We start from the raw sequence: 57515 nt of genomic DNA on the forward strand, positions 1-57515 counted from the left end.
ACCCACGGCCTCGCGGTCGGCGGCGACTACCGCGCCGACCAGGCCTCGCCGCGGGCGGCCGCGGTCACCCCGGACGGCGGCCGCAGCTGGCGGCCCGCCGCCGCCCCGCCGCCCGCCTACCGCTCGGGCGTCGCCTGGCTCCCGCACAGCCGCACCACGGCCCTCGCCGTCGGCCCCACCGGCACCGACCTGACCACCGACGGCGGCCGCACCTGGCGCACCGTCGACACCGGTTCGTACGACACCGTGGCGTGCACGCCGGACCTGAGCTGCTGGGCGGCCGGCGAACAGGGGCGGGCGGCACGGCTGGAGAACTAGCCGGACCGTCACGACCCGTCGGCGCACGCGCGCGTGGCGGGCCGTACGCTCGTGCCCACCATGACGACGACCGTAGGCGTACCCGCGGGCTGGCCCGCGACCGAGGAAGCGGCCCTGGCCGTGCAGGACGAGCTGCGGGGGCGGGTGGTCCTCGACGAGCCGGGCCCGGCGCCCGGCACCGGGCACGTCACCGGCGTCGACGTGGCCTACGACGACGAGCGCGACCTGGTGGCCGCCGCGGCCGTCGTCCTGGACGCGGCGACCCTGGAGGTCGTCGCCGAGGCCACCGCCGTCGGCCGGGTCTCCTTCCCGTACGTGCCGGGACTGCTCGCCTTCCGCGAGATCCCGACCGTGCGGGCCGCCCTCGACGCCCTGCCCTGCCCGCCGGGCCTGGTCGTCTGCGACGGCTACGGCCTCGCCCATCCGCGCCGCTTCGGCCTCGCCAGCCACCTGGGCGTCCTCACCGGCCTGCCCACCATCGGCGTCGCCAAGAACCCGTTCACCTTCGCCTACGACGACCCCGACGCCCCGCGCGGCAGCCACGCCCCGCTCCTCGCCGGCGCCGAGGAGGTCGGCCGCGCCCTGCGCACCCGGGACGGCGTGAAACCGGTGTTCGTCTCCGTCGGCCACCGGGTGGGCCTCGGCAACGCCTGCGCCCACACGCTCGCGCTCACCCCGGAGTACCGCCTGCCCGAGACCACCCGCCGCGCGGACGCGCTGTGCCGCAGTGCGCTGCGTGAAGCCCAGGCCTGAGTAGCGATTCTGAGTACGAGTACGGATGCTGTCGTTACAGTCCGGCGGCAGGCTTTCCGCATGACCGCACACCGCACCCTCGAGTCCGTTGCCGCCTCCGCCCAGCCCGTCGAGCGCACGGTGACGGCCGCGCTGGTCCTCGCCGTGGTGGTGGGGTTCGGGTGGATGGCCGGGATGCTCTACACCGTGATCCAGTGGCAGTCCTAGGCGTTCAGCGGGTCGCCGCCACCCGGAAGCCGATCCCGGCCGCGCGCAGCCGCTCGGTCAGCGCGTCGCCCATCGCCTGCGCGGTGGTGACCTGGCCGGCCGTCGGCGGCAGGTCGTCGAAGGCCAGCGACAGGGCGGCCTCCGCGAACATCTTCGCGGTCTCGCCGTAGCCGGGATCCCCGCCCGAGACCTCGGTGAAGACCCGTCGTCCGCCGCCCTCGCCGACGAACCTGACCGTGAACCAGCTGCGGGCCCGCTTCTCGGCGTCCGGCCCCTCCCCGGGCCTGAGCCGGTCCGACAGCCAGCGCCGGGCCGGCGGCAGCTGGGCGGCCGCGGTGACCGCGCCGACGGCCGCGATCCCGCCGAGCGCCATCGGCAGGTGCCTGACGGCCGCGTAGTGCCGGTAGCGGAAGTCGGGGCCGTAGCGGTCCAGGGCCCGCGCCGAACGGCGCACGATCTGGGCGTCTATGGTCGGCAGCGGCAGCGCCCAGGCGCCGACCTCGGACGCGAAGCGCGGGACGCCCGTCGGCGCGCTCGCCCGGCGGCCCAGCAGCCGGGGCTCGTGCCGGGCGCGGTCCCGTGCCGCGGCGAGCATCTGCCGGGGACGCGCGAACTGGTCCAGCGCGGAGGCGAAGGTGCCGCCGGAGAAGGTCGCGTCGGCGGTCACGAACCCGTCCACGGTCAGCGGCACCCCCTCCGGCAGCTGCCGGACCGTGAAGTAGGCACCCAGGTCGTGCGGGACCGAGTCGAAACCGCACGCGTGCACCAGGCGGGCGCCCGTCTCACGCGCGCGTGCGTCGTGCCGGACGTACGTCAGGTCCACGAACTCCGGCTCGCCGCACAGGTCCAGGTAGTCGGCGCCGGTGTCCGCGCAGGCCGCGACCAGGTCCTCGCCGTAGCGGCCGTAGGGGCCGACCGTCGTGGCCACCACGCGCGCGTGCTCGGCGAGGGCGCGGACCGTGGCGGGCTCCGCGACGTCCGCGCGCAGCACCCCGACCGCCGCGCCGCCCGGCAGCCGCTCGCGCAGCGCCTCCAGCCGGCCCTCGTCCCGGGCCGCGAGGGCCCAGCGCAGGCCTTCCGGCGCGTGCGCGGCGAGGTACTCGGCGGTGAGCTCGCCGACGAAGCCGGTGGCTCCGAAGAGCACGAGGTCGTAGGGACGGTCCGTCGTCTTCAGCCTGCTCATGACACCTCTCGGTCGTGCAACCCGTGCCGTTGTCGGTGGCTGAGGCTAGCGTGAGGAGTGCGGACGCACCCCCACCGGGTATCTTGACTAAGCGCTTGCTCGTCCACTCTTGTGCCCAGTGGAACGTGTTCTTAGCATCGTCGGTGTTACATCAGTTGTGTCACATGACTGGGGGCGGCATGACCACGGCAGGGACGCCAGGACACGGCCCGCTCTCCGGCGTGCGCGTGGTCGAGCTGGCCGGTATCGGCCCCGGCCCGTTCGCCGCGATGCTCCTCGCCGACCTGGGCGCCGACGTGGTCCGCGTCGACCGGCCCGGCGGCCCCGGGCTCGCCATCGACCCGGCGTACGACGTCACCAACCGCAACAAGCGCTCGGTGCTCGTCGACCTCAAGTCCCCGGACGGTCCCGCCCGCGTCCTCGACCTGGCCGCGCGCGCCGACATCCTGATCGAGGGCTACCGCCCCGGCGTCGCCGAGCGGCTCGGCGTCGGCCCCGAGGACTGCCACGCCCGCAACCCGCGCCTGGTCTACGGCCGGATGACCGGCTGGGGCCAGCAGGGGCCCCTCGCGCACCGCGCGGGCCACGACATCGCCTACATCGCCCTCACCGGCACCCTCGGCATGATCGGCCGCCCCGACGAGCCCCCGGCCGTCCCCGCCAACCTGCTCGGCGACTACGCCGGCGGTTCCCTGTACCTGGTCGTCGGCGTCCTGGCCGCGCTGCACCACGCGCACGCGACCGGCACCGGCCAGGTCGTGGACGCCGCCATCGTGGACGGCACCGCGCACCTCTCCGCGATGATCCACGGCATGGTGGCCGCGGGCGGCTGGCAGGACCGGCGCGGGGCCAACCTGCTGGACGGCGGCTGCCCGTACTACGGCACCTACGAGACCGCCGACGGCGGCCACATGGCGGTCGGCGCCCTGGAGCCCCAGTTCTACGCCGAGTTCCTGCAGCTGCTCGGCGGCCTGGACGACCTGGCCGACGCCCGCAAGGACTGGACCCGCTGGGGCGAGCTGCGCGAGCGCGTCGCCGCCCGCTTCAAGGCCCGTACCCGGGACGAGTGGACGGCGGTCTTCGAGGGCTCCGACGCCTGCGTGGCCCCCGTCCTCTCCCTCCGCGAGGCCCCGCACCACCCCCACCTCGCCGCCCGCGGCACGTTCACCGACCACGGCGGCATCACCCAGCCGGCCCCCGCCCCGCGCTTCTCCGCGACCCCCACGGCCGTGCGCACCGCCCCCGCCCGCCCGGGCGCGGCCACCGCCGAGGTGGCTCGCGACTGGGACGTACCGGCACTCCTCGACGACCACGACGACTTCGACGACCACGCCGACCACGACGCCGACCGACACCACGACAAGGACGCCACCTGATGGAGCTCTCGACCTTCCTCGACTACGCGGGCGACCCGCGTGCCGCCGCGGACCAGGCGGCCGCGCTGGAGTCGGCGGGCCTCGACGCGGTCTGGGTCGCGGAGGCCTACGGCTTCGACTCGCCCACGCTCATGGGCTACCTGGCCGCCCGCACCGAACGGATGAAGATCGGCTCCGCGATCCTCAACGTCTACTCCCGCACCCCCGCCCTCATCGCGCAGACGGCCGCCGGCCTCGACGCGGTCTCCGGCGGCCGCGCGATCATCGGGCTCGGCGCCTCCGGCCCGCAGGTCGTCGAGGGCTGGCACGGGAAGGCGTACGACAAGCCGCTCGGCCGCACCCGCGAGACGATCGAGCTGACCCGGCGGATCCTGCGCCGCGAGGTCATCGACCACCACGGCATCACCGACATGCCCCGCCCCGGCGGCCTCGGCAAGCCCCTGAAGATCCTCACCAAGCCGGTCCGCCCCGACGTCCCGCTCTACGTGGCCTCGCTGGGCCCCGCCAACGTCCGGATGACCGCCGAGATCGCCGACGGCTGGCTGCCCACCCTGTTCATCCCCGAGAAGGCCCACCAGGTCTGGGGCACGCCCCTGGCGGAGGGCGCCGCCCGCCGGGACCCGGCCCTCGGCGAGCTGAAGATCGTCGCCGGCGGCCTGCTCGCCATCGGCGAGGACGCGGCCGCCGTACGCGACCTGGCCCGCCCCCGGATCGCCCTCTACGTCGGCGGTATGGGCGCCCCCGGCAAGAACTTCTACAACGACCTCGCCGTCGCGTACGGCTACGAGAAGGAGGCCCGGCTCATCCAGGAGCTGTACCTCGCCGGCCGCAAGAAGGAGGCCGAGGCGGCCGTGCCGGACGAGTTCTGCGAACTCATATCCCTGTGCGGCCCGGAGGGGTACGTCCGGGACCGCATCGCCGCCTTCCGCGAGGCGGGCGTGACCATGCTGGAGATCGCCCCCGTCGGCCCGGACCCGGCCCGCCTGGTCGAGACGGTCAAGAACTGGCTCTGACCCGCCCCCTCCTGAAAACTCTCGTTTCGTGAAAAACCCTCGTTGAAAGGCTTGTCAGTGAGCACCGAAGCGTACGTGTACGACGCGATCCGCACCCCGCGCGGCCGCGGCAAGGCGAACGGCGCCCTGCACGGCACGAAGCCCATCGACCTGGTCGTCGGACTCATCCACGAGATCCGCGACCGCTTCCCGGACCTCGACCCGGCCGCCATCGACGACGTCGTGCTCGGTGTCGTCGGCCCGGTCGGCGACCAGGGCTCCGACATCGCGCGGATCGCCGCGATCGCCGCCGGACTGCCGGACACGGTCGCCGGCGTGCAGGAGAACCGCTTCTGTGCGTCCGGCCTGGAAGCCGTCAACATGGCCGCCGCCAAGGTCCGTTCGGGCTTCGAGGACCTCGTCCTCGCGGGCGGCGTCGAGTCGATGTCGCGAGTGCCGATGGCCTCGGACGGCGGCGCCTGGTTCAACGACCCGATGACCAACCTGGCCGTCAACTTCGTGCCGCAGGGCATCGGCGCCGACCTGATCGCCACCATCGAGGGCTTCTCCCGGCGGGACGTCGATGAGTACGCGGCGCTCTCCCAGGAGCGCGCGGCGACGGCCGTGAAGGAGGGCCGCTTCGAGCGTTCCGTGGTCCCCGTGAAGGACCGCGCGGGCCTGGTCGTCCTCGACCACGACGAGCACCTGCGCCCCGGCACCACCGCCGACTCCCTCGCCAGGCTCAAGCCCTCCTTCGCCGACATCGGCGAACTGGGCGGCTTCGACGCGGTCGCCCTGCAGAAGTACCACTGGGTCGAGAAGATCGACCACGTCCACCACGCGGGCAACTCCTCCGGCATCGTCGACGGCGCCTCCCTGGTGGCCATCGGCACCAGGGAGATCGGCGAGCGCTACGGCCTCACCCCGCGCGCGCGGATCGTCTCGGCCGCCGTCTCCGGCTCCGAGCCGACCATCATGCTCACCGGCCCCGCCCCCGCCACCCGCAAGGCGCTCGCCAAGGCCGGTCTCACCATCGACGACATCGACCTGGTCGAGATCAACGAGGCGTTCGCGGCGGTCGTGCTGCGCTTCGTGAAGGACATGGGCCTGTCCCTGGACAAGGTCAACGTCAACGGCGGCGCCATCGCGCTCGGCCACCCGCTCGGCGCCACCGGCGCGATGATCCTCGGCTCGCTCGTCGACGAACTGGAGCGCCAGGACAAGCGCTACGGCCTCGCCACCCTCTGCGTCGGCGGCGGCATGGGCATCGCCACCATCGTCGAGCGCGTCTGACATCCCCGCGGAACCAAGAGACCTCACGGAGACACGACCCATGACCGAGAGCACCACCATCCGCTGGGAACAGGACGACACCGGCGTCGTCACCCTCGTCCTGGACGACCCCAACCAGTCCGCGAACACCATGAACGCGGCCTTCGCCGAGTCCCTCGCCGCGGTCACCGACCGCCTGGAGGCCGAGCAGGACTCGATCCGGGGCGTCGTCTTCACCTCCGCCAAGAAGACCTTCTTCGCCGGCGGCGACCTGCGCGACCTCATCCGGGTCACCCCCGAGACCGCCCAGGACCTCTTCGACGGCGGCCTCGGCGTCAAGCGCAACCTGCGCCGCATCGAGACCCTCGGCAAGCCGGTCGTCGCCGCGATCAACGGCGCGGCCCTGGGCGGCGGCTTCGAACTCGCCCTCGCCTGCCACCACCGCGTCGCCCTCGACACCCCCGGCACCAAGATCGGCTGCCCCGAGGTCACCCTCGGCCTCCTCCCGGGCGGCGGCGGAGTCGTCCGCACGGTCCGCCTCCTCGGCATCGCCGACGCCCTGCTGAAGGTCCTCCTCCAGGGCACCCAGTACAACGCCACGCGCGCGTTGCAGAACGGCCTCATCCACGAGGTGGCCCAGTCGCCGGAGGACCTGCTGGCCAAGGCCCGCGCCTTCATCGACGCCAACCCCGAGTCGCAGCAGCCCTGGGACAAGCCGGGCTACCGGATCCCCGGCGGCACGCCCGCCAACCCCAAGTTCGCCGCCAACCTGCCCGCCTTCCCGGCCAGCCTGCGCAAGCAGACCAACAACGCCCCCTACCCGGCGCCGCGCCGCATCCTCGCCGCCGCCGTCGAGGGCAGCCAGGTCGACTTCGAGACCGCCCAGGTCATCGAGGCCCGCTACTTCGTGGAGCTGGCCGCCGGGCAGACGTCGAAGAACATGATCCAGGCGTTCTTCTTCGACCTCCAGGCCGTCAACTCCGGCGCCAACCGCCCCAAGGGCGTCGAGCCCCGCAAGGTCACCAAGGTCGCCGTCCTCGGCGCCGGCATGATGGGCGCAGGCATCGCCTACTCGTGCGCCCGCGCGGGCATCGACGTCGTCCTCAAGGACGTCTCCGCCGAGGCCGCCCAGAAGGGCAAGGGCTACTCCGAGAAGCTGTGCGCCAAGGCCGTCGCCAAGGGCCGCACCAGCCAGGAGAAGGCGGACGCCCTGCTCGCGCGCATCACGCCCACCGGAGACCCGCAGGACCTGGCCGGCTGCGACGCGGTCATCGAGGCCGTCTTCGAGGACACCGCCCTCAAGCACAAGGTCTTCCAGGAGATCGAGTCCGTCGTCGCCCCCGACGCCCTGCTCTGCTCCAACACCTCCACGCTGCCCATCACCGCCCTCGCCGAGGGCGTCGAGCGCCAGACCGACTTCATCGGCCTGCACTTCTTCTCGCCCGTCGACAAGATGCCGCTCGTCGAGATCATCAAGGGCGAGCGCACCGGCGACGAGGCCCTGGCCCGCGCCTTCGACCTGGTCCGGCAGATCAACAAGACGCCGATCGTCGTCAACGACTCGCGCGGCTTCTTCACCTCCCGGGTGATCGGCCACTTCATCAACGAGGGCGTCGCCATGGTCGGCGAGGGCATCGAGCCCGCCTCCGTGGAGCAGGCGGCGGCCCAGGCCGGCTACCCGGCCAAGGTGCTCTCCCTGATGGACGAGCTGACCCTGACCCTGCCGCAGAAGATCCGCCGCGAGTCCCGGCTGGCCGTCGAGGAGGCCGGCGGCACCTGGACCGCGCACCCCGCCGAGGCGGTCATCGACCGCATGGTCGACGAGTTCGGCCGCCCCGGCCGCAGCGGGGGAGCGGGCTTCTACGACTACGCCGAGGACGGCAGCCGCGCCGCCCTGTGGCCCGGCCTGCGCGAGCACTTCACCAGGCCCGGCCACGAGATCCCGTTCCGGGACATGCAGGAGCGGATGCTCTTCTCCGAGGCCCTGGACACCGTGCGCCTCGTGGAGGAGGGCGTCCTCACCTCGGTCGCCGACGCCAACATCGGCTCGCTGTTCGGCATCGGCTTCCCCGGCTGGACCGGCGGCGTCCTGCAGTACGTCAACGGCTACGAAGGGGGCCTGCCCGGCTTCGTGGCACGCGCGCGTGAACTCGCCGAGACCTACGGCGAGCGGTTCACCCCGCCCGCGCTGCTGGTCGAGAAGGCGGAGAAGGGGGAGACCTTCACGGACGGCCGCTGAGCCGACGCCGAGCCGGGTGCGCGGAGCGGATCCTCCCCAGGAACCTTCTCAGGAACCTTCGCAGGATCCGTCTCCGGAGCCGTCGAGCCACTGGTGCACCTCCGCGCTGAGCGACCGCTGGAACGCGGTCAGCAGCGCCTGGACCACCAGCGGCTGCATGTGCGCGGACAGGGACTTCACGTCCGCCTCGGTCCGCTCCGCCACCTCGGCCCGGAACAGCTGCGACAGCTCGTGCGCGGCCGCCCGCGCGTGTTCGGTCAGGACCGTGCGCGCGGCCAGGATCGCCTTCTCGGACAGCGGCACGTCGAGGAGCTGGACGGCGAGCCGGAGCAGGCCGGGGTCGATGCGGTAGCCGTCCCCGTCGGGCCGTACGACGTCCATGGCGACGAGCCGTTCGACGTCCTCCCCGTCCAGCGGGCGCCCGGCCCGCCGCCGCAGCTCCGCGGCGGTCACGGTCTCCTCGGTGTCCGGGGCCCAGGAGGCCACCACGGCCCGGTGGATGGCCAGGTCGTGATGGCTCAGGCCGGGCGGCAGCTGCCGCACGTAGCGCTCGATCGCCGCCAGCGTCATGCCCTGGTACTGCAACTCCTCGATCAGCGCCAGCCGGGCCAGGTGCTCGCGCCCGTAGTGACCCACCCGGCGCGGCCCGATCACCGGCGGCGGCAGCAGCCCCTTGGTGCCGTAGAAGCGGACCGTGCGGACCGTGGTGCCGGCCCGCGCGGCCAGTTCGTCGATCGTGAGCGCCGGGTCGCCGGAGCCGCCGTCGGTGTCGGTCGTCATGTGCAGCAGTATCGCTGTCACACCGGCACTGTGACACCAGGTCCCGCATGCGACGTGTTCGGCTGATGTTCACCTTCCCGACAAGATCGTGATCTTGTGAGAAGTCCCGCTCTGTGATCTATGCCATCGCATACGCCCTGGTGCGCGGGGGAAGGTGGCCCCTCGGTCTGTGCCCACAACGAGCGCGCCGGCCGAGTACGTCCGGACACCCGAGCGCGATCCGCTCGGGCGCACCAGAGAGTGGAACCACCTTTGAGCAAGGACTCCGTGGACACGGCGCAGGCCGCCGCCACCCGGACCGACGCGGCCCAGGCGCCCGCGGACGCGGGCGACGCCGGCTACAGCAAGGACCTCAAGGCCCGCCACGTCAACATGATCGCCATCGGCGGCGCGATCGGCACCGGCCTCTTCCTCGGCGCCGGCGGCCGCCTCCACAACGCCGGCCCGGCCCTCGCCCTCGCCTACCTGGTCTGCGGAGTCTTCGCCTTCTTCGTGGTCCGCGCCCTCGGCGAGCTGGTCCTCTACCGCCCCTCCTCCGGCTCCTTCGTGTCGTACGCGCGCGAGTTCCTCGGCGAGAAGGGCGCGTACGTCGCCGGCTGGATGTACTTCCTCAACTGGTCGACCACCGGCATCGCGGACATCACCGCGATCGCGCTCTACACCCACTACTGGTCGATGTTCACGAGCATCCCGCAGTGGACCCTCGCGCTGATCGCCCTCGCCGTCGTCCTGGCGGTCAACCTGATCTCCGTGAAGATCTTCGGCGAGATGGAGTTCTGGTTCGCGATCATCAAGGTCGCGACCCTCGTCGGCTTCATGCTGATCGGCATCTTCCTGCTGGCCACCCAGCACAAGGTCGACGGGCGGACCCCGGGCCTGAGCGTCGTCTCCGACCACGGCGGTGTCCTCCCGCACGGCCTGATGCCGGTCGTCCTGGTCATGCAGGGCGTGATCTTCGCCTACGCGGCCCTGGAACTGGTCGGCGTCGCGGCCGGCGAGACCGCCGAACCGGAGAAGGTCGTCCCGCGCGCGGTGAACTCGATCATGTGGCGCGTCGGCCTCTTCTACGTCGGCTCGGTCGTCCTGCTCGCCCTGCTGCTCCCCGGCTCGGTGTACTCGGCCGACGAGAGCCCCTTCGTCACCGTCCTCTCCAAGATCGGCGTCTCGGGCGCCGGTGACGTGATGAACCTGGTGGTCCTCACCGCGGCGATGTCCTCGCTCAACTCCGGCCTCTACTCCACCGGCCGCATCCTGCGCTCCATGGCCGTGGCCGGCTCGGCCCCGAAGTTCACCGCCCGCATGAACCGCAGCCAGGTCCCCTACGGCGGCATCCTGCTGACCTGCGCGGTCTGCGTGCTCGGCGTCGGCCTCAACTACCTCATGCCCAGCCAGGCCTTCGAGATCGTGCTGAACGTCGCCTCCCTCGGCATCATCAGCACCTGGGTGATCATCATGCTCTGCCACCTGATCTTCGTCCGCCGCGCGAAGGCCGGCCTGGTCGAGCGCCCCGCGTTCCGCCTCCGCTTCAGCCCGGTCACCGAGATCGCCACGATCGCCTTCCTGCTGGTCTGCCTCGGCATGATGGGCAACGACCCCGAGGTCGGCCGCAAGACCCTCCTGCTCATCCCGGTGATCGCCGCCCTGCTGGTGGCCGGCTGGTTCGGCGTCCGCCGCCGGGTCTCCCGAGCGGCCGACGAGGAGCTGACCCGGCTCACGAAGTAGCAGGTCAGGTCCACTGTCAGTGGCATCGCCTACGGTGGCGTCATGTCGGAGATCACATACATCCGGGGTGACGCCACCACGCCGTCGGGCAAGGGCGTCAAGGTGATCGCCCACGTCTGCAACGACCTGGGGGGCTGGGGAAAGGGCTTCGTGCTGGCCCTCTCCCGCCGCTGGCCGGAGCCCGAGAAGGCCTACCGCGCCTGGCACCGGGACCGCGCGAACAACGACTTCGGCCTGGGCGCGGTCCAGCTGGTCCGCGTCGAGCGCTACATCTGGGTGGCCAACATGATCGGCCAACGGGGGACCAGAACCGGCAGCAAGGGCGTACCGGTCCGCTACGAGGCGATCGACACGGCCCTGGGCAAGCTCGCCGAGGAGGCGACCGAACGCGGCGCGTCCGTGCACATGCCCCGCATCGGATGCGGCCTGGCGGGCGGCAAGTGGTCCCGCGTCGAGCCGTTGATAAAGGAGCGGCTGGTGGCCCGACAAATCCCGGTCACCGTGTACGACTACGGCGACGAAGCGCCCCTTTAGCTGTCTGGAGACGCCCCGCTCAGGCGCCCCTTCAGGGGCGCGGGGAACTGCGCGCCCAGCCACCCACGGCCCGCAGCCCCCCCCACCCACCGAACCCGGCACCCCCTCAGTGCACGTCGTTCGTAGCCTCGATCCGCTTCCAAGACTTCGGCTGGACCGGAGCCACCGCCGCCTTGAAAGCTGGAGCCGCCGGCCTCGTCGGCTGGAACAGCCACGCATCGAACAACCCCGACAACGACTTCCCCGACACCTTCTCCGCGTACTCCTCGAAGTCGGCCACCGAAGCGTTCCCGTACGCGTGCTCCTGCGGCCACCCCTTCAGGATCGCGAAGAACGCGTCGTCACCGACCGCGTTCCGCAGCGCCTGCACGGCCAGCGCCCCCCGGTCGTAGACAGCGATGTCGAACTGGTCGTCGGGGCCGGGATCCCCCGGCTTCACCGTCCAGAACGCGTCGTCGGCCGGATGCGACGCGTACACGTAGTCGGCGAGTTCCTGCGTCGTGCCCTCGCCCTCGTGCTCCGACCACAGCCACTGCGCATACCGCGCGAACCCCTCGTTGAGCCAGATGTCCTTCCAGCCCTTGAGGGAGACGTCGTCGCCGTACCACTGGTGGGCCAGCTCATGGACGACCACCGACGTGTTGGCGCCGTTCGCGAACTGCTTCGGGCTGTAGTAGACGCGGGTCTGCGTCTCCAGCGCGTACCCGGTGGTGGTGTTCGGCACGTACCCGCCGGCCGAGCTGAAGGGATACGGCCCGAAGTAGCCGGAGAGCCAGTCGACGAGTTCCCCGGTGCGCTCCACGCTCGCGCGGGCCGCCCCGTCGTTGTCGCCGAGGTCCTTGCTGTAGGCGTTGACGACCGGCACTCCACCCTCGGAGGTGCCCGTCGTGATGTCGAACCTCCCGACGGCCAGGGTGGTCAGGTAGGTCGCCTGCGGCTTGTTCTGCCGCCAGTTGTACCGGGTCCAGCCGAGCTTCGAACTCGTCGACTGGAGCAGGCCGTTGGAGATGACCTGGGTGCCGTCGGGGACGGCCACCGACACGTCGTAGGTCGCCTTGTCCAGCGGGTGGTCGTTGCTCGGGTACCACCACCAGGCGGCCTCGGGCTCGTCCGCCGCGACCGCCCCGTCCGGGGTGCGGTGCCAGGTGCTGAAGCCGTACGCGCTCTTGGTCGACGGCACTCCGCTGTAGCGGACGAGGACGGTGACCTGCGTGCCCTTCGCCAGCGGCGACCTGGGGGTGACGACCAGTTCGTGCTGACCGGACGTGGCGAAGTCCGCCTTCACCCCGTTGACCCGTACCTCGCTGACGTCCAGCAGGAAGTCCAGGTCGAAGCTGGACAGGTCCTGCGTGGTGCGCGCCAGGATCGTCGCCGTACCGGCCAGCTCGTCGGTGGCCGGCTGGTACTGCAGGCGGAGGTCGTAGTGGGAGACGTCGTAACCGCCGTTGCCGTAGTACGGGTAGTAGGGGTCGCCGATGCCCGGCGCGCCGGGGCTGTAGCTCGCGGCCGATGCCGGGATCGCCAGCAGCAGGGAGGCCGCCGCGAGGGCGCCCGGCGCGAGGATTCTGCGGTGCAAGAGAACTCCAGGTCGGTAGGGGGCCGAGGCGCAGCCGCCACACCGCGGCGGCAGCGCCAAGTCGATGGAGCACGAAACTGTTCGGAGCCTATTCAGTCCCTGTGGCCCCTGGCCTGTCCACGGCACCTGCTGTCACACGATCGCCATTCGGCCGCAATCCGTCTGACGGTCCCCCAGATGCCCCCTTCTGCACGGGAGTTGACCCGGGTAGCGTCCGCCCCATGCCGAAACGCACGCGCTTCACGATCTGGAGACCGCTCGCCGTCGCGGCCGTCGCAGCCCTGATCGCCGCCTTCCTCACCCCGGCCGCGGCCCAGGCTTCCGGCGCCCCTCGCGAGAGCCGGCCCGTCTACTCGTACGCGAACGCCATCCGCGAGGCCGTCTGGGTGGACACCGGCCTCGACTCCGACGGCGACGGGAGGACCGACCGGGTCGCCGCCGACATCGTCCGGCCCTCCGAACCCGCCGCACAGGGCCGCAAGGTGCCGGTCATCATGGACGCCAGCCCCTACTACTCCTGCTGCGGCCGCGGCAACGAGAGCCAGCTGAAGACGTACGACGCGGGCGGGAACGTCGTCCAGATGCCGCTCTTCTACGACAACTACTTCGTGCCGCGCGGCTACGCCTTCGTCGGCGTCGACCTGGCCGGCACCAACCGCTCCGACGGCTGCATCGACATCGGCGGCCGCTCCGACATCCAGTCCGCGAAGGCCGTCATCGACTGGCTCAACGGCCGCGCCAAGGCCTACAGCAGCCGCACCGGCACCACCACCGTCAAGGCGAGCTGGACCAACGGGAAGACCGGCATGATCGGCAAGAGCTGGGACGGCACCATCGCCAACGGCGTGGCCGCCACCGGCGTCAAGGGACTCAGGACGATCGTCCCGATCAGCGCGATCTCCTCCTGGTACGACTACTACTTCGCCCAGGGCGCCCCGCTCTACGACTCCGGCCCCGACTGGCTGGCCGGCGCGGTGGAGAGCGACGACGCCTACGCCAAGTGCGGTGCCGTCCAGCAGAAGCTGATCGACGGCGCCCCGCGCAGCGGCGACTGGACCGACCTGTGGACCGAGCGCGACTACGTCAAGGACGCCGCCAAGGTGACGGCCAGCGTCTTCCTCGTGCACGGCATGCAGGACCTCAACGTCCGCACCAAGCACTTCGGCCAGTGGTGGGACGCTCTCGCCAAGAACGGCGTCGAGCGCAAGATCTGGCTCTCCCAGACCGGGCACGTCGACCCCTTCGACTACCGGCGCGGTGCCTGGGTCGACACCCTGCACCGCTGGTTCGACCACGAACTCCTCGGCTACGACAACGGCATCGACCGGCAGCCGATGGCCGACATCGAGCGCCATCCCGACCAGTGGGTGACCTCGTCCGTCTGGCCGCCGCGCGGCACCCGGGCCACCACCCTGCGCCCCGCCGCCGGCACCCAGGCGGGCGTCGGCACCCTCGGCCTGCACAAGGGATCCGGCACCGAGACGTTCACGGACGACCCGCAGCAGAGCGAGACCGACTGGGCCGCCCAGCTCGCCACCCCCACCTCCGACAAGGCCGGCTTCCTCACCGCGCCGCTCACCCGGGACCTGCGGCTGTCCGGCTCGTCCAAGGTGACCGTCACCGCCACGCCGACCACCTCGACGGCCCACCTGACCGCCGTCCTGGTCGACCTCGGCCCGGACACCATCCGCGACTACGCCGACGGCGCCGAGGGCATCACCACCCTCACCGACCGCACCTGCTGGGGCGAGAGCACGGCCGGTGACAGCGCCTGCTTCCTGAGGACCGCGGCAAAGACCAAGGCCGTCGACTACACCGTCTTCAGCCGCGGCTGGGCCGACCTCGGCACCTACGCCGACCCCGGCAAGGGCGTCCCGCTCACCCCGGGCAAGGCCTACACGATCACGCTCGACCTGGCGGCCACCGACCACGTCGTACCCAAGGGCCACCGGCTGGCGCTGATCGTCGCGGGCACGGACAAGGACCTCATCGACCCGCCGTCCACCACCCCGACGCTCACCGTGGACCTGTCCCGGACGACGGCCAGGGTCCCGCTGGTCGGCGGCGCGGACGCGTTCACCCGCGCCACCTCCGCCCGGTGGACCGCGCCCGGGAAGACCGCCCTGCACGGCGTGCGCGCCCCGCGCACCGTCCAGCGCGTCCCCGCGAGCTGACCGGTCAGGCGGCCGGGCCGGTGTCCACCAGCCCGGCCGCCTCCCGCGCACATCCCCAGGCGACCGTGATCCCGGCCCCGCCGTGCCCGTAGTTGTGGACCACCACCCGGCCGCCCGGCCGTAGCTCGTGCTCCAGCCGGACCGCCGACCGGTACGGCCGCAGCCCCACCCGGTGCGCCAGCACCCGCGCCCCGGCGATCTCCGGCCGGACCGCCGCACAGCGCGCCACGATCCCGGCCGCCACCTCCGGATCCGGCTCCAGCGACCAGGCGTCCTCCTCCGCCGTACCCCCGAGCAGCAGCCCGCCGGGCTGCGGGAAGAAGTACGCGGAGGCGCCCCCTTCCCCCTCGTCGGACGTGTACCAGGTGCTGATCCCGGGGTTCTCCACCACGACCAGCTGCCCGCGCACCGGACGCACCGCCGGATCCGGGACGAGCGAACGGGCCCCGAGCCCGGTGCAGTTGACCACCACCGCCGCGGGCACCTCGTCCAGCGACTCCACCACCCGCTCCTCGACGGTCCCGCCCGCCCGCTCCAACCGCTCGCGCAGCCACCCCAGATGGACCGGCATGTCGATCAACGGCAGCCGGGCCGTCAGACCTTCGGCGGTCTCCGCCAGCCCCGGCACCTCCGCCGCCCACGCCCCCAGCCCGTCCAGCCGCAGGCCGTCGTGTACGCCCTCGACCAGGCGTACGCCCGTCTCCTCCGGCCGCGCCGCCAGCGCCTCGTACACGACAAGGGAGGCGAGCGCCCATTCCCCGACCAGTGCCTCCGGCTCGATGCGGTACGGCCACCACAGCGCGCCGGCGACGGCCGAGGTCGTACGCCCGCCGGTCTCCCGGGCCCACACCCGCACCCGGCGTCCGCCCTCGGCCAGCACCACCGCCGTGGTCAGTCCGACGACCCCGCCGCCGACCACGATCACTTCGTCACTCAGCTCAGACCGCACACCGTGACGTTAGCGGAATATGTCATGCCGCGCTCAGATCGTCCCGCTCTGGGGATACTCACAGCATGTCTGCCGCATACGCGACCTTCGGCCTGGCCCCGGCGATGCGCGCCGGCGGTGTCCTCGCCGACGGCGGCTACCAGCTCCACCGGGACTTCGTGGACTTCGTCGTCGACGGTCACCCGCTGCTGTTCCAGCTCTCCGACCTGGACGCCGTCTCCCCGCTCGCCTCCGACGTGCCGCCCGCGATCTTCACCGCCCAGGTCCGCAGCCTCTTACTGGAGTCCGAGGCCCCGCTGCCCGACGGCCGGTACGTCGTCTACGGCTGTCCCGAGTGCGAGGACCTGGCCTGCGGCGCGGTCACCGCGGTCATCGAGCACGACGGCGACGACTACATCTGGCGGGACTTCGCCTGGCAGACCTCCGAACACGCCGACCTGGAGCTCAACGGCTACCACGGCATCGGCCCGTTCCGCTTCCACGGCCCCGAGTACCGCGAGGCCCTCGGCGCCCTCCTCGAAGACTCCGGCCCGCCGCCCGGCCGCCGGGTGCTGCTGATCGGCGCCCGCGTCGCCCTCCTCGCCAAGCTGGCCGCCGCCCTGCGCGCCATCGGCATCGCAGCCGACATCACCCGCGACGCCGACGGCGTCCCCGCCGAGGAACTCCGCGGCTACGCGGCCGTCGCCTTCGGCCCCGCGGTCGCCGAGGCCGAGCGGACCGCCGTACGCCAGGCGTTCGAGCGGGCGGGCGTGACGGTGGCCTACATCGACGGACTCGCCCCGATCGTCCCGCTCCTCGTCGCCCAGATCGAACACGCCCTCGACCGCAGCCCGCTCCCGCAGCGCCGGCTGGCCCGGCTGGTCGCCGCCGACGGCACCGCCGGCATCGAGGTCACCTCGCCCTGCCGGGTGCGGCTCACGTCGTACCGCCTCGACCGCCTCTCCCGCCCCCGCACCCACGAACTCTTCGACGGAGTCCTGGAACCCGGCCGCCACCGCATCCCCCTGGACGGCAGGGCGGCCAGGGGCGGCTCCTTCGTCGTGGCCCGCACCGCCGGGAGCGTGCTGGTGGCGGCGCCCGAGCGCTGACCGGGGGAGAACAGGGCCGGGTCCGGGTCGCCCGGCAGATTAGGATCGGCGTTCTGATGACTGCCACCCTCGTCGCCAAGAACCTCGCCGCCGGGCACGGCGACCGCTCGCTCTTCTCCGGGCTCGACCTCGTCGTCGCGCCCGGTGACGTGATCGGTCTCGTCGGTGCCAACGGCGCGGGCAAGTCCACCCTGCTCCGGCTGCTCGCCGGGCTCACCGCCCCCGAACAGGGCGAACTGCGGCTCTCCCCGCCGACCGCGACCGTCGGCCACCTGCCCCAGGAGCCGGAGCGGCGGCCGGGCGAGACCGTGCGCGGCTTCCTCGCCCGGCGCACCGGGGTCGCCGAGGCCCAGCGCGTGATGGACGAGGCGACCCAGGCCCTGGTCGACGGGGCACCGGGCGCCGACGACGCCTACGCCGTGAGCCTGGAACGCTGGCTCGACCTCGGCGGCGCCGACCTGGAGGAGCGGGCCGAGGAGGTCGCCGACACCCTCGGCCTGGCCGTCGACCTCGACCAGCCGATGACCTCCCTCTCCGGCGGCCAGGCCGCCCGCGCGGGCCTCGCCTCCCTCCTCCTCTCCCGCTACGACGTCTTCCTCCTCGACGAGCCCACCAACGACCTCGACCTGGACGGCCTGGAACGCCTCGAACGCTTCGTGACCGGCCTGCGCGCCGGCACGGTCGTGGTCAGCCACGACCGCGAGTTCCTCACCCGCACCGTCACCAAGGTCCTCGAACTCGACCTGGCCCAGAACCAGATCAACCTCTACGGCGGCGGCTACGACGCCTACCTGGAGGAACGCGACGTGGCCCGCCGGCACGCCCGTGAGGACTACGACGAGTACGCCGACAAGAAGGCCGCCCTCCAGGACCGCGCCCAGATGCAGCGCGGCTGGATGGACAAGGGCGTCAAGAACGCCCGGCGCAAGGCGTCCAACGACAACGACAAGATCGGCCGCAAGTTCCGCAGCGAGGCCAGCGAGAAGCAGGCCGCCAAGGCCCGCCAGACCCAGCGCATGATCGAACGCCTGGAGGTCGTCGAGGAGCCCCGCAAGGAGTGGGAACTGCGCATGGAGATCGCGGCGGCCCCGCGCTCCGGCGCCGTCGTCGCCACCCTGCGGGACGCGGAGGTACGGCGCGGCGACTTCACCTTCGGACCGGTGTCCCTCCAGATCGACTGGGCGGACCGGGTCGCGGTGACCGGCGCGAACGGCGCGGGCAAGTCGACGCTGCTCGCCGTGCTGCTGGGCCGGGTGGAGCCGGCCGCCGGGCACGCGGCCCTCGGCCCGGGCGTGCTGGTCGGCGAGGTCGACCAGGCGCGCAAGATCTTCCACGGCACCGAGTCCCTGCTGGACGCCTTCTGCGCGGCCGTACCCGACACCGAACCCGTCGAAGTCCGCACCCTCCTCGCCAAGTTCGGCCTCAAGCAGGACCACGTACTGCGATCGGCGGCCACGCTCTCCCCGGGCGAACGCACCCGCGCCGCCCTGGCCCTGCTCCAGGGCCGCGGCGTCAACCTCCTCGTCCTGGACGAGCCGACGAACCACCTCGACCTCCCGGCGATCGAGCAGCTGGAATCGGCCCTGGACGCCTACGAGGGCACCCTCCTCCTGGTCACCCACGACCGCCGCATGCTGGACGCGGTCCGCGTCACCCGCCGCCTGGAGGTAGCCGCGGGCAAGGTGACCGAACGCTAGAACTCCCCAGCTGCAGGCGCCCCTTCAGGGGCGCGGGGAACTGCGCGACCAGCTCCCACACACCCGCAGCCGCCGCACGACCTTTCGCGGCACCCCCGATGGCGCCATCGGCCCCCGTACGCTGCGATCATCGTCGGACACCTGGCAGGAGAATGGCCATGAGCACATCGCCGAAGCGACCGGCCCTACGGATCGTCAACGAACAGGACGTCCTCGCGCAGCTGCGCGGCACCCAGGACCGCATCGCGGACGCGATCACCGCATTCGCCGGAACCATGATGTTCGTGTACCTGCACGCCCTGTGGTTCACGGTCTGGATCGTGTTCAACGAGGGCGTGTTCGGCGAAGGCGCGATCTGGGACCCGTTCCCCTTCGGACTGCTCACCATGATCGTCAGCCTGGAGGCGATCTTCCTGTCCACCTTCGTGATGGTGAGCCAGAACCGGCAGGCCGCCCGCGAGAACGTCCGCGCCGACCTCGACTTCGAGACCAACGTGCGCTCGGAGGTGTGGTCCATCCACATGGGCCGGGCCCTCGGCGTCGACCCCGTGGAGGTCGAGAAGCGCGTCCAGGAACTGCTCGCGGAGAACCGCGCCCGGATGAACGGCACCATCCCGCAGCCTCCCAAGGGGACATGATCCGTCGGCCGACCGCGTCCGCCTACAGTCATTCGACGGAGGCGCGGGACACCGGCCGCGTGGAACCATGGGCCGACGTCCGGGCGAGCCGGACCTGTGCCCGAAGGAGCGCGCGCATGGGCCGTCCTCGCATCCCCGCCGGGAGCAGGACATGACCGACCGGCACGGCATGCTGCTCTCCGCCGACCTCGTGGGCGGCGCCGGAGCAGGCGGGGCGGCGCCCACCGTCGACGCCCCGCCGCCCCGGGACGTGCGGCGCGCGGCCGACCTGCTGCGGCTGCTGGTCTCCCTGGCCGCCCTCGTGCTGACCGTGCTGGTGGCGGTCGCCACCCGGGACTTCGCCCGCCGGGCGCAGCAGGGCCTGCTCACCGCGGCCACCGCGCTGCCGCCCGCCCTGCGCGACGTACTCCTCGGCACGGTGCAGGCGGTCGCCATGCTCGCACCGCTGGCCGCCCTGGTCGTCCTCGTCGTACGGCGCCGGTTCGACGCGGTGTCGAGGGTGCTGCCCGCGGCGGCCCTGGGCGCGGCCGTCGGCTGGGCGCTCACCCGGCTCGCGCTGGCCGAGAGCAGGCCCGAACTGTGGCCGCAGGTGCTCGTCGGCCGTGGCGGCCTGGTGCACGCGGGCTGGCCGTCGGCGGTGTACCTGGCGGCCTGCGCGTCCGCGGTCGTCGCCGCGGGCCCCTGGCTGGCCCGGCCGTGGCGGCGGGTGCTGTGGGCCCTGACCGCCGGCTGCGCCACGCTCGGCGCGCTGGCCGCCTCGCTCGTCCCGCTGGACGCGTTCGGCGCCCTCGTCGTCGGCGGCGCCGCGGGATCGGCCGTCCTCCTCATGGCCGGCGGCCCGCCCGACCGCCCGCCGGCCCAGGCCGTCGCCGACGCCCTCGTCGCCTGCGGGATCCCCCTCGCCACCCTCCGCGAACTGCCGGCGGACCGTCAGCTTCCCGGCGAGGGCCTCCTCTACGACGCGGAGACCGCCGAGGGCGCCCAGCTGACGGTGCGCGCCCTCGCCGCCGAGGACCGGGGCCGCGACCTGTTCCACCGGCTCGCCCGGCGCCTCCTGCTGCGCCACCCGGCCGACCCGGGCGAGCAGACCCCGCTCGGTGCCGCCGAACACGAACTGCTCATGCTGGTCTTCGCCGCCCGCACCGGCGCCCGGGTCGCCGACCCCGTCATCGCCTACCCGGTGACCGGCGGCGGCGCGGTCCTGGTGACGGTCGGGCACGGCGCCCGCCCGCTCTCCGCGCTCCCCGACACGGAGCTGACCGACACCCTGCTCGGCGCGGCCTGGGCGACCGTGGCCCACATCCACGAACACCGCCTCGCCCACCGGGCGTTGCGCCCCGAGCACATCCTCGTCGGGGCGGACGGCAGCCCCCGGCTCACCGCGTTCGCGCGGGCGCAGCTCAACGCCCCGCCCGAGACGCTCGGCAGCGACCTCGCCGAACTGCTCGCCACCACCGCGGTACGCGTCGGACCGGCCCGCGCCACCGCCTGCGCGCTGGCCGGTCTCGGCCCCGAGCGGCTCGCGACCGCCCTGCCCTACCTGCAACCGCTCGCCCTGCTCGGCCCCGCCCGGCGCGAGGTGGCCCGCTACGACCAGGCCCGCGCCCGGGAGGCCACGGCGGGCACCCGACGCCGCACGCTACGCCCGGGCGGCCGCCCGAACCTCATGCACGACCTGGCCGCGGAGGTGCGCCGCGCCTGTGACGCGCCGGCCGCCAAGTCCGCCCCGCTCGCCCGGTTCACCTGGAAGAGCGTCCTGGGCCTGGCCGGCGCCTTCCTGGTGCTCCACCTGGTGCTGCCGCAGCTCGCCAACGCCCCGGCCGCACTCCGTGCGCTGCGCGACGCGAACTGGTGGTGGCTGCTCGCGGTCGTCCCCGTCACCTTCCTCTCGCAGGGCTTCTCGACCTGCCTGCAACTGGGCACCATCCCGGGGCGCCTGCCCTTCCGGGCCACCTACCAGGTGCAGTTCGCCAGCTCCTTCCTGAACCGGATCACCCCGGGCAACGTCGGCGGCATGGCGCTCAACCTGCGCTATCTGCAGAAGACAGGGATCGAGACAGGTGCCGCGACGGCCTCCGTCGGACTGCAGAGCCTGGCCGGCGCGGTCTCCAACGTGGTGGTCGCCACCGTCTTCTTCACCGCGGCCGGACAGCACCACGGTGGCGTGCACCTGGACCTGCCCGTCGGCAAGTACACCCTGCCCGCGATCGTCCTCGTGCTGGCCGCCGGAGGGCTGCTCGGCCTGACCCCGCCCGGCCGGCGCCTCCTGCGCGAGAAGGTGTGGCCGTTCCTGCGCGCTGCGGGGACGACACTCACCGGGATCGCCGCCGACCCCGCCAAACTGGCCCTCGGGGTCGTCGGCATGCTGGGGCTGCCCCTCGTCCAGATCGTCGGGCTCGCCCTCAGCCTCCACGCGCTCGGCGGCGACCTCCCCTTCGTCCAGCTCGGCGCCGCCTACATGGCCGCCCGCCTGCTCGCCAACGCGGCCCCGGTCCCCGGCGGACTCGGCGCGCTCGAAGCGGGCCTCATCGCGGGCCTGACCGCCCTCGGCGTACCGGCGGGCCCGGCCACCTCGGCGGTCCTGGTCTACCGGCTGCTCACGTTCTGGCTGAACGTGCCGCTGGGCGCGGCCGCGCTCGGTTTCGTACAGCGGCGCGGATACGTCTGACGGGCAAGGTCCGGCGCCGGGCTGCGGATCGGGTCAGACAGCGGGGCCAAAAGCGGTGACGTCGAGCTTTTCGTCGCAGGGGGAGAGGTTCGGACCGGGCACCAGGGTCAGCGGCCGGGAGCCGCCGGGCAGGCGGATGTCCACGCCGTAGGGGGCGCCCACCCCCGGGCACGAGTCGTCCGAGTGCAGCACGAACGAGGTGGTGTGACCCGGGGCGAGCAGGACGGCGGGCGGGGCAGCTGCTCCGGACCGGCTGACCTTGAACGGGCGGATACCGGAGGTGCTCACCGGCCCGCTCTCGCAGCCCGGGGGGTCGGCCGTCGTGCAGGCGTGGAGGGAGCCGTCACCGAAGAAGGTGAGACCGGGCCAGCCGCTCAGCCGGCACGTCGAGCCCGAGCGATTGCGCAACACGATCTCCGCGGCGAACCCCGGGAGCCCGCCACCCACCTGCGGACTGGTACGCCCCTCGGCGGCCGCGACGTCCCCAGTCGTGCAGGTGGGGGCAGCGGGTGCCGTGGTGCTGCGGGACCGGGTCTCCGAGGGAGCCGCTGTCCGGCCGGCAGCCGGAGCCTCGGCCGCTTCGGTGGCCTTGGCGGGGTGCCGGACCGGAGAGGCCGGCGTCGTGGCCGCGTCAGGTCGCGCTGACGTCTCGTGACCGGTCTGCGTATCGGGAACGGAATAGTGAACTCCCGAATCACAGGCCACGGTTGCCACCATCAGCAGGCCTGCCACCAGAACCCGTCTTCCACCCCGTGCGCGCATGACGTGCACGCTATGCACGATCATGGGGCGCGCACAGATACGACGCCGAGTTGACATGCCCCTTTCGTCTCACGTTCACCGGTCACCCCGCCCGGCCTCCGCAGCCGCCCGCTCCACCCGGTCCCGGTGCTCGGCCCGGGCCGCCGCGTCGCCGGGCGCGGTGTTGGCGCCGTCCGCCCGCTGCCCCGCCGCCCCGTCGACGAGCTCACGCACGATGTCGGCGTGACCGGCGTGCCGCTGGCTCTCGGCGACCATGTGCGTGAGGACGCGGTGAAGGGTGATCTCCCTCGGCGGGTCGACGGGCAGCCGCCCGACCGCGTCGAGGGGCAGGGCGGCGATCGTCTCGTCCGAGTGGGTCCAGATCCGCCGGTACCCGCCGACCAACGCTTCACGCGTCTCGTCGGCCCGCGCCCACAGATCTCCGTCGGGTTCCGTGTCCCCGGTGAACCACAATCGCGGTGCCCCCTCGAAGGGCCGCCCGAAGGTCGCCCCGAAGTACCAGGCCTCGGCACCGGCGAGATGCTTGACCAGCCCCAGCAGGTTCGTGCCCGTGGGCGTCAGCGGCCGCCGAATGTCGTACTCGGACAGCCCCTCCAGCTTCCACAGCAGGACGTCACGGGCGTCCTGGAGGTACGTCCGAAGATCGGCCTTGAAGTCTGGTCCCGTCATGGGACCAGTCTCCGGACCGACAGATCCTCGTCCACCGAATATGGCGCACCGGAGGCGGAACGCGCCCCTTCAGGGTCGCGGGGAACTGCACGACCAGCCACGACGGACCCGCAGCTCCCCACGCCCCCCGAGAGACACCCTCAGCGCTTCCCGTCCTTCCCGCCCAGCAGCCCGGCCCGGCGCAGAGCGTCGGCCATCGCGCTGTTCGCCGGTGCCGGCGCGGCCGCCTGCCGGCCGCCGCCCCCCTGCCGCTGCTGCTGTTGCCGCTGCTGCGGCGGACGCCCGCCGCCCCGCTGCTGCTGTTGCTGGCGGCGCTCACCGCCGGAGGCCGGCGCCGCCTCGTCGTCCAGCCGCAGCGTCAGCGAGATCCGCTTGCGCGGGATGTCCACGTCGAGGACCTTCACCTTGACGATGTCACCCGGCTTCACCACGTCCCGCGGGTCCTTGACGAAGGTCTTGGACAGCGCGGAGACATGCGCCAGACCGTCCTGGTGGACACCGACGTCGATGAACGCGCCGAACGCCGCCACGTTCGTCACCACGCCCTCCAGGACCATCCCGGAGGACAGGTCGGAGATCTTCTCGACGCCCTCCTTGAAGGTGGCCGTCTTGAAGGCCGGACGCGGGTCGCGCCCCGGCTTCTCCAGCTCCTTGAGGATGTCGGTCACGGTCGGCAGACCGAACGTCTCGTCCACGAAGTCCGTCGGCCGCAGCGAGCGCAGCGCACCCGTGTTGCCGATGAGCGAGGCCACCTCCTGGCCGGACGTCTTCACCATCCGCCGTACGACGGGGTACGCCTCGGGGTGGACGCTCGACGCGTCCAGCGGGTCGTCGCCGCCGCGGATGCGCAGGAAGCCCGCGCACTGCTCGTACGCCTTCGGGCCGAGCCGGGCCACGTTCTTCAGCTGGCCGCGGGAGGTGAACGGGCCGTTGGCGTCGCGGTGGGCGACGATGTTCTCGGCGAGCCCGGAGGTGATGCCCGAGACGCGGGCCAGCAGCGGGGCCGACGCCGTGTTGACGTCCACGCCCACGCCGTTCACGCAGTCCTCGACCACCGCGTCCAGCGAACGCGACAGCTTCACCTCGGACAGGTCGTGCTGGTACTGGCCGACACCGATCGACTTGGGGTCGATCTTCACCAGCTCGGCCAGGGGGTCCTGGAGCCGGCGGGCGATGGACACGGCGCCGCGCAGCGACACGTCCATGTCGGGCAGTTCCTGGGAGGCGAAGGCGGAGGCCGAGTACACGGACGCGCCGGCCTCGGAGACCATCACCTTGGTGAGCTTCAGCTCCGGGTGCTTCGTGATGAGCTCACCGGCGAGCTTGTCGGTCTCGCGGGACGCCGTGCCGTTGCCGATCGCGACCAGGTCGACCGTGTGCTCCTTGGCCAGCCGGGCCAGCTTGGCGATCGCCTCGTCCCACTTGTTGGCCGGGACGTGCGGGTAGATGACGTCGGTGGCGACCACCTTGCCGGTGGCGTCCACGACGGCGACCTTCACGCCGGTCCGGAAACCGGGGTCCAGGCCCAGCGTCGCGCGGGTGCCGGCCGGGGCGGCGAGCAGCAGGTCGCGCAGGTTCGCCGCGAAGACGTCGACCGCCTCGTCCTCGGCGGCCGTGCGCAGCCGCAGCCGCAGGTCGATCCCGAGATGGACGAGGAGGCGGGTGCGCCAGGCCCAGCGGACCGTGTCCGACAGCCACTTGTCGGCCGGCCTGCCGCGGTCGGCGATCCCGAACCGGTGGGCGACGATGCCCTCGAACGAGGACGGGCCCTCGGTCGGCTCCTCCGGCTCCAGGACGAGGTCGAGGACCTCCTCCTTCTCGCCGCGCAGCATCGCCAGGATGCGGTGCGAGGGCAGCGCGGTGAACGGCTCCGCGAAGTCGAAGTAGTCGGCGAACTTCGCGCCCGCCTCCTCCTTGCCGTCCCGCACCTTGGCGGCGAGCCGGCCGCGCACCCACATGCGCTCGCGCAGCTCACCGATCAGGTCGGCGTCCTCCGAGAAACGCTCGGTGAGGATCGCACGGGCACCGTCCAGCGCGGCCTGCGGATCGGCGACACCCTTGTCGGCGTCGACGAAGGCGGCGGCCGCCGCCAGCGGCTCCACGCCCGGGTCCCCGAGCAGCCCCTCGGCCAGCGGCTCGAGACCGGCCTCCCGCGCGATCTGCGCCTTGGTCCGCCGCTTCGGCTTGTACGGCAGGTAGATGTCCTCCAGCCGTGCCTTGGTCTCGGCGCCCCGGATCTGCGCCTCCAGCTCGGCGGTGAGCTTGCCCTGCTCCCGCACCGACTCCAGGATCGCGGCCCGCCGCTCCTCCAGCTCCCGCAGGTAGCGCAGCCGCTCCTCGATCGTGCGCAGCTGCGCGTCGTCGAGCATCTCGGTCGCTTCCTTGCGGTAGCGGGCGATGAAGGGCACCGTCGAACCGCCGTCGAGCAGCTCCACGGCAGCCTTGACCTGCCGCTCCCGTACGCCGAGCTCCTCGGCGATCCTGCCTTCGATGGACCCTGGAACCAGGGACCCGGGTGTCGTCACGATCCCGTACCGCCTTCTCCACTGAGGTTGCGCCGCAATTGTGGCAGGTGACACCGACAACCGGGCCCCAGGGCGCCCTTCCACGACACGGACTCTCCACGAATCCGTCGCCCGCCCGGGGAATTGATCACACACCCGAGCGAATCCACCACCCACCAGCCCAAAGAACCAGCGACCGCCAGCCCGCGATCCCCCACCCCTCGACCCGCCCGTTCCCTTGGTTCGCCCGCTCCGTGTGCTCCGCCGCAGCGGCGCCCAGCCCCCACGGTGGGGTCCGGCGGTGCCGAACCGGCCCTTCGCCCCCGGACCGCGCCCCCCGCCCGCGTCACCCCTTGCCGATAAGATCCGCGGGGAACGCCCCCGCGGCCACCGCCGCCCTCGCGAAGCCTGCCGCCAGTTCCGTCAGTCGGGCCACGTCGTCGGTCCCCAGGTGCTCGTACGGTGCCCGGTCCAGGCGGTCCGTCTCCGTCTCGATCCCCGCCCGGAGGGCCACCCCCGCCTCGGTCAGCTCGCCCGCGGCGTCGAGGAGCCCGCGCTCGCGCAGCCGCCGTACCGCCGCGTCCCAGTCGTCCTGGCTCCAGCCGCGCGTGGCGAACACCCACTTCGGGGCCATGCCCTTGCCGGTCGCCGTGTGCGTCACCACCGCCTCCAGACCGTCGAGACCGGCCGCCAGCAGCGCCGCGAGGTGCCCGTCGCCGCGGTGCTCGCGCAGCAGCGTGCTCGCGTACCAGTAGGCGAGGTGGGGCTCCTCGGGCACCGGCAGGTCCGCGTGGGCGGCGTACAGCGGGCGGCCGGGGCGCGAGCAGGCCTCGGTGGCGCGCAGCGCGAGCCGCGCGGCCTCGGCCATGCCGTCGGAGACCACCGCGTCCGCGCCGAGCAGCCGCCGCATCGACGCGTCGACGGCACGCGCGCGTGCGGCGAGGACGGCCTCCGGGGACGCGGTCTCCCAGACGGCCGGCACATGCCGGGCCACCAGCTCGTACTTGTAGTTGTAGAACGTCGCCGTCACCGTGCCGGCCCCGACCGGCCCCAACGCGGCCGCCCGCACCGCGAAGTTGACGGCCCGCGGGTGGGTCACCCCGAGCGCGGCCAGTTCCTCGGCCAGCTCGGGGCTGAAGAAGTGGGTCGCGTGCAGGGAGTTGAGCAGGGTGTGGCAGCGGCGGCCGGCGCGCGGCTCCAGGGCGGCGGTTGTCATGGGCGCACGCTACTGACTGGTTGGTACGGACTTCCAGTGTCCGGACCGACGGCGGCCCGATACGGCGTCCGGCATGGCAGGAAAGGTGGGCTCCTTGTCATTGCGGCCATCACCGGACCGGCCAACAATCGATGGCATGACGCAGCGAACCGTTCTCGTCGTCCTCTTCGACGGCGTCCAGAGCCTCGACGTCACCGGCCCGGTGGAGGTCTTCTCGGGCGCCGAGACCCACACCCCGGGCAGCTACCGGATCCGTACCGCCTCCCTGGACGGCGCCGCCGTGCGCACCTCCAGCGGGCTGACCGTCGTACCGGACCTGGCCCTGGCCGACGCGTCCGACCCGCACACCCTCCTCGTCCCCGGCGGCCAGGGCACCCGGCGGCCCGACCCGGAGCTGGTGGCGTGGCTGCGGGCGCACGGGCCGCGTGCCGAGCGGCTGGTCTCCGTCTGCACCGGCGCCGTCCTGCTCGCCGCCGCCGGGCTCCTGGACGGCCACCGGGCGACCACCCACTGGGCGTACTGCGAGACGCTGGCCCGCGACCATCCCGCCGTCGAGGTCGACCCGGACCCGATCTACGTCCGGGACGGCCACGTCGCCACCTCGGCCGGTGTCACCTCGGGCATCGACCTCGCGCTTGCGCTCGTCGAGGAGGACCTCGGCCGGGACGTCGCGCTGACCGTCGCCAGGCACCTGGTGGTGTTCCTGCGCAGGCCCGGCAACCAGGCCCAGTTCAGCGCCCAGCTCGCCGCCCAGACCGCGCAGCGCGCACCGCTGCGGGAGGTCCAGCAGTGGATCACCGAGCACCCGGACGACGACCTGAGCGTGGAGGCCCTCGCCGCCCGCGCCGCGCTCTCGCCCCGGCACTTCGCCCGCGCCTTCCAGGCCGAGACCGGGACGACGCCCGGCCGCTACGTCGACCGGGTACGGCTGGAGCACGCCCGCCGGCTCCTGGAGGACACCGCCGACGGCGTCGAGGAGGTCTCCCGCACCAGCGGCTACGGCACGCCCGAGGCGATGCGCCGCGCCTTCCTCAAGGCCCTCGGCACGGCCCCCGCCGAGTACCGGCTCAGGTTCAGCCCGACTCCCGTCCGCAGATCCCGTTAGGAGAGCCATGCAGATCGCGATCGTCCTCTACGACCGCTTCACCGCCCTCGACGCCGTGGGGCCCTACGAGACCCTGGGCCGGCTCCCGGACTCCGAGGTCGTCTTCGTCGCCGAGGAGGCCGGCCCCGTCCGCACCGACAACGGGCACCTCGCCCTGACCGCCGGCAGGACCTTCGCCGAGGTGCCGCACCCCGACGTCGTGGTCGTCCCGGGCGGCCCCGGCCAGACCCCGCAGATGGGGAACCGGGTCCTCCTCGACTGGATCCGCACCGCCGACGCCACCAGCACCTGGACGACCTCCGTGTGCACCGGCTCCCTGCTGCTCGCCGCCGCCGGCCTCCTCGAAGGGCGCCGCGCCACCTCGCACTGGCTGGCCCTCGACGAGCTGCGGAAGTTCGGTGCCGAGCCGACGGGGGAGCGGGTCGTCACCGACGGCAAGTACGTCACCGCGGCCGGCGTCTCCTCCGGCATCGACATGGGCCTCGCCCTGCTCGGCCGGATCGCCGGGGACGTCGTCGCCCAGACCGTGCAGCTCGGGATCGAGTACGACCCGCAGCCGCCCTACGACGCGGGCTCCCCCGGGAAGGCGCCCGCCGACGTCGTCGACCGGCTCCGCTCGATGAGCCGGTTCATCCTCGGGCAGGAACAGCCCACGTGAACCGCGGCTGACGGCGCTCCAGGAACGCGGCGACGCCCTCGGCGGTGTCGCCGCTGCCCCGTGCCTGCTCCGCCCAGTGCGCGTCCCGGTCCGTGCGGCCGTTCGCGAACTCCTTCGCGGCCGCCTGCGTCAGCTGCGAGCGCGCGGCCAGGATCCGGGTGAACTCGGCCACCCGCTTGTCCAGTTCGTCCTCCGGCAGCACCTCGTCGACCAGACCGGTGCGCAGTGCCCGCTCCACGTCGATCAACTCGCCGGAGAAGAGCAGGTACTTGGTGGTGGCAGGGCCGACGAGGGACACCAGACGGCGGGTGGAGGCGGCCGGGTAGACGATGCCGAGCTTGGCCGGTGTCACCCCGAACAGCGCGCCCTCCGCGGCGAACCGCAGGTCGCAGGCGGCGGCGAGCTGCGAGCCGCCGCCGACGCAGTGGCCGCGCACCGCGGCGAGGGTCGGCTTGGGGAACGCGGCCAGGGCCTCCTCCGCGGCCACGGCGAGGGTCTGCGCCTCGGCGGAGGAGCCCCGGAGGGTCGAGATGTCGGCGCCGGCGCAGAAGGTGCCGCCCTCGCCGGTGAGGACCAGGGCCCGCACGGCGGGGTCGGCGGCGAGGGTGTCGAGGAGGGGCGGGAGGGTGCGCCACATCTCCGCGGTCATGGCGTTGCGCTTGGCAGGGTTGCCAATGACCACCGTGGCAACGGCTTCTTCGACCTGGTGGGTGAGGCGAGGCTCCATGGGCGGGATGCTATAGGCGCGCGTCTGCCGTGCCCCTGGGGGCTGTCGCCGTATCCCTCGGAAAGTTCCCATACCCGTACAACCCGAATAGTTCGCGAAACCGGTATCGAGGAGGGCAGGAGTCGTTCCACAACTGACCTTGTCATACGCCAACGGTCAGATCCGCTCGATAGTTGCTGACTTGTGTTCAGTCATCCGGGCGGGCGCGGGTCGTTACCAACACTCGACGTGTGGTGACAATCGAGCGCGAGGGTGGCGACCGGACGATGGAGAACCACGGGCGCGGGCACGACCCGCGTCCAGAGGGAGGCGGCGCTCCGCCGCCGGATCCGCTGCCGTACGAAGGAGTCTGGCGGTTCACCGCCGCCGCCGTGGACGCCTCGGTCCCGCAGGCGCGGCGCGCCGTACGGGACCTGCTCCAACGCCAGGGCGTCCCGGTCTCGGAGGACCTGGTGTACGGGCTGTTGCTGATCGTCTCCGAGCTGGTCACCAACGCGGTGAAGCACGCGGCGCTGCTGTCGCCGGTGCTCGCCGTCGAGGTCGCCGTCGGTGCCGAGTGGGTGCGGGTGTCGGTGGAGGACAACCACCCCTACCGCCCGACCGCTCTGGAGGCCGACCACGGCCAGACCGGCGGCCGGGGGCTGCTGCTGGTGCGGGAGGTGGCCCGGGAGGCGGGCGGTGTCGTGGACGTGGAGCACACGTCGAGCGGCGGCAAGGTGATCTGGGCCGCCCTGCCGCTCAAACCCGCGGCGCTGCCGTGAGGCCGGACGAAGGCCTCGTGAGGATTCTCACCAGCCGGCGGACGGGCCCGTCAGCTCCCTGACCGCCGGGCGGGCCGCGTCCAGCACGGTCATGAACCAGGCCGAGAAGGGGTCCTGGGCGTGCCGCTCGGTCAGCTCGGCGGCCGTCACGAAGACGGTCGCCTCGACCTCCTCCGGGTCCGGCGCGAGCGGTGCCTGGACCATGCCGACGAACAGGTGGTTGAACTCCTGCTCGACGAGGCCGGAGGCCGGGTCCGGGTGGTTGTAGCGGACCGTGCCCGCCTCGGCGAGCAGCGACGGGGAGACCCCCAGCTCCTCGAAGGTCCGCCGGGCGGCCGCCGCGAAGGGTGCCTCACCGGGGTAGGGGTGGCCGCAGCAGGTGTTGGACCACACGCCGGGGGAGTGGTACTTGCCCAGGGCCCGCTGCTGGAGCAGCAGTCTGCCGTGCTCGTCGAAGAGGAAGACGGAGAACGCCCGGTGCAGCTGCCCGGGCGGCTGGTGTGCGGCCAGCTTCTCCGCGGTGCCGATGGTCACACCCTTCTCGTCGACGAGTTCGAGGAAAATCGCGTCTGCGGTCCCTTCCGACGTGCTGTGCGTCGCGGTGGCAGGTGTGATCGGCATACCCATCCTTCGCCTCGGTCTTCGCACCAAGTCTGCCGTACGAATCCGACACTCCCGGCACTTCCCGGCACGGGCACGCCGGAAGAGGGACCCGGTAGTTGATCGTGCCCTACGGGTGCCGGAGGGAACCGCCCGGGGGTCTCGAACACAAGGACGCCGGGGGAGTGCGGAGCGTCGCGTTCCGCTGTACGGCCGGGCCGGGCCGGGGTCAGTGGCAGAGCCGGGCCTCGTGCTCCGCGTGCCCGCCCGGCTCCAGCTGGAAGGTGCAGTGCTCCACGTCGAAGTGGTGGCCGAGGCAGCCCTGCAGCTCGTGCAGCAGCTTCTCGTGGCCGATGGCGCTCAGCACGTCCGAGCGGACCACCACGTGCGCCGACAGCACCGGCATCCCCGAGGTGATCGTCCAGGCGTGCAGGTCGTGGACGTCCTCCACGCCGTCGAGGGCCAGGATGTGCGCCCGTACCGCCGCCATGTCGACGTCCCGCGGCGCCGACTCCAGCAGGACGTCCAGGGTCTCGCGCAGCAGCTTCAGCGTCCTCGGCACGATCATCAGGCCGATGACCAGCGAGGCGACCGGGTCGGCCGCCTGCCAGCCGGTGGTCAGGATCACCACGGCCGAGATCAGCACCGCCAGCGAGCCCAGCGCGTCGGCCGCCACCTCCAGGAAGGCGCCGCGCACGTTCAGGCTCTCCTGCTGGCCGCGCACCAGCAGCGTGAGCGAGATCATGTTGGCGACCAGGCCGATCAGGCCGAACGCGATCATCTGGCCGCCGTGCGTGTCCGCGGGCGTGACGAACCGCTGGACCGCCTCGTACAGCACGTAGCCGCCCACCACGAGCAGCAGGAGGCAGTTCGCCAGGGCGGCGAGGATCTCGGCGCGGGCGAGGCCGAAGGTGCGGTTGGTGCTCGCCGGGCGGTTGGCGAAGTGGATCGCCAGCAGGGCCATGCCGAGGCCCAGCGCGTCGGTCGCCATGTGGGCCGCGTCCGCGATCAGCGCGAGCGAGTCGGCCAGCAGGCCGCCGGCGATCTCGACCACCATCACCCCGAGGGTGATGGCGAGCGCCACCCGAAGCCGGCCGCGGTACGCCGCCGCGGCCGTACCGGTGGGAGGCGCGTGGGTGTGCCCGTGGCCGTGGTCGTGCCCTGCCCCCATGGGATACGCCTCCTGTGTTCGCCCGGGATCACAGTGAACTACGGGTGGGGGGTATCCGGCAACGCGGCACTGAACACCGTTGTCATGTGCCCTGACCTGCGGAAATGAACCCCAGGTCAGGGCACCCTCAGTTGCCTTTCGGGCAGGGCCGGGCCGCGCGGGCGGCCGGTCGGCACGCCGTGGGCGGGTGTCCTCAATGCCCGTTCTGTGAGCGTCATTTGTGGGCCGGGGCCCGGATCGCGGATGATGATCTCGGCAAAGGCAGGGGCAGAGCAGGTGGGCCGTGTCATGAACGGCCGGTGAACAAGCAGTCCTCACCATCCGCTAACCTCTGCCGAATGCCGTCCGGGGGCCACCAGGAAGACCCCGCCCCACCACGCAGCAGACCGGCGCCCGTACGCCGGCACCCAGGGAGTGAGTTCGGTTGTCGACCGCCATCGTCACCGGTCCGCCGGTGCCCGGATCGTCACTGGAGAGCGATCTGCGGGCGCTCGGCTTCGAGGTGCGGGCGGCGTCGGACACCGCCGAGGCCGAGGCCCTGCTCACGGCCGTACCCGCCGACCGGCGCGTCGCCGTCGTGGACGCCCGCTTCGTCGGCCACCTGCACGCCCTGCGCCTCGGCCTCACCGACCCCCGCTTCCCGCTCGCCGCGATCCCCGGCGCCGTCACCGCCCAGCCGGCCGCCCGTCCGGCCCTGGCCCGGGCGCTGGCCCGGGAGGCCGCCGCGGGCGGCGGCATCGACCTCGCCGTCGACGGCCTGGTCACCGCCCTGGACGCCGACGTCCACCGCCCCGAGCTGGGCAGCCTGGTCGCCGCCGTCCCCGCCGACCCGCAGGCCCGCAACGAGGCGCGGCAGGCCGTCGCCGCCGTCGACGACGAGGCGGTACGCCTGAAGTCGGCCGTGAAGTCCCGGGACGGCTTCTTCACCACCTTCTTCGTCAGCCCGTACTCCCGGTACCTCGCCCGCTGGTGCGCCCGGCGCGGACTGACCCCCAACCAGGTCACCACCGCCTCGCTGGTCACCGCCCTGATCGCGGCGAGCTGCGCGGCCACCGGCACCCGCATCGGATTCATCGCGGCGGGCGTGCTGCTGATCGCCTCCTTCGTCCTGGACTGCACCGACGGCCAGCTGGCCCGCTACTCCCTGCAGTACTCCACGCTCGGCGCCTGGCTGGACGCCACCTTCGACCGGGCCAAGGAGTACGCCTACTACGCGGGCCTCGCCCTGGGCGCCGCCCGCGGCGGCGACGACGTCTGGGCCCTCGCCCTCGGCGCCATGATCCTGCAGACCTGCCGGCACGTGGTCGACTTCTCCTTCAACGAGGCCAACCACGACGCCACCGCCAACACCAGCCCCACCGCCGCGCTCTCCGGCCGGCTCGACAGCGTCGGCTGGACGGTCTGGGTGCGCCGGATGATAGTCCTGCCCATCGGCGAACGATGGGCGCTGATAGCCGTCCTCACGGCCGCCACCACCCCGCGCATCACCTTCTACGTGCTGCTGATCGGTTGCGCCTTCGCCGCCACGTACACCACGGCCGGGCGGGTGCTGCGGTCGCTGACCCGGAAGGCGAAGCGCACGGACCGGGCGGCACAGGCCCTGGCCGACCTGGCGGACAACGGCCCGCTCGCGGGGTTCGCCTCCCGCGCCGGCGGGCGTACCGCCATCGGCAATCCCCTCGTCCTGGCGCTCGCCGGAGTGGCGGTTCTCACGGCATCCCTTCTCTCCGGGGTGACCTGGGCGCCGGTCGTGGGCGCCTTCGTCTACGCCGTCGCCTCCGGCAGGGCCCTGGCGGGGCCCCTCAAGGGCGCCCTCGACTGGCTGGTCCCGCCCCTCTTCCGGGCCGCCGAGTACGGCACCGTGCTCGTCCTCGCAAGCAAATCCGGGGTGAACGGAGCCCTTCCTGCGGCTTTCGGACTGGTGGCCGCCGTCGCCTACCATCACTACGACACGGTGTACCGCATCCGCGGCGACGCCGGGGCGCCGCCGGCCTGGCTGGTACGTGCCGTCGGGGGGCAGGACGGGCGGACGCTGCTCGTCACCGTCCTGGCCGCGGCGCTCACCGCCGCGCAGTTCAAGGCCGCGCTCACGGTCCTCGCCGTGGTCGTGGCCGGGCTGGTGCTCGTCGAGAGCATCCGCTTCTGGGTGTCCGCAGGGGCGCCCGCCGTACACGACGAAGGAGAACCCGCATGATCGGCCTCGTGCTGGCGGCCGGCGCCGGACGGCGTCTGCGCCCCTACACCGACAGCCTGCCCAAGGCGCTGGTGCCGGTGGGGCCCGCGGGCATAGAGGGCGAGCCCACGGTTCTCGACCTGACCCTCGGCAACTTCGCCGAGATCGGCCTGACCGAGGTCGCGGTCATCGTCGGCTACCGCAAGGAGGCCGTGTACGCGCGCAAGGCGGCCCTGGAGGCCAAGTACGGGCTCAGGCTCACCCTCATCGACAACGACAAGGCCGAGGAGTGGAACAACGCCTACTCCCTGTGGTGCGGCCGTGACGCCCTCAAGGACGGCGTGATCCTCGCCAACGGCGACACCGTGCACCCGGTCTCCGTCGAGAAGACGCTGCTCGCCGCCCGCGGCGACGGCCGGCGGATCATCCTCGCCCTGGACACCGTGAAGTCCCTCGCGGACGAGGAGATGAAGGTCGTCGTCGACGCCGACAAGGGCATGACGAAGATCACCAAGCTGATGGACCCCGCCGAGGCCACCGGCGAGTACATCGGCGTCACCCTCATCGAGGGCGACGCCGCGCCCGAGCTGGCCGAGGCGCTGAAGGCGGTCTGGGAGACCGACCCGCAGCAGTTCTACGAGCACGGCTACCAGGAGCTGGTCAACCGCGGCTTCCGGATCGACGTGGCGCCGATCGGCGACGTCCGGTGGGTCGAGATCGACAACCACGACGACCTCGCCCGGGGACGGGAGATCGCGTGCCAGTACTGACCCGGCTGATCCCCTCGCCGGTCGTCGTCGACATCCGCCCGGGTGCCCTCGACGACCTCGCCGGCGTGCTCGCCGACGAACGCATCTCGCACTCCGGCCGGCTCGCCGTCGCCGTCAGCGGCGGCTCCGGCTCGAAGCTGCGGGACCGCGTCTCGCCCAGCCTGCCCGGCGCCACCTGGTACGAGGTCGGCGGCGGCACCCTCGACGACGCGATCCGGCTGGCCGGCGAGATCAAGGCCGGACGCTACGACGCGGTCGTCGGCCTCGGCGGCGGCAAGATCATCGACTGCGCCAAGTTCGCCGCGGCCCGGGTGGGCCTGCCGCTGGTCGCCGTGCCGACGAACCTCGCGCACGACGGCCTCTGCTCGCCCGTCGCCACCCTCGACAACGACGCGGGCCGCGGCTCCTACGGCGTACCGAACCCGATCGCGGTCGTCATCGACCTCGACGTCATCCGGGAGGCTCCCGCGCGCTTCGTGCGCTCGGGCATCGGCGACGCCGTCTCCAACATCTCGGCGATCGCGGACTGGGAGCTGTCCCACCGCGTCACCGGCGAGAAGATCGACGGCCTGGCGGCCGCCATGGCCCGCCAGGCCGGCGAGGCGGTGCTGCGCCACCCCGGCGGCATCGGCGAGAACGGCTTCCTGCAGGTCCTCGCCGAGGCGCTGGTGCTCAGCGGCATCGCCATGTCGGTGTCGGGCGACTCCCGCCCGTCCTCCGGCGCCTGCCACGAGATCAACCACGCCTTCGACCTGCTGTACCCGAGGCGTGCCGCCAGCCACGGCGAGCAGTGCGGACTCGGCGCGGCCTTCGCGATGTACCTGCGCGGAGCCCACGAGGAGTCCGTGAACATGGCCGATGTGCTGCGCCGGCACGGACTGCCGGTGCTGCCGGAGGAGATCGGCTTCACCGTGGACGAGTTCGTCCGGGTCGTCGAGTTCGCCCCGGAGACCCGGCCCGGCCGCTACACCATCCTCGAACACCTCGACCTCAAGACCCACCAGATCAAGGACTTCTACGTCGACTATGTCAAGGCCATCGGTAGCTGAACTCCGTCCGGTCGTGCACCCCGTGGGGGTCAAGGACCGGCGCAGCGGTGAGCACTGGATGGGGCGCCTCTACATGCGTGAGGTGTCCCTGCGGGTCGACCGCTACCTGGTGAACACCAGGGTCACGCCCAACCAGCTCACGTACCTGATGACCGTCTTCGGCGTGCTCGCCTGCCCGGCCCTGCTGGTGCCGGGCGTCACGGGCGCCGTCCTCGGTGTCGTCTGCGTCCAGATGTACCTGCTGCTCGACTGCGTCGACGGCGAGGTCGCCCGCTGGAAGCAGCAGTACTCGCTGGGCGGCGTCTACCTGGACCGGGTCGGCGCCTACCTCACCGACGCCGCCGTCCTGGTGGGCCTCGGGCTGCGCGCCGCGGACCTGTTCGGCAGCGGCCGTATCGACTGGCTGTGGGCCTTCCTCGGCACCCTGGCCGCGCTCGGCGCGATCCTGATCAAGGCCGAGACCGACCTGGTCGGCGTCGCCCGGCACCAGGCCGGCCTGCCGGTGGTCAAGGAGGCCGCCGCCGAGATGCGGTCCTCCGGGATGGCGCTGGCCCGCCGGGCCGCCGCGCTGTTCCGCTTCCACCGGCTGATCCTCGGCATCGAGGCGTCCCTGCTGATCCTGCTGCTCGCCGTCGCCGACCACTTCCACGGCGACCTCTTCTGGACCCGGCTCGGCACCGCCGTGCTGGCCGGCATCGCGCTGCTCCAGACCCTGCTGCACCTGGTCTCGGTCCTCGCGTCGAGCAGGCTGCGGTGAGCGCCGGGCTGAAGGTCGGCGCGGTCGTCATCACCATGGGCAACCGCCCGGACGAACTGCGGGCCCTCCTCGACTCGGTCGCCAAGCAGGACGGCGAGCAGGTCGAGGTGGTCGTCGTCGGCAACGGCTCGCCCGTCCCGGACGTCCCGGACGGCGTCCGCACCCTGGAGCTGCCCGAGAACCTCGGGATCCCGGGCGGGCGCAACGTCGGCATAGAAGCCTTCGGCCCGAGCGGCCGCGATGTCGACATACTGCTCTTCCTGGACGACGACGGACTGCTCGCCGAGCACGACACCGCCGAGCTGTGCCGCCAGGCCTTCGCCGCCGACCAGCGGCTCGGCATCATCAGCTTCCGCATCGCCGACCCGGACACCGGGCAGACCCAGCGCCGGCACGTGCCCCGGCTGCGGGCCTCCGACCCGATGCGCTCCTCCCGGGTCACCACCTTCCTCGGCGGCGCCAACGCCGTCCGTACCCAGGTCCTCGCCGAGGTCGGCGGCCTGCCGGACGAGTTCTTCTACGCCCATGAGGAGACCGACCTGGCCTGGCGGGCCCTGGACGCCGGCTGGATGATCGACTACCGCTCCGACATGGTCCTCAACCACCCCACCACCGCCCCCTCCCGGCACGCGGTCTACCACCGGATGGTCGCCCGCAACCGGGTCTGGCTGGCCCGCCGCAACCTGCCCGCCCTCCTGGTCCCGGTCTACCTCGGGGTGTGGCTGCTGCTGACCCTGGTGCGCCGCCCCTCCCGCCCGGCCCTGCACGCCTGGTTCGCCGGCTTCCGGGAGGGCTGGACCACCCCGTGCGGACCCCGCCGCCCGATGCGCTGGCGGACCGTGTGGAAACTCACGCGACTGGGCCGTCCCCCGGTGATCTGAGAAGCTCGAAGGTGCGTGTCCGCGCGTACGGCGTGCGGACACGCCGCGGAAACGGCCGCGCGCGGCGCGCGGACGCCCCCGGGAATGTGTCTGATGGCGGAGACGTGTCGCGCCCAGTAGCACAATTCCGTAAGACGAACGTAAGACGCATCCGGAAGCGGATCCGACGGCGGATCCGACGACGGGCGCGATGACGGATCCGAAGACGAAGGCTTCCACCCTTGAGTGAGACAACGCATGACGGCGGGATCGCGGTGACCGCGGTGCCGTCGCCCGACGAAGGCCTCACGGCGGCGCAGCTGGCCGCCAGGTACGGGCTCACGGTGAGCGGCGCACGCCCCTCGCTGCCCGAGTACGTGCGCAAGCTCTGGGGGCGGCGCCACTTCATCCTGGCCTTCTCGCAGGCGAAGCTCACGGCGCAGTACAGCCAGGCCAAGCTCGGCCAGCTCTGGCAGGTGGCCACGCCGCTGCTGAACGCGGCCGTGTACTACTTCATCTTCGGCGTCATCCTGCACGCCAGCCGGGGCATGTCACAGGACATCTACATCCCGTTCCTGGTCACCGGGGTGTTCACGTTCACGTTCACCCAGAGCTCGATCATGACGGGTGTGCGGGCGATCTCGGGCAACCTCGGTCTGGTGCGCGCGCTGCACTTCCCGCGCGCCTCGCTGCCGATCTCCTTCGCGCTCCAGCAGCTCCAGCAGCTGCTGTTCTCGATGATCGTGATGGTCGCCGTGGTGGTCGGGTTCGGCAGCCGGCCGGGCCTGTCCTGGGTGCTGGTCGTCCCGATCCTGTTCCTGCTGTTCCTCTTCAACACCGGTCTGGCCCTGATCGTGGCCCGGCTGGGCGCCAAGACGCCGGACCTCGCCCAGCTGCTGCCGTTCGTACTGCGCACCTGGATGTACATGTCCGGTGTGATGTTCTCGATCACCAAGATGATGGAGGGCCGCCCGGAGTGGGCGCGCACGCTGTTCCAGGTGAACCCCGCCACCGTCTTCATGGACCTGATGCGCTTCGCCCTCATCGACGGCTATGGCGCCTCGAACCTGCCGCCGCACGTCTGGGCCGTCGCGCTGTCCTGGGCCGTGGTCGTGTTCGCCGGCGGTTTCGTGTACTTCTGGAAGGCGGAGGAGCGGTACGGCCGTGGCTGAGCAGACCTCGGGGGAGCGGATCCCCACCGTCATAGCGGAGGACGTGCACATCGTCTACCGCGTCAACGGCGCCAAGACCGGCAAGGGCAGCGCGACGGCCGCCCTCAGCCGCATCTTCAGGCGCGGCGACGAGCGGGGCGTGCGCAAGGTGCACGCCGTCCGCGGCGTCTCCTTCGTCGCCTACCGGGGCGAAGCCATCGGCCTGATCGGTTCCAACGGGTCCGGCAAGTCCACCCTGCTGCGCGCCATCGCCGGCCTGCTGCCCGCCGAGAAGGGCAGGGTCTACACCAACGGCCAGCCCTCGCTGCTCGGCGTCAACGCGGCCCTGATGAACGACCTCACGGGCGAGCGCAACGTCATCCTGGGCGGTCTCGCCATGGGCATGTCCCGGGAGGACATCAAGGAGCGCTACCAGCAGATCGTCGACTTCTCCGGCATCAACGACAAGGGCGACTTCATCACCCTGCCGATGCGCACCTACTCCTCCGGCATGGCGGCCAGGCTCCGCTTCTCCATCGCCGCCGCCAAGGACCACGACGTCCTCATGATCGACGAGGCGCTGGCCACCGGTGACGCGGCCTTCCGCAAGCGCTCCGAGGACCGGATCCGCGAACTGCGCGAGCACGCCGGCACCGTGTTCCTGGTGAGTCACAACAACAAGTCGATCCGTGACACCTGCGACCGGGTCCTGTGGCTGGAGCGCGGTGAGCTGCGCATGGACGGCCCGACCGAAGAGGTGCTCAAGGAGTACGAGAAGTTCACGGGCAAGTAGCCCCGTCCGGCCCAGGCCCCGCCGGAACCTTTCCGGCGGGGCCCGCGTCTGCAAAGGAAACGTCAACTCGGGCTCGCCTTAGGAATCTTGACGCCAATCGGTGTGTTGTTGTGATCTGCGGGACACCCCGACGAACCTCGATGCGTTGTACAACGTAAGCTGTACCGGTCCCGGAAAGCGGCAAGTGGGGCGATAATGCGCGACACCCTCCGCCGGGCCGCCCCGCGGACTGCTGGGCGGCGTGTCCGAAATAGTGTGTATTGGGTCGGCAGTGTAGAACGGGAGATGTGACGGCAATGGCTACGGAAACTCCCCAGCTCAACGCAGGCCGCGCCGTCCCGGCCCCGGGCAGCGAACGGTGACGGCAACCGGCCCGGTGCGCACCGGAGACCCGGAGCGCGGCACCCTGGACAAGGCCGCGGACGAGAACTTCCCCGTGGCCCCCTTCTTCCTGCCGAAAGCCTGGCGTGACGACCTGATGGCGGTGTACGGCTTCGCCCGCCTCGTCGACGACATCGGCGACGGCGACCTGGCCCCCGGCGGCGCCGACGCCCGCCTCCTCGGAGTGTCCCCGCAGGACGCCGAGGACCGCCTGGTCCTGCTCGACGCCTTCGAGGCCGACCTGCACCGCGTCTTCGACGCCGTCCCGCACCACCCCCTGCTGCGCCGCCTGCAGCCCACGGTCCGCCGCCGCGCGCTGACCCCCGAGCCCTTCCTCGGGCTGATCGCCGCCAACCGGCAGGACCAGCTCGTCAAGCGGTACGAGACCTACGACGACCTCCTCGCCTACTGCGAGCTGTCCGCCAACCCCGTCGGCCGCCTGGTCCTCGCCGTCACCGGCACCTCGACCGCCGAGCGGATCCGGCTCTCCGACTCGATCTGCACCGCACTCCAGATCGTCGAACACCTCCAGGACGTGGCCGAGGACCTCGGCCGCGACCGGATCTATCTGCCCGCCGAGGACATGAAGCGCTTTCACGTCCAGGAGGCGGACCTCGCCAGGAAAACCACGGGCGCATCGGTGCGTGCACTGGTTGCATACGAAGCACAACGCGCCCGCGATCTCCTGAATGAAGGCGCCCCCCTTGTGGGTAGCGTCCACGGCAGGTTGAAGCTGCTGCTTGCGGGGTTCGTGGCGGGGGGAAGGGCGGCGGTCCACGCGATCGCCGCCGCCGAATACGACGTACTTCCCGGCCCGCCCAAGCCCGGCAAGGGCCGGTTGCTGCGTGAGGTGGGCGTGACTCTGCGAGGAGAGGGGTGATCCGGACCGTGGACTCTCCCACACACGTGTCCGCACCGGTACTCGCCGCCTACAGCTACTGCGAGACGGTCACCGGACAGCAGGCACGGAACTTCGCCTACGGCATCAGGCTGCTGCCGGCGCCGAAGCGGCGCGCCATGTCGGCGCTCTACGCCTTCTCCCGGCGCGTCGACGACATCGGCGACGGCGAGCTGGCGGTCGACGTGAAGGCGGCCCGCCTGGAGGACACCCGGGCACTGCTCGCCCGGGTCCAGGACGGCGCGGTCGCGGAGGACGACACCGACCCGGTCGCGGTCGCCCTCGCCCATGCCGCCCAGGCCTTCCCGATCCCGCTGGGCGGCCTGGACGAGCTGATCGACGGCGTCCTGATGGACGTCCGCGGCGAGACCTACGAGACCTGGGACGACCTCAAGGTCTACTGCCGCTGCGTGGCCGGTGCCATCGGCCGGCTCTCGCTCGGTGTGTTCGGCACGGAACCGGGGGCGCGCGGTGCCGAGCGCGCGCCGGAGTATGCCGACACGCTCGGGCTCGCGCTCCAGCTCACCAACATCCTCCGGGACGTCCGCGAGGACGCCGGCAACGGCCGTACCTACCTGCCCTCCGACGACCTCGCCAAGTTCGGCTGCTCGGCCGGGTTCCACGGGCCGACCCCGCCGGAGGGCTCCGACTTCGCCGGTCTCGTGCACTTCGAAGTACGGCGCGCCCGTGCCCTTTTCGCCGAGGGCTACCGGCTGCTGCCCATGCTCGACCGGCGCAGCGGCGCCTGTGTCGCCGCCATGGCGGGCATCTACCGCCGGCTGCTCGACCGCATCGAGCGTGAGCCGGAGGCGGTGCTGCGCGGCCGGGTCTCACTGCCCGGACGCGAGAAGGCGTACGTCGCCGTGCGCGGTCTGTCCGGGCTCGACACCCGGCGCCACACCTCCCGCCTGACCGTCAGGAGGCGCGCCTGATGGACAAAGTGGGCCAAGGTGACTCCACCGGAGGAAAACGGCAGGCAACCCTCCGGCACGGCGTGGCGTCCCTGACTGCGACGGCCCGGCCTGCCCCGTTCCACCGGCACGGCGGGCGGCCGGGGGAGGGAGCACGATGACCGACGGCACGCGATCCGAGCGGACGCACGACGAGGTCCCGTCCGGGCGCACCGCCGTCGTGGTCGGCGGCGGCCTCGCGGGCATCACGGCCGCGCTCGCGCTCGCCGACGCGGGGGTGCGCGTCACCCTTCTCGAAGGCAGGCCGAGGCTCGGCGGGCTCGCCTTCTCCTTCCAGCGCGGCGACCTGACCGTGGACAACGGCCAGCACGTGTACCTGCGTTGCTGCACCGCCTACCGCTGGTTCCTCGACCGCATCGAGGGCACGGCGCTGGCACCGCTGCAGGACCGCCTCGACGTACCCGTCCTCGACCTCGCCAAGCCGGAGGGGCGGCGCCTGGGCAGGCTGCATCGCGACCCGCTGCCGGTGCCCCTGCATCTGGGGCGCAGCCTGGCCGCCTATCCGCACCTCTCGCTCGCCGAACGGGCCAGGGTCGGGCGTGCCGCGCTCGCGCTCAAGGGGCTCGACCTCGCCGATCCGAGCCTGGACGCACAGGACTTCGGCAGCTGGCTGGCCGCCCACGGCCAGTCGGCGCGTGCCGTCGAGGCCCTGTGGGACCTGGTCGGGGTCGCCACCCTCAACGCGGTCGCGGGCGACGCCTCGCTGGGGCTCGCCGCGATGGTGTTCAAGACCGGTCTGCTGTCCGACCCGGGCGCGGCCGACATCGGCTGGGCCCATGTGCCGCTGGGAGAACTGCACGACCGGCTCGCCCGCAAGGCGCTCGACTCCGCGGGCGTGCGTACCGAGGTCCGTACACGCGTCACCTCCGTCTCCACCAACGAGAACGGAACCTGGAGCGTTCAGGTTCCCGGCGAGACGCTCACGGCGGACGCAGTGGTGCTCGCCGTCGCCCAGCGCGAGGCGTACGACCTGCTGCCGGCCGGCGCCCTCGACGCCCCGGAGAACCTGCTGGAGATCGGCACCGCGCCGATCCTCAACGTCCATGTGGTCTACGACCGCACGGTGCTCACCAAGCCGTTCTTCGCGGCCCTCGGCACCCCGGTCCAGTGGGTGTTCGACCGCACCCACGCCTCCGGGCTCCGCGAGGGCCAGTACCTCGCGCTGTCGCAGTCGGCGGCCCAGGACGAGATCGACATGCCCGTGGCCGACCTGCGCGAGCGCTATCTGCCCGAGCTGGAACGGCTGTTGCCCGGTGCGCGCGGCGCCGGGGTGCAGGACTTCTTCGTGACCCGGGAGCGCACCGCGACGTTCGCCCCCACCCCCGGCGTCGGGCGGCTGCGGCCCGGCGCCCGCACCAAGGCACCCGGCCTCTACCTGGCCGGAGCGTGGACCGCCACCGGGTGGCCCGCGACCATGGAGAGTGCGGTCCGCAGCGGTGTCAGCGCGGCCGATGCCGCGTTGAGCACTCTGGGCCGGCCCCGCCCCCGTCACCTCTTCGAGTTCGAGGAGGCGGCGTGACGCTCGATCGGCAGGCGGCAGGCCCCCGCACCCCCGGTACCGCAACAAGAGGAGAAACTGTGCCCACTGTGCCCCCGGCCGAGACGGCTGCCGACGCGGTGGACGTGACCGCGCTCCTGGAGCGCGGCCGGACCCTTGCCACACCGGTACTGCGGGCGGCCGTCGACCGCCTGGCCTCCCCCATGGACACCGTGGCCGCCTACCACTTCGGCTGGATCGACGCCGAGGGCAACCCCGCCGACGGCGACGGCGGCAAGGCCGTACGGCCCGCGCTCGCCGTGCTCTCCGCCGAGGTCACGGGCGCCGCCCCCGAGGTCGGCATCCCCGGGGCCGTCGCCGTCGAACTCGTCCACAACTTCTCGCTGCTGCACGACGACCTGATGGACGGCGACGAACAGCGCCGCCACCGCGACACCGTCTGGAAGGTGCACGGTCCCGCCCAGGCCATCCTGGTCGGCGACGCCCTGTTCGCCCTCGCCAACGAGGTCCTCCTCGAACTCGGCACCGCAGAGGCCGGCCGTGCCACCCGCCGGATCACCACCGCCACCCGCGCCCTGATCGACGGCCAGGCCCAGGACATCTCCTACGAGCACCGCGACCGGGTCAGCGTCGAGGAGTGCCTGGAGATGGAGGGCAACAAGACCGGCGCCCTGCTCGCCGCCTCCAGCTCCATCGGCGCGGTGCTCGGCGGCGCCGACGACCGCACCGCGGACACCCTGGAGAAGTACGGCTACCACCTCGGCCTCGCCTTCCAGGCCGTCGACGACCTGCTCGGCATCTGGGGCGACCCGGACGCCACCGGCAAGCAGACCTGGAGCGACCTGCGCCAGCGCAAGAAGTCCCTGCCGGTCGTCGCCGCGCTCGCCGCGGGCGGGCCCGCCTCCGAGCGGCTCGGCGAGATGCTCGCCGCGGACGCCAAGAGCAGCGACTTCGAGAACTTCTCCGAGGAGGAGTTCGCCGCCCGCGCCGCCCTCATCGAGGAGGCCGGCGGCCGCGAGTGGACCGCCGAGGAGGCGCGCCGCCAGCACACCATCGCCATCGAGGCCCTGCACGCCGTCGACATGCCCGACCGGGTACGGGACCGGTTCACGGCGCTCGCGGACTTCGTCGTCGTACGAAAGAGATGATCATTATCGGTCGAATAGTCCTCGCGTAGTCGCCGGCCGGTGCGAACGCGCAGCCAGCACCGGCCGACGGCGGACCCACAGCAGAACGATTTCGCACGACTGCACGAAGGGGAAGCCATGACAGCGACGACCGACGGAAGCACCGGGGCCACCCTGCCGCCCCGGGCCGACTCGGCCAGCACCGACCTCACCACCCCCGTGGCGGCCGGGGTACAAGAAGCCGCCGAACGCGCCGTCCGACGCGCCACCGACCATCTGCTCGCCCAGCAGGACGCGCAGGGCTGGTGGAAGGGCGACCTGGAGACCAACGTCACCATGGACGCCGAGGACCTGCTGCTCCGTCAGTTCCTGGGCATCCGCGACGAGTCCACGACCGCAGCCGCCGCGCTCTTCATCCGCGGCGAGCAGCGCGAGGACGGCACCTGGGCCACCTTCTACGGCGGCCCCGGCGAACTCTCCACCACCATCGAGGCGTACGTCGCCCTGCGGCTGGCCGGGGACGCGCCGGACGCGCCCCACATGGCGAAGGCGTCGGCCTGGATCCGCGAGCGCGGCGGGATCGCCGCCGCCCGGGTCTTCACCCGGATCTGGCTGGCCCTGTTCGGCTGGTGGAAATGGGAGGACCTGCCCGAACTCCCGCCGGAACTCCTCTACTTCCCCAAGTGGTTCCCGCTCAGCATCTACAACTTCGGCCAGTGGGCCCGCCAGACCATCGTGCCGCTCACCGTGGTCTCGGCCAAGCGCCCGGTGCGCCCGGCCCCCTTCCCGCTGGACGAGCTCCACACCGACCCGGCCAACCCGAACCCGCCCCAGCCCCTTGCCACGGTGGCGAGCTGGGAGGGCGTCTTCCAGCGGCTCGACAAGGTTGTCCGCGGCTACCGCAAGGTCGCGCTGGGCCGGCTGCGCGGCTCCGCCCTGAAGACCGCCGGCCGCTGGATCGTCGAGCGCCAGGAGAACGACGGCGCCTGGGGCGGCATCCAGCCTCCGGCCGTGTACTCGGTGATCGCCCTGTACCTGCTCGGCTACGACCTCGAACACCCTGTGATGCGCGCGGGCCTTGAGTCGCTGGATCGTTACGCCTTGTGGCGCGAGGACGGCGCCCGGATGATCGAGGCCTGCCAGTCGCCGGTGTGGGACACCTGTCTGGCGACCATCGCCCTCGCCGACGCAGGCCTGCCCGCCGACCACCCGCAACTGGTCAAGGCCGCCGACTGGATGCTCGGCGAGCAGATCGTCCGCCCCGGCGACTGGGCGGTCAAGCGGCCCCAACTACCGCCGGGCGGCTGGGCGTTCGAGTTCCACAACGACAACTACCCCGACATCGACGACACCGCCGAGGTCGTCCTCGCGCTGCGCCGGGTCCGGCACCACGACCCGGAGCGGATGGAGAAGGCCATCGGGCGCGGGGTGCGCTGGAACCTCGGCATGCAGTCGAAGAACGGCGCCTGGGGCGCCTTCGACGTCGACAACACCAGCCCGTTCCCCAACCGGCTGCCGTTCTGCGACTTCGGCGAGGTCATCGACCCGCCGTCGGCCGACGTCACCGCGCACGTCGTGGAGATGCTCGCCTTCGAGGGCATGTCCCACGACCCCCGCACCCGGCGCGGCATCGAGTGGCTGCTCGCCGAACAGGAGCCGAACGGTGCCTGGTTCGGGCGCTGGGGCGTCAACTACGTCTACGGCACCGGGTCCGTGGTACCCGCGCTCACCGCCGCCGGGCTGCCGGTCTCGCATCCGGCCGTCCGGCGCGCGGTGACCTGGCTGGAGCAGGTCCAGAACGAGGACGGAGGGTGGGGCGAGGACCTGCGTTCCTACAAGTACGCCGACGACTGGAGCGGCCGCGGCGCGTCCACCGCCTCCCAGACCGCATGGGCGCTGATGGCGCTGCTCGCGGCGGGGGAGAAGGAGACCAAGGCCGTTGAGCGGGGCGTCCGGTGGCTCGCCGAGACGCAGGCCGAGGACGGCTCCTGGGACGAGCCGTACTTCACGGGCACCGGATTCCCCTGGGACTTCTCCATCAACTACCACCTCTACCGGCAGGTCTTCCCGCTCACCGCGCTCGGCCGCTACGTGTACGGCGAGCCCACCCCCGAGGCAGAGGGGGACTGATGAACCCCACGCCCGCGCCGGCCCCGCTGCTGATCGCCTGCGCACTCGGCATCGAGCACCTCGCCCTGCGCGCCGGCGAGCGCGGGGGCGCGGGCGGACCGGTCACCGTGCTGCGCACCGGTATGGGCCCCAAGGCGGCGGAACGGTCCGTCACCCGGGTCCTGGCCGATCCCGCGCTCGCCGGTGCCGCGGTCCTGGCGACGGGCTTCTGCGCGGGACTCGCCCCCGGGATGCACCCCGGCGACCTGGTCGTCGCCGAGGAGACCCGGGACCCCCGCGGCAGCGTCCCGTGCGTGGGCACCGAACTCCTCGTGAAGGAACTGGTGCGGACCCTGCCCGGCCGCACCGTCCACACCGGACCCGTCACCGGCTCCGATCACGTCGTCCGCGGTCACGAGCGATCGGATCTGCTCGCGACCGGCGCAATCGCGGTCGACATGGAATCGGCGGCCACGCTCCTGAGCGCCGTGCACGCGGGCGAGCGCCCGGTTGCGGCCGTAAGGGTGGTCGTGGACGCTCCAGAACATGAACTCGTCCGGATCGGCACGGTGCGCGGTGGAATATCTGCTTTCCGCGTTCTTCGATCCGTTCTTCCAGCTTTCTTCGAATGGCACCGTTCTTTGCTGCTCCCCCGGAGGTGAGCCAGATGGCCATGCCGCTGCGTCAGACGATCAAGGTCGCTACTTACTTGGCTGAACAGAAGCTCCGCAAGCGGGACAAGTTCCCGCTGATCGTGGAGCTGGAACCCCTCTTCGCGTGCAACCTGAAATGTGAGGGCTGCGGCAAGATCCAGCACCCGGCGGGGGTGCTGAAGCAGCGCATGCCGGTCGCGCAGGCGGTCGGGGCGGTGCTGGAGTCCGGTGCGCCGATGGTGTCCATCGCGGGCGGCGAGCCCCTGATGCATCCTCAGATCGACGAGATCGTGCGGCAGCTGGTTGCCAAGAAGAAGTACGTCTTCCTGTGCACCAACGCGATGCTGCTGCGCAAGAAGATGGACAAGTTCACGCCCTCGCCCTACTTCGCCTTCGCGGTGCACATCGACGGGCTGCGCGAGCGGCACGACGAGTCCGTCGCGAAGGAAGGCGTGTTCGACGAGGCGGTGGCGGCCATCAAGGAGGCCAAGCGGCGCGGCTTCCGGGTGACCACCAACTCGACCTTCTTCAACACGGACACCCCGCAGACCATCATCGAGGTGCTCAACTTCCTCAACGACGACCTCAAGGTCGACGAGATGATGATCTCGCCCGCCTACGCCTACGAGAAGGCCCCCGACCAGGAGCACTTCCTCGGCGTCGAGCAGACCCGCGAGCTGTTCAAGAAGGCCTTCGCGGGCGGCAACCGCAAGAAGTGGCGGCTCAACCACTCCCCGCTCTTCCTGGACTTCCTGGAGGGCAAGGTCGACTTCCCGTGCACGGCCTGGGCGATCCCGAACTACTCGCTCTTCGGCTGGCAGCGCCCCTGCTACCTGATGAGCGACGGGTACGTGCCGACGTACCGCGAACTCATCGAGAAGACCGACTGGGACAAGTACGGCCGCGGCAAGGACCCGCGCTGCGCCAACTGCATGGCGCACTGCGGCTACGAGCCCACCGCCGTCCTCGCCACCACCGGGTCCCTCAAGGAGTCGCTGCGCGCGTTGCGCGAGACGGTCTCCGGGAACCGGGAGTGACGGCATGACCGCGATTTCCCTGGGCCTCCCCGAGGTCCCGGCCCGGCCGGTCGCCGAGCGCCGCGTGTCCCGGCAGATCCAGGTCGGGCCCGTGGCGGTCGGCGGCGGTGCCCCGGTGTCCGTGCAGTCGATGACCACGACCCGGACGTCGGACATCGGGGCCACCCTCCAGCAGATCGCCGAACTCACCGCGTCCGGCTGCCAGATCGTCCGCGTCGCCTGCCCCACGCAGGACGACGCGGACGCCCTGGCGACCATCGCGAAGAAGTCCCAGATCCCGGTGATCGCGGACATCCACTTCCAGCCGAAGTACGTCTTCGCCGCCATCGAGGCCGGCTGCGCGGCGGTCCGCGTGAACCCCGGCAACATCAAGAAGTTCGACGACCAGGTGCGGGAGATCGCGCGGGCCGCGAAGGACCACGGCACGCCGATCCGGATCGGGGTCAACGCGGGCTCGCTCGACCGCCGGCTCCTCGAGAAGCACGGGAAGGCGACCCCGGAGGCACTCGTGGAGAGCGCTCTCTGGGAGGCCTCGCTCTTCGAGGAGCACGACTTCCGGGACATCAAGATCTCCGTCAAGCACAACGACCCGGTCGTGATGATCGAGGCGTACCGGCAGCTGGCCGCCCGGTGCGACTACCCGCTCCACCTCGGCGTCACTGAGGCCGGTCCGGCCTTCCAGGGCACGGTCAAGTCGGCGGTCGCCTTCGGGGCGTTGCTGTCCCAGGGCATCGGTGACACGATCCGCGTCTCGCTGTCCGCCCCGCCCGCGGAGGAGGTCAAGGTCGGCATCCAGATCCTGGAGTCGCTGAACCTGCGGCAGCGGCGCTTGGAGATCGTCTCCTGCCCGTCCTGCGGGCGCGCCCAGGTCGACGTCTACAAGCTGGCGGACGAGGTGACGGCAGGGCTGGAGGGCATGGAGGTGCCCTTGCGCGTCGCCGTCATGGGATGTGTGGTCAACGGCCCCGGCGAGGCACGGGAGGCCGATCTGGGGGTCGCCTCCGGCAACGGCAAGGGGCAGATCTTCGTCAAGGGCGAGGTCGTCAAGACCGTGCCCGAGTCGAAGATCGTGGAGACCCTCATCGAGGAAGCGATGAAGATCGCCGAGCAGATGGAGCAGGACGGCGCCGGGTCCGGAGCACCCGCCGTCACGGTGAGCTGAACAGCACGGACCGAGAGGGGGCCGAGCGTGACGATTCTGGAGACCATCCGGGGACCACGCGACCTGAAGGCGCTGTCCGAGGCGGAACTCGGCGAACTGTCCGAAGAAATACGGGAGTTCCTGGTGCACGCGGTCGCCAGGACCGGCGGCCACCTCGGGCCCAACCTGGGCGTCGTGGAGCTGACCGTCGCGCTGCACCGGGTCTTCGAGTCCCCGGCCGACCGCATCCTCTGGGACACCGGCCACCAGAGCTACGTCCACAAGCTGCTGACCGGCCGTCAGGACTTCTCCAAACTGCGCGGCAAGGGCGGCCTGTCCGGATATCCCTCGCGCGAGGAGTCCGAGCACGACGTCATCGAGAACAGCCACGCCTCCACCGCCCTCGGCTGGGCCGACGGCCTCGCCAAGGCACGCCAGGTGCAGGGGGAGAAGGGCCATGTCGTCGCGGTGATCGGCGACGGCGCGCTGACCGGCGGGATGGCCTGGGAGGCGCTCAACAACATCGCGGCCGCCAAGGACCGGCCGCTGATCATCGTCGTCAACGACAACGAGCGGTCGTACGCCCCGACCATCGGCGGCCTCGCCAACCACCTGGCGACGCTGCGCACCACCGACGGCTACGAGAAGGTGCTGGCCTGGGGCAAGGAGGTCCTCCTGCGCACCCCCGTCGTCGGCAACACCATCTACGAGTCCCTGCACGGCGCCAAGAAGGGCTTCAAGGACGCCTTCGCCCCGCAGGGCATGTTCGAGGACCTGGGCCTCAAGTACGTCGGCCCGATCGACGGCCACGACATCAAGGCGGTCGAGTCGGCGCTGCGGCGTGCGAAACGCTTCCACGGGCCGGTGCTCGTGCACTGCCTCACGGAGAAGGGGCGCGGCTACGAGCCCGCCCTCGCCCACGAGGAGGACCACTTCCACACCGTCGGCGTGATGGACCCGCTCACCTGCGAGCCGCTCGCGCCGTCCAACGGCCCTTCCTGGACCTCGGTGTTCGGCGACGAGATCGTCCGGATCGGGGAGGAACGGGACGACGTCGTGGCGATCACCGCGGCCATGCTGCACCCGGTCGGCCTCGGCAAGTTCGCCGAGCGCTTCCCCGACCGGGTCTGGGACGTCGGCATCGCCGAGCAGCACGCGGCGGTCTCGGCGGCCGGCCTCGCGACCGGCGGACTGCACCCGGTCGTCGCCGTCTACGCCACGTTCCTGAACCGTGCCTTCGACCAGCTGCTGATGGACGTGGCGCTGCACCGCTGCGGGGTGACGTTCGTCCTGGACCGGGCGGGCGTGACGGGCGTCGACGGCGCCTCGCACAACGGCATGTGGGACATGTCGATCCTCCAGGTCGTACCCGGCCTCAGGATCGCCGCCCCGCGCGACGCCGAACAGCTGCGGCTCCAGCTGCGGGAGGCGGTCGCCGTGGACGACGCGCCGACGCTGGTCCGCTTCCCGAAGGAGTCGGTGGGCCCGGAGATCCCGGCGGTCGACCGGGTGGGCGGGATCGATGTCCTGCACCGCGGGGAGGACGCTCGGGTGCTGCTGGTCGCGGTCGGTGTGATGGCGCCGGTCTGCCTCCAGGCGGCCGAACTGCTGGCCGCCCGGGGCATCGGCTGCACGGTCGTGGATCCGCGGTGGGTCAAGCCGGTGGATCCCGCGCTGCCGGGCCTGGCGGCCCAGCACGACCTGGTGGCCGTCGTCGAGGACAACAGCCGGGCGGCCGGGGTGGGCGCGGCGGTGGCGCTCGCGCTGGGCGACGCCGAAGTGGACGTGCCGGTGCGGCGGTTCGGGATTCCGGAGCAGTTCCTGGCGCATGCCAAGCGGGGGGAGGTGCTGGCCGACATCGGGCTGACGCCGGTGGAGATCGCCGGTGCCATCGGGGCGAGCCTCGCGGGGCGGGGGGCCGACGCCCACGGGAGTGCCGCGGGGGGTCGTGCGGCGGGTGCGGCGCCGTCCGGGCCGGTCGCGCAGTTCCCCGCGCCCCTAAGGGGCGCTGATGCCGAGGGCGTTGACAAGGAGAGGCAATGAGTACGGAGTTCGACCTCGGTGCGCTGCTTGCCGAGCGTGGTGGTGAGCGGTACGAGCTGCACGGCAAGTACCTGAACCACCAGCTGCCGCGCATGCTGCACACCATCGGCTTCGACAAGGTCTACGAGCGGGCCGAGGGCGCCCACTTCTGGGACGCCGACGGCAACGACTACCTGGACATGCTCGCCGGGTTCGGGGTGATGGGCCTCGGCCGCCACCACCCCGTCGTCCGCAAGGCCCTGCACGACGTGCTGGACGCGCAGCTGGCCGACCTGACCCGCTTCGACTGCCAGCCGCTGCCCGGACTGCTCGCCGAGCGGCTCCTCGCGCACAGCCCGCACCTGGACCGGGTGTTCTTCGGCAACAGCGGCACCGAGTCGGTGGAGACGGCCCTGAAGTTCGCCCGCTTCGCCACCGGCAGACCCCGCGTCCTCTACTGCGACCACGCCTTCCACGGCCTCACCACCGGCTCCCTGTCGGTCAACGGCGAGGACGGCTTCCGGGACGGCTTCGCCCCGCTGCTGCCGGACACCGCCGTACCCCTCGGAGACCTCGACGCGCTCGCCCGCGAGCTGAAGAAGGGCGATGTCGCCGCCCTGATCGTCGAGCCGATCCAGGGCAAGGGCGTGCACGAGGCCCCGCCCGGCTACCTGCGCGCCGCACAGGAGCTGCTGCACCGGCACAAGGCGCTGCTGATCGCCGACGAGGTGCAGACCGGACTCGGCCGCACCGGCGACTTCTACGCCTACCAGCACGAGGAGGGCGTCGAGCCGGACCTGGTGTGCGTGGCCAAGGCGCTGTCCGGCGGGTACGTCCCGGTCGGCGCCACCCTCGGCAAGGACTGGATCTTCAAGAAGGTCTACTCCTCCATGGACCGGGTCCTGGTCCACTCGGCCAGCTTCGGCGCCAACGCCCAGGCCATGGCCGCCGGGCTCGCGGTCCTCTCGGTCATGGAGAACGAGCAGGTCGTCGCCAATTCCCGGGCCGTGGGGGAGCAGCTCAGGTCCCGGCTCGCCGCCCTGACCGACAAGTACGAGCTGCTCGCCGAGGTACGCGGCCGCGGCCTGATGATCGGCATCGAGTTCGGCCGGCCCAGCTCGCTGAAGCTGCGCAGCCGCTGGACCATGCTGCAGGCCGCCCGCAAGGGCCTGTTCGCCCAGATGGTCGTCGTACCCCTGCTGCAACGGCACCGGATCCTCACCCAGGTCTCCGGCGACCACCTGGAGGTGATCAAGCTCATTCCGCCGCTGATCGTCGACGAGTCGGACGTGGACCGCTTCGTGGACGCCTTCACGGACGTCATGGACGACGCTCACAGCGGCGGCGGCCTGATGTGGGACTTCGGCAGGACGCTGATCAAGCAGGCGGTGGCCAACCGCTAGCTTTTTGTCTCTGAGGCAAGAAAATTGCCTCTCTGGCAAAGCTGCGGCTGAATGGAGGCATGAACTCCTCCGACAGCGAGGGCGCGGGCGGGCCGGTCGGCGACCTGCCCGCCGTCGCCCCGCAGCTGCGCTCCCTGCGCCGCCGTGCCGGTCTCACCCTGGAGGCCGCAGCTCGGGACGCGGGGTTGTCGCCCGCTCACCTCTCCCGGCTGGAGACCGGGCAGCGGCAGCCTTCGCTGCCGATGCTGCTCGCGCTCGCGCGTGTCTACGGTACGACGGTATCGGATCTGCTGGGGGAGACCGTCGCCGACCGGGACGCGATCGTGCGCGCCGGCGACATGGAACCGACCCGTGCCGGCGGCTGGACGTACTGGCAGGCCGGGGCGTCCGGCCGGGGGATGCAGGCGCTGCGCGTCCGGGTGCCGTACGGCTCCCAGGGCGACATCGTGCGGGTGCATCCCGGTGAGGAGTGGTTGTACGTCCTGCGCGGCCGGCTCCGGCTGCGCCTCGGTGACACCACCCATGTGCTCGCACCCGGCGACAGCGCGCACTTCGACTCGCTGACCCCGCACCGGCTCGCCGCCGAGGACCCGGACGGGGTCGAGCTCCTTTTCGTCCACACCCTGCTGCAGAGTCCCACGGCCGCGCTGTGCCTGGGACCCAGCACTGGCATCACTGGAGAGCTGCCGTGAGCAACATCGAGGAGAAGTTCCCCCGGGCCCTGTGGATCCGGCTGGTCATCTACCTCGCCGTCGGGCACGTCCTGGCGGGGTTCCTCTACCTGCTGTTCGCCGTGGGCGGGAAGGGCTGAGCCACCGCCCGCCACCCGCCGCCCGGCCTCAGTCGAGCAGGCGCTCGCGCAGCCGGTCCCGGGTCTCCGGGGCCAGCTTCAGGCCCTGCTCCAGATACGTGTCCACGTCGCCCCACGTCTCCTCGATGCTCTCGAAGGCCGCCGTCAGGTACTCCGCGCGGGCGTCGAAGAGCGGGCTGAGCAGATCCATCACCTCGGGGCTGTACGCGCTGTCCCCGCCGCCGCTGCGCCGCACCTTGTAGCGGCGGTGCTTGGCGTTGGACTCCAGGTAGTCCGCGAGGATCGCGTCCCGCTCCACGTCCACCGCGAGCAGCGTCACCGCTATGGAGATGCCCGCCCGGTCCTTGCCGGCCGCGCAGTGCATCAGCGCCGGGACGCTGTCCTCGGCGAGCGCGTGCAGCACGCGCGAGTGCTCGCCGGTGCGGTCCTTGACGATCGTGCGGTACGAGTTGACCATCCGGGCCGCGGCCTTGCCGTCGCCCAGGAGTTCGCGCAGCTGGTCGATCTCGCCCTCCCGGACCATCTTCCAGAAGTCGGCGCCGTGCGCCGGGTCGGTCAGCGGCAGGTTCAGGTTCCGCACGCCGGTCAGCTCGACGTCGGGGCCCTCCAGCTTCTGGTCGGCCGCGTTGCGGAAGTCGAAGATCGTGTGCAGGCCGAGCGAGGCGAGGAACTCCGCGTCCTGCTCCGTGGCATGCGCCAGGTGCCCGCTGCGGAACAGCACGCCCGGCCGCACCCGCCGCCCGTCCACGGTCGGCAGGCCGCCCACGTCACGGAAGTTGCGCACACCGGCCAGCTCGGGCTCGGTCGACGGGACCTGCTGCGTCACGGGGGGCTCCTCCCGGCCGGCCCCGTCGGCGCTGCTCGTCGACGGGCACTGGACCGACCATACGACATCGGTTTCCACGGGCAATGAGTTGTCCACAGGCATCGCCTCCGAGGCCCGTGACCCTTGCTTCCGGAGCCCGTGGCCATTGATGATGTTGGTGCTTGAGCGGATCTGTTGGCCCCTGTGTGAGGTTTCTCGATGGTGGACATCGCCGAAAACGGTCGTACCTGGCTCCTGTCGGGCCCCGGAAGCAGCTACGCGCTGCATCTGACGGACTCCGACGAACTGCTCCACCTGCACTGGGGGCCCAGGATCCGGCTCACCGACGCCGAGGAACTCAGCACCCGGGCACTGCCCGGCTACTGGGCCTTCGAGTCCCCGCTGGACGGCCGCGAGGAGTACCCCGTCGAGGGCGGCCCCCGCTTCGTCCGCCCCGCGCTGTCCGTGCGGACCGACGAGCGCCGGGGCACCGAGTGGACCTTCGACTCCTACGCGGTCGAGGAGGACGAGCTCCGGCTGCGCTTCACGGACGACGGCATCGTCATCACCCTGCACTACCGGATGCGCGGCGATGTCGTCGAGCGCTGGGTGACCGTCGACAACGAGACGCACGCGCGCGTGGAGCTGCTCCGTGCCGACCCGGCCACCTGGACGCTCCCCGACCGCGAGGGCTGGCGGCTCTCCCAGCTGCACGGCCGCTGGGCCGCCGAGTCCCGGCTCACCAGCGCCCCGCTCACCTACGGCGAGAAGGTCATCGGCAGCCGCCGCGGCCACACCGGCCACCAGCACCTGCCCTGGGTCGCCCTCGACACCGACGCCACCGAGGAGCGCGGCGAGGTCTGGGGCTGCGCCCTCGGCTGGTCCGGCTCCTGGCGGATCGCGGTCGCCCAGCTCCCCGACGCGCGCGTGCAGATCACCGGCGGCGCCGGCTACGACGACTCGGGCCTGCTGATGCTGGCCGAGGGCGAGTCGTACACCAGCCCGGTCTTCGCCGGCCTGTGGTCCGACGGCGGCTTCGGCGGGGCGAGCCGTGCCTGGCACGCCTACCAGCGGGCGCACATCATCCCGGACGCCGACCAGGACCGGCCGGTGCTGTTCAACTCGTGGGAGGCCACCACCTTCGACATCTCCGAGGAGCAGCAGGCCACCCTGGCCCGCCGGGCCGCCGCGATCGGCGTCGAGCTGTTCGTGGTGGACGACGGCTGGTTCGGCGCCCGCACCAGCGACCGCGCCGGCCTCGGCGACTGGACGCCCAACCCCGACCGCTTCCCCAAGGGCCTCAAGCCCCTCGCCGACTACGTGCACGCCCTCGGCATGCAGTTCGGCATCTGGGTCGAGCCCGAGATGGTCAACGCGGACAGCGACCTGTACCGGGCGCACCCCGACTGGGTGCAGTACCAGCAGGGACGGAAGCGGACGGAACTCCGCAACCAGCTCGTGCTCAACCTCGCCCGCGAGGACGTCCAGGAGTACCTCTGGGAGCAGCTCGACACCCTGTTGTCCAGCGCCCCGATCGACTACGTCAAGTGGGACTTCAACCGCTGCTTCACGGATGCGGGCTGGCCCGGCGAGCCCTACCCGCAGCGTCTGTGGGTCGACCACGTGCGGGGGCTGTACGCCCTGCTCGACCGGCTCCGCGCGGCCCACCCGAACGTCGCCATCGAGTCCTGCTCCGGCGGCGGCGGGCGGATCGACCTCGGGATCATGAGCCGTACCGACGAGGTGTGGACCTCCGACAACACCGACCCGCTGGACCGGCTCGCCATCCAGCACGGCTTCAGCCAGATCCACCCCGCCCGGGTGATGTCCGCCTGGGTCACCGACAGCCCGAACCACCAGCTCAACGGCCGGGTCAGCAGCTTGCGCTTCCGGTTCGTCAGCTCCATGGCCGGGGCGCTCGGGGTCGGCGGCGACCTCTCCCAGTGGACCGAGGAGGAACTCGCCGAGGCCGGCCGCTGGGTGGAGCTCTACAAGGAGATCCGGCCCCAGGTGCAGCGCGGCGACCAGTTCCGGCTGCGGCCGCCGGCCGGCGGGCTCAGCGCGGTGCAGTACACCCTCGGCGACGAGACCGTCGTCCTCGCCTGGCTGCAGGCGCAGAGCTACGGCGAGCCGGCGCCGGCGCTGCGGCTCCAGGGGCTCGACCCGGCGGCGTCGTACGAATGCCGCGAGACGGGCGAAGTGCACGGGGGTGCCGTTCTGTTGCACCACGGGCTGCACACCGGGCTGAAGGGCGACCTGGATGCGGCAGTCATCCGACTTCGCCGGATTTGACGTATATGCCCGATTTGGTGGCTTCATTGCAACTCGGTGTGGAATAAGGGGACGTGGCGTGACGTGCGTGAGGAGCGTCATATTCGTGACCGTCCGTCGCGCGTCATGTTCACGTAATTCAGGCACTTTCCAAGAAGGTTGGAAAATCGAATAGGCCGGAATTCACGGAGGGTGACCGGTATTTCCGGAAACGGATCAAGTGAAACTCGGACGGCCGGAACCGGCTGCTTGTCCACGTCCGTCTCACTCGCTTACGTTCGCCACACATCCGGGCGGAACGCCGAATCCTGCCGCCGCCCGGAGTCCCCACACACACTCACCCGTGCCCGGCAGGAGCGGGGGACCCACCAGGTATGACCGCCTGTTCCGGTTCCCGGGACGGCTAGGGGTGTAGTCGCGCGACGGTGCGCGGCCGGGCAGCTCCAGCCCGAACCCGACAGCTCACCTCGCAGGCGCAGGAGAGGAATGCGCCATG

Annotated in this window: 51 protein-coding genes and 1 riboswitch (2 of these 52 running past the window's edge); of the genes, 39 read left to right on the top strand and 12 right to left on the bottom strand. The window is 71.9% G+C overall.

Going from position 1 to position 57515, the window contains the following annotated elements; genetic code table 11:
* The 3 genes in view from ACFZB3_RS04505 to mmpA are tightly spaced (at most 60 nt apart) and all read left to right on the top strand, a layout consistent with a single transcriptional unit that may run on beyond the window.
* Positions 1-318 carry the 3' portion of a WD40/YVTN/BNR-like repeat-containing protein gene (locus tag ACFZB3_RS04505; protein WP_391369432.1) on the top strand. Its footprint begins 786 nt before the window's first position, so only the last 318 of its 1104 coding nucleotides appear in the window; the start codon falls outside the window, past its left edge; the stop codon is at positions 316-318.
* Between the two features lie 60 nt (positions 319-378).
* On the top strand, positions 379-1071 hold the full coding sequence (locus ACFZB3_RS04510) for an endonuclease V (RefSeq protein ID WP_391369435.1): 693 nt from the start codon (positions 379-381) through the stop codon (positions 1069-1071).
* A 60-nt stretch (positions 1072-1131) separates the two neighbouring features.
* Entirely contained in the window at positions 1132-1278 is a 147-nt protein-coding gene (gene mmpA, locus ACFZB3_RS04515) for a morphogenic membrane protein MmpA (protein WP_391369438.1), read from the top strand.
* 4 nt (positions 1279-1282) lie between these two features.
* Here the strand turns inward: mmpA and ACFZB3_RS04520 are convergent, their stop codons facing one another.
* Positions 1283-2461: a saccharopine dehydrogenase NADP-binding domain-containing protein gene (locus ACFZB3_RS04520; RefSeq protein ID WP_391369440.1), complete on the bottom strand. Its 1179-nt coding sequence runs from the start codon at positions 2459-2461 to the stop codon at positions 1283-1285.
* 179 nt (positions 2462-2640) lie between these two features.
* Here ACFZB3_RS04520 and ACFZB3_RS04525 point away from each other — a divergent pair, with 179 nt between their 5' ends.
* From ACFZB3_RS04525 to ACFZB3_RS04540, 4 genes are read left to right on the top strand one after another with little or no spacing between them, the layout of a single operon-like run.
* Positions 2641-3837 (top strand): CoA transferase, encoded by a 1197-nt coding sequence (locus tag ACFZB3_RS04525; protein ID WP_391369443.1) that lies wholly within the window; start codon positions 2641-2643, stop codon positions 3835-3837.
* Positions 3837-4850 carry an LLM class F420-dependent oxidoreductase gene (locus tag ACFZB3_RS04530; protein ID WP_384041945.1) on the top strand — a complete coding sequence of 338 codons (1014 nt, stop codon included), beginning with the start codon at positions 3837-3839 and terminating at the stop codon, positions 4848-4850. The genes ACFZB3_RS04525 and ACFZB3_RS04530 overlap by 1 nt, the downstream gene beginning before the upstream one ends.
* 57 nt (positions 4851-4907) lie before the next feature.
* Positions 4908-6122, top strand: a complete 1215-nt coding sequence (locus ACFZB3_RS04535; protein WP_391369447.1) for an acetyl-CoA C-acetyltransferase — start codon at positions 4908-4910, stop codon at positions 6120-6122.
* A 40-nt stretch (positions 6123-6162) separates the two neighbouring features.
* The gene (locus ACFZB3_RS04540) at positions 6163-8340 is read left to right on the top strand and encodes a 3-hydroxyacyl-CoA dehydrogenase NAD-binding domain-containing protein (protein WP_391369450.1); all 2178 of its coding nucleotides are present in this window, start codon (positions 6163-6165) and stop codon (positions 8338-8340) included.
* 48 nt (positions 8341-8388) lie between these two features.
* On the opposite strand, the gene ACFZB3_RS04545 is transcribed toward ACFZB3_RS04540, so the two are convergent.
* Positions 8389-9120 carry a MerR family transcriptional regulator gene (locus ACFZB3_RS04545; RefSeq protein WP_391369784.1) on the bottom strand — a complete coding sequence of 244 codons (732 nt, stop codon included), beginning with the start codon at positions 9118-9120 and terminating at the stop codon, positions 8389-8391.
* Between the two features lie 252 nt (positions 9121-9372).
* On the opposite strand from ACFZB3_RS04545, the gene ACFZB3_RS04550 reads away from it, so the two are divergent.
* Both ACFZB3_RS04550 and ACFZB3_RS04555 read left to right on the top strand, forming a co-directional pair.
* Entirely contained in the window at positions 9373-10842 is a 1470-nt protein-coding gene (locus ACFZB3_RS04550; RefSeq protein WP_391369453.1) for an amino acid permease, read from the top strand.
* A 42-nt stretch (positions 10843-10884) separates the two neighbouring features.
* The gene (locus tag ACFZB3_RS04555; RefSeq protein ID WP_391369456.1) at positions 10885-11376 is read left to right on the top strand and encodes a macro domain-containing protein; all 492 of its coding nucleotides are present in this window, start codon (positions 10885-10887) and stop codon (positions 11374-11376) included.
* A 106-nt stretch (positions 11377-11482) separates the two neighbouring features.
* Here the strand turns inward: ACFZB3_RS04555 and ACFZB3_RS04560 are convergent, their stop codons facing one another.
* The gene (locus ACFZB3_RS04560) at positions 11483-12952 is read right to left on the bottom strand and encodes a M1 family aminopeptidase (RefSeq protein ID WP_391369462.1); all 1470 of its coding nucleotides are present in this window, start codon (positions 12950-12952) and stop codon (positions 11483-11485) included.
* 221 nt (positions 12953-13173) lie between these two features.
* Here ACFZB3_RS04560 and ACFZB3_RS04565 point away from each other — a divergent pair, with 221 nt between their 5' ends.
* Entirely contained in the window at positions 13174-15126 is a 1953-nt protein-coding gene (locus ACFZB3_RS04565; RefSeq protein ID WP_391369465.1) for a Xaa-Pro dipeptidyl-peptidase, read from the top strand.
* 4 nt (positions 15127-15130) lie between these two features.
* Here the strand turns inward: ACFZB3_RS04565 and ACFZB3_RS04570 are convergent, their stop codons facing one another.
* Positions 15131-16075, bottom strand: a complete 945-nt coding sequence (locus tag ACFZB3_RS04570) for an FAD-dependent oxidoreductase (protein ID WP_391369468.1) — start codon at positions 16073-16075, stop codon at positions 15131-15133.
* A 65-nt stretch (positions 16076-16140) separates the two neighbouring features.
* Here ACFZB3_RS04570 and ACFZB3_RS04575 point away from each other — a divergent pair, with 65 nt between their 5' ends.
* From ACFZB3_RS04575 to ACFZB3_RS04590, 4 genes are all read left to right on the top strand, one after another.
* A complete protein-coding gene (locus ACFZB3_RS04575; protein WP_391369471.1) occupies positions 16141-17163 on the top strand; it encodes an oxidoreductase in 1023 nt (340 codons plus the stop codon).
* Positions 17164-17219: 56 nt separating this feature from the next.
* On the top strand, positions 17220-18860 hold the full coding sequence (locus ACFZB3_RS04580) for an ATP-binding cassette domain-containing protein (RefSeq protein ID WP_391369473.1): 1641 nt from the start codon (positions 17220-17222) through the stop codon (positions 18858-18860).
* 158 nt (positions 18861-19018) lie between these two features.
* Complete coding sequence (locus tag ACFZB3_RS04585) at positions 19019-19498, top strand: DUF1003 domain-containing protein (RefSeq protein ID WP_391369475.1); 480 nt, start codon at positions 19019-19021, stop codon at positions 19496-19498.
* Positions 19499-19649: 151 nt separating this feature from the next.
* On the top strand, positions 19650-22166 hold the full coding sequence (locus ACFZB3_RS04590) for a flippase-like domain-containing protein (protein ID WP_391369477.1): 2517 nt from the start codon (positions 19650-19652) through the stop codon (positions 22164-22166).
* Between the two features lie 33 nt (positions 22167-22199).
* On the opposite strand, the gene ACFZB3_RS04595 is transcribed toward ACFZB3_RS04590, so the two are convergent.
* The 4 genes from ACFZB3_RS04595 to ACFZB3_RS04610 all read right to left on the bottom strand — a co-directional run bounded on the left by ACFZB3_RS04595 (position 22200) and on the right by ACFZB3_RS04610 (position 27317).
* Positions 22200-22985 carry a DUF4232 domain-containing protein gene (locus tag ACFZB3_RS04595; RefSeq protein WP_391369480.1) on the bottom strand — a complete coding sequence of 262 codons (786 nt, stop codon included), beginning with the start codon at positions 22983-22985 and terminating at the stop codon, positions 22200-22202.
* A gap of 18 nt (positions 22986-23003) precedes the next feature.
* A complete protein-coding gene (locus ACFZB3_RS04600; RefSeq protein WP_391369483.1) occupies positions 23004-23597 on the bottom strand; it encodes a DUF664 domain-containing protein in 594 nt (197 codons plus the stop codon).
* A gap of 140 nt (positions 23598-23737) precedes the next feature.
* Positions 23738-26122 (bottom strand): helix-hairpin-helix domain-containing protein, encoded by a 2385-nt coding sequence (locus tag ACFZB3_RS04605; RefSeq protein ID WP_391369486.1) that lies wholly within the window; start codon positions 26120-26122, stop codon positions 23738-23740.
* 325 nt (positions 26123-26447) lie between these two features.
* On the bottom strand, positions 26448-27317 hold the full coding sequence (locus tag ACFZB3_RS04610; protein ID WP_391369488.1) for a hypothetical protein: 870 nt from the start codon (positions 27315-27317) through the stop codon (positions 26448-26450).
* 136 nt (positions 27318-27453) lie between these two features.
* On the opposite strand from ACFZB3_RS04610, the gene ACFZB3_RS04615 reads away from it, so the two are divergent.
* Both ACFZB3_RS04615 and ACFZB3_RS04620 read left to right on the top strand, forming a co-directional pair.
* Entirely contained in the window at positions 27454-28422 is a 969-nt protein-coding gene (locus ACFZB3_RS04615) for a DJ-1/PfpI family protein (RefSeq protein ID WP_391369491.1), read from the top strand.
* A 7-nt stretch (positions 28423-28429) separates the two neighbouring features.
* Positions 28430-29080, top strand: coding sequence for a DJ-1/PfpI family protein (locus ACFZB3_RS04620; protein ID WP_391369494.1), 651 nt, complete (start codon positions 28430-28432; stop codon positions 29078-29080).
* Here ACFZB3_RS04620 and ACFZB3_RS04625 read toward each other — a convergent pair.
* Positions 29052-29807: an enoyl-CoA hydratase-related protein gene (locus ACFZB3_RS04625; protein WP_391369497.1), complete on the bottom strand. Its 756-nt coding sequence runs from the start codon at positions 29805-29807 to the stop codon at positions 29052-29054. The two genes, ACFZB3_RS04620 and ACFZB3_RS04625, sit on opposite strands and share 29 nt — an antisense overlap.
* Before the next feature lie 266 nt (positions 29808-30073).
* Here ACFZB3_RS04625 and ACFZB3_RS04630 point away from each other — a divergent pair, with 266 nt between their 5' ends.
* Positions 30074-30568 carry an ATP-binding protein gene (locus ACFZB3_RS04630; protein WP_391369787.1) on the top strand — a complete coding sequence of 165 codons (495 nt, stop codon included), beginning with the start codon at positions 30074-30076 and terminating at the stop codon, positions 30566-30568.
* Between the two features lie 27 nt (positions 30569-30595).
* Here ACFZB3_RS04630 and idi read toward each other — a convergent pair whose 3' ends face one another.
* Positions 30596-31189, bottom strand: coding sequence for an isopentenyl-diphosphate Delta-isomerase (gene idi, locus ACFZB3_RS04635; protein WP_391369500.1), 594 nt, complete (start codon positions 31187-31189; stop codon positions 30596-30598).
* Positions 31190-31397: 208 nt separating this feature from the next.
* Positions 31398-32339 (bottom strand): cation diffusion facilitator family transporter, encoded by a 942-nt coding sequence (locus tag ACFZB3_RS04640; RefSeq protein ID WP_391369503.1) that lies wholly within the window; start codon positions 32337-32339, stop codon positions 31398-31400.
* A 424-nt stretch (positions 32340-32763) separates the two neighbouring features.
* On the opposite strand from ACFZB3_RS04640, the gene ACFZB3_RS04645 reads away from it, so the two are divergent.
* The 20 genes from ACFZB3_RS04645 to ACFZB3_RS04740 all read left to right on the top strand — a co-directional run bounded on the left by ACFZB3_RS04645 (position 32764) and on the right by ACFZB3_RS04740 (position 53943).
* Complete coding sequence (locus ACFZB3_RS04645) at positions 32764-34533, top strand: DUF5941 domain-containing protein (protein ID WP_391369506.1); 1770 nt, start codon at positions 32764-32766, stop codon at positions 34531-34533.
* Positions 34530-35282 (top strand): sugar phosphate nucleotidyltransferase, encoded by a 753-nt coding sequence (locus ACFZB3_RS04650; RefSeq protein WP_391369509.1) that lies wholly within the window; start codon positions 34530-34532, stop codon positions 35280-35282. The genes ACFZB3_RS04645 and ACFZB3_RS04650 overlap by 4 nt, the downstream gene beginning before the upstream one ends.
* Positions 35270-36331, top strand: coding sequence for an iron-containing alcohol dehydrogenase (locus tag ACFZB3_RS04655; RefSeq protein ID WP_391369512.1), 1062 nt, complete (start codon positions 35270-35272; stop codon positions 36329-36331). Before ACFZB3_RS04650 ends, ACFZB3_RS04655 begins: the two co-directional genes overlap by 13 nt.
* Before the next feature lie 13 nt (positions 36332-36344).
* Positions 36345-37088: a CDP-alcohol phosphatidyltransferase family protein gene (locus ACFZB3_RS04660; RefSeq protein WP_391369515.1), complete on the top strand. Its 744-nt coding sequence runs from the start codon at positions 36345-36347 to the stop codon at positions 37086-37088.
* A gap of 8 nt (positions 37089-37096) precedes the next feature.
* On the top strand, positions 37097-37969 hold the full coding sequence (locus tag ACFZB3_RS04665) for a glycosyltransferase (RefSeq protein WP_391369790.1): 873 nt from the start codon (positions 37097-37099) through the stop codon (positions 37967-37969).
* Between the two features lie 221 nt (positions 37970-38190).
* Positions 38191-39120: an ABC transporter permease gene (locus tag ACFZB3_RS04670; protein ID WP_391369517.1), complete on the top strand. Its 930-nt coding sequence runs from the start codon at positions 38191-38193 to the stop codon at positions 39118-39120.
* Entirely contained in the window at positions 39113-39892 is a 780-nt protein-coding gene (locus tag ACFZB3_RS04675; protein WP_391369520.1) for an ATP-binding cassette domain-containing protein, read from the top strand. The genes ACFZB3_RS04670 and ACFZB3_RS04675 overlap by 8 nt, the downstream gene beginning before the upstream one ends.
* A 358-nt stretch (positions 39893-40250) precedes the next feature.
* Complete coding sequence (gene hpnC / locus ACFZB3_RS04680; protein WP_391369523.1) at positions 40251-41153, top strand: squalene synthase HpnC; 903 nt, start codon at positions 40251-40253, stop codon at positions 41151-41153.
* Positions 41150-42103: a presqualene diphosphate synthase HpnD gene (gene hpnD / locus ACFZB3_RS04685; protein WP_391369526.1), complete on the top strand. Its 954-nt coding sequence runs from the start codon at positions 41150-41152 to the stop codon at positions 42101-42103. Before hpnC ends, hpnD begins: the two co-directional genes overlap by 4 nt.
* Complete coding sequence (locus ACFZB3_RS04690) at positions 42103-42243, top strand: DUF6380 family protein (protein WP_391369529.1); 141 nt, start codon at positions 42103-42105, stop codon at positions 42241-42243. Before hpnD ends, ACFZB3_RS04690 begins: the two co-directional genes overlap by 1 nt.
* Positions 42240-43661 carry a hydroxysqualene dehydroxylase HpnE gene (gene hpnE, locus ACFZB3_RS04695; RefSeq protein ID WP_391369532.1) on the top strand — a complete coding sequence of 474 codons (1422 nt, stop codon included), beginning with the start codon at positions 42240-42242 and terminating at the stop codon, positions 43659-43661. The genes ACFZB3_RS04690 and hpnE overlap by 4 nt, the downstream gene beginning before the upstream one ends.
* Positions 43662-43720: 59 nt before the next feature.
* Entirely contained in the window at positions 43721-44788 is a 1068-nt protein-coding gene (locus ACFZB3_RS04700) for a polyprenyl synthetase family protein (protein ID WP_391369534.1), read from the top strand.
* 117 nt (positions 44789-44905) lie between these two features.
* Positions 44906-46897: a squalene--hopene cyclase gene (shc, locus tag ACFZB3_RS04705; RefSeq protein ID WP_391369536.1), complete on the top strand. Its 1992-nt coding sequence runs from the start codon at positions 44906-44908 to the stop codon at positions 46895-46897.
* On the top strand, positions 46897-47538 hold the full coding sequence (locus tag ACFZB3_RS04710) for a 1-hydroxy-2-methyl-2-butenyl 4-diphosphate reductase (RefSeq protein WP_391369539.1): 642 nt from the start codon (positions 46897-46899) through the stop codon (positions 47536-47538). The genes shc and ACFZB3_RS04710 overlap by 1 nt, the downstream gene beginning before the upstream one ends.
* A 5-nt stretch (positions 47539-47543) precedes the next feature.
* A complete protein-coding gene (hpnH, locus tag ACFZB3_RS04715; protein WP_391369542.1) occupies positions 47544-48566 on the top strand; it encodes an adenosyl-hopene transferase HpnH in 1023 nt (340 codons plus the stop codon).
* A 4-nt stretch (positions 48567-48570) separates the two neighbouring features.
* Positions 48571-49728, top strand: a complete 1158-nt coding sequence (ispG, locus tag ACFZB3_RS04720; RefSeq protein WP_391369545.1) for a flavodoxin-dependent (E)-4-hydroxy-3-methylbut-2-enyl-diphosphate synthase — start codon at positions 48571-48573, stop codon at positions 49726-49728.
* Between the two features lie 27 nt (positions 49729-49755).
* Positions 49756-51750 carry a 1-deoxy-D-xylulose-5-phosphate synthase gene (dxs, locus tag ACFZB3_RS04725; RefSeq protein WP_391369547.1) on the top strand — a complete coding sequence of 665 codons (1995 nt, stop codon included), beginning with the start codon at positions 49756-49758 and terminating at the stop codon, positions 51748-51750.
* Positions 51747-53132, top strand: coding sequence for an aminotransferase class III-fold pyridoxal phosphate-dependent enzyme (locus ACFZB3_RS04730; RefSeq protein ID WP_391369550.1), 1386 nt, complete (start codon positions 51747-51749; stop codon positions 53130-53132). Before dxs ends, ACFZB3_RS04730 begins: the two co-directional genes overlap by 4 nt.
* Before the next feature lie 59 nt (positions 53133-53191).
* Positions 53192-53824, top strand: a complete 633-nt coding sequence (locus ACFZB3_RS04735) for a helix-turn-helix domain-containing protein (RefSeq protein ID WP_391369553.1) — start codon at positions 53192-53194, stop codon at positions 53822-53824.
* The gene (locus tag ACFZB3_RS04740) at positions 53821-53943 is read left to right on the top strand and encodes a DUF6126 family protein (RefSeq protein ID WP_391369556.1); all 123 of its coding nucleotides are present in this window, start codon (positions 53821-53823) and stop codon (positions 53941-53943) included. Before ACFZB3_RS04735 ends, ACFZB3_RS04740 begins: the two co-directional genes overlap by 4 nt.
* A gap of 28 nt (positions 53944-53971) precedes the next feature.
* Here ACFZB3_RS04740 and ACFZB3_RS04745 read toward each other — a convergent pair whose 3' ends face one another.
* Entirely contained in the window at positions 53972-54769 is a 798-nt protein-coding gene (locus tag ACFZB3_RS04745; protein WP_391369559.1) for a tyrosine-protein phosphatase, read from the bottom strand.
* Between the two features lie 198 nt (positions 54770-54967).
* Between ACFZB3_RS04745 and ACFZB3_RS04750 the strand changes: the two genes are divergently transcribed.
* Both ACFZB3_RS04750 and ACFZB3_RS04755 read left to right on the top strand, forming a co-directional pair.
* Positions 54968-57040 carry an alpha-galactosidase gene (locus tag ACFZB3_RS04750; RefSeq protein ID WP_391369561.1) on the top strand — a complete coding sequence of 691 codons (2073 nt, stop codon included), beginning with the start codon at positions 54968-54970 and terminating at the stop codon, positions 57038-57040.
* A 307-nt stretch (positions 57041-57347) separates the two neighbouring features.
* Positions 57348-57508: riboswitch (cyclic di-AMP (ydaO/yuaA leader) on the top strand.
* A gap of 4 nt (positions 57509-57512) precedes the next feature.
* Positions 57513-57515, top strand: partial view of a peptidoglycan DD-metalloendopeptidase family protein gene (locus tag ACFZB3_RS04755; RefSeq protein ID WP_391369563.1) — the beginning only. The gene runs 969 nt beyond the window's last position; 3 of the gene's 972 nt are visible here — the first part of the coding sequence; its start codon is at positions 57513-57515; the stop codon falls past the right edge of the window.

Origin of the sequence: Streptomyces sp. NPDC008092 (assembly GCF_042957285.1) — a bacterium.
In the GTDB taxonomy this organism is placed as follows: Bacteria; Actinomycetota; Actinomycetes; order Streptomycetales; family Streptomycetaceae; genus Streptomyces.

Coding starts and splice junctions, on each gene's coding strand:
- ACFZB3_RS04510 (WP_391369435.1), top strand. CDS start 379: ATGACGACGACCGTAGGCGTACCCGCGGGCTGGCCCGCGACCGAGGAA.
- mmpA (WP_391369438.1), top strand. CDS start 1,132: ATGACCGCACACCGCACCCTCGAGTCCGTTGCCGCCTCCGCCCAGCCC.
- ACFZB3_RS04520 (WP_391369440.1), bottom strand. CDS start 2,461: ATGAGCAGGCTGAAGACGACGGACCGTCCCTACGACCTCGTGCTCTTC.
- ACFZB3_RS04525 (WP_391369443.1), top strand. CDS start 2,641: ATGACCACGGCAGGGACGCCAGGACACGGCCCGCTCTCCGGCGTGCGC.
- ACFZB3_RS04530 (WP_384041945.1), top strand. CDS start 3,837: ATGGAGCTCTCGACCTTCCTCGACTACGCGGGCGACCCGCGTGCCGCC.
- ACFZB3_RS04540 (WP_391369450.1), top strand. CDS start 6,163: ATGACCGAGAGCACCACCATCCGCTGGGAACAGGACGACACCGGCGTC.
- ACFZB3_RS04545 (WP_391369784.1), bottom strand. CDS start 9,120: ATGACGACCGACACCGACGGCGGCTCCGGCGACCCGGCGCTCACGATC.
- ACFZB3_RS04555 (WP_391369456.1), top strand. CDS start 10,885: ATGTCGGAGATCACATACATCCGGGGTGACGCCACCACGCCGTCGGGC.
- ACFZB3_RS04565 (WP_391369465.1), top strand. CDS start 13,174: ATGCCGAAACGCACGCGCTTCACGATCTGGAGACCGCTCGCCGTCGCG.
- ACFZB3_RS04575 (WP_391369471.1), top strand. CDS start 16,141: ATGTCTGCCGCATACGCGACCTTCGGCCTGGCCCCGGCGATGCGCGCC.
- ACFZB3_RS04580 (WP_391369473.1), top strand. CDS start 17,220: ATGACTGCCACCCTCGTCGCCAAGAACCTCGCCGCCGGGCACGGCGAC.
- ACFZB3_RS04585 (WP_391369475.1), top strand. CDS start 19,019: ATGAGCACATCGCCGAAGCGACCGGCCCTACGGATCGTCAACGAACAG.
- ACFZB3_RS04590 (WP_391369477.1), top strand. CDS start 19,650: ATGACCGACCGGCACGGCATGCTGCTCTCCGCCGACCTCGTGGGCGGC.
- ACFZB3_RS04595 (WP_391369480.1), bottom strand. CDS start 22,985: ATGTCAACTCGGCGTCGTATCTGTGCGCGCCCCATGATCGTGCATAGC.
- ACFZB3_RS04600 (WP_391369483.1), bottom strand. CDS start 23,597: ATGACGGGACCAGACTTCAAGGCCGATCTTCGGACGTACCTCCAGGAC.
- ACFZB3_RS04610 (WP_391369488.1), bottom strand. CDS start 27,317: ATGACAACCGCCGCCCTGGAGCCGCGCGCCGGCCGCCGCTGCCACACC.
- ACFZB3_RS04615 (WP_391369491.1), top strand. CDS start 27,454: ATGACGCAGCGAACCGTTCTCGTCGTCCTCTTCGACGGCGTCCAGAGC.
- ACFZB3_RS04620 (WP_391369494.1), top strand. CDS start 28,430: ATGCAGATCGCGATCGTCCTCTACGACCGCTTCACCGCCCTCGACGCC.
- ACFZB3_RS04625 (WP_391369497.1), bottom strand. CDS start 29,807: ATGGAGCCTCGCCTCACCCACCAGGTCGAAGAAGCCGTTGCCACGGTG.
- ACFZB3_RS04630 (WP_391369787.1), top strand. CDS start 30,074: ATGGAGAACCACGGGCGCGGGCACGACCCGCGTCCAGAGGGAGGCGGC.
- idi (WP_391369500.1), bottom strand. CDS start 31,189: ATGCCGATCACACCTGCCACCGCGACGCACAGCACGTCGGAAGGGACC.
- ACFZB3_RS04640 (WP_391369503.1), bottom strand. CDS start 32,339: ATGGGGGCAGGGCACGACCACGGCCACGGGCACACCCACGCGCCTCCC.
- ACFZB3_RS04650 (WP_391369509.1), top strand. CDS start 34,530: ATGATCGGCCTCGTGCTGGCGGCCGGCGCCGGACGGCGTCTGCGCCCC.
- ACFZB3_RS04690 (WP_391369529.1), top strand. CDS start 42,103: ATGGACAAAGTGGGCCAAGGTGACTCCACCGGAGGAAAACGGCAGGCA.
- hpnE (WP_391369532.1), top strand. CDS start 42,240: ATGACCGACGGCACGCGATCCGAGCGGACGCACGACGAGGTCCCGTCC.
- shc (WP_391369536.1), top strand. CDS start 44,906: ATGACAGCGACGACCGACGGAAGCACCGGGGCCACCCTGCCGCCCCGG.
- ACFZB3_RS04710 (WP_391369539.1), top strand. CDS start 46,897: ATGAACCCCACGCCCGCGCCGGCCCCGCTGCTGATCGCCTGCGCACTC.
- hpnH (WP_391369542.1), top strand. CDS start 47,544: ATGGCCATGCCGCTGCGTCAGACGATCAAGGTCGCTACTTACTTGGCT.
- ispG (WP_391369545.1), top strand. CDS start 48,571: ATGACCGCGATTTCCCTGGGCCTCCCCGAGGTCCCGGCCCGGCCGGTC.
- ACFZB3_RS04730 (WP_391369550.1), top strand. CDS start 51,747: ATGAGTACGGAGTTCGACCTCGGTGCGCTGCTTGCCGAGCGTGGTGGT.
- ACFZB3_RS04735 (WP_391369553.1), top strand. CDS start 53,192: ATGAACTCCTCCGACAGCGAGGGCGCGGGCGGGCCGGTCGGCGACCTG.
- ACFZB3_RS04750 (WP_391369561.1), top strand. CDS start 54,968: ATGGTGGACATCGCCGAAAACGGTCGTACCTGGCTCCTGTCGGGCCCC.